This window comes from Enterococcus mediterraneensis, from assembly GCF_900604485.1.
In the GTDB taxonomy this organism is placed as follows: domain Bacteria; phylum Bacillota; class Bacilli; order Lactobacillales; family Enterococcaceae; genus Enterococcus_C; species Enterococcus_C mediterraneensis.
Genome location: NZ_UWOP01000001.1, coordinates 782,844 through 840,514, shown reverse-complemented (window position 1 = coordinate 840,514; position 57,671 = coordinate 782,844). Strand labels below are relative to the sequence as shown.

At 41.3% G+C, this 57,671-nt stretch carries 56 protein-coding genes and 2 other annotated features (2 of these 58 cut by a window edge); of the genes, 41 read left to right on the top strand and 15 right to left on the bottom strand.

Annotated elements, in window-relative coordinates; all coding sequences use genetic code 11:
- Positions 1-313, top strand: the 3' portion of a protein-coding gene (crcB, locus tag EFB00_RS03990) for a fluoride efflux transporter CrcB (protein ID WP_122645628.1). It extends 59 nt beyond the left edge of the window; 313 of the gene's 372 nt are visible here — the last part of the coding sequence; its start codon lies off the left edge, out of view; it ends in the stop codon at positions 311-313.
- Positions 306-659 carry a fluoride efflux transporter FluC gene (locus EFB00_RS03985; RefSeq protein WP_206423459.1) on the top strand — a complete coding sequence of 118 codons (354 nt, stop codon included), beginning with the start codon at positions 306-308 and terminating at the stop codon, positions 657-659. Before crcB ends, EFB00_RS03985 begins: the two co-directional genes overlap by 8 nt.
- Positions 660-698: 39 nt before the next feature.
- Here the strand turns inward: EFB00_RS03985 and EFB00_RS03980 are convergent, their stop codons facing one another.
- Together EFB00_RS03980 and EFB00_RS03975 are read right to left on the bottom strand one after the other, a co-directional pair.
- On the bottom strand, positions 699-962 hold the full coding sequence (locus EFB00_RS03980) for a GIY-YIG nuclease family protein (RefSeq protein WP_122645627.1): 264 nt from the start codon (positions 960-962) through the stop codon (positions 699-701).
- Complete coding sequence (locus tag EFB00_RS03975; protein ID WP_122645626.1) at positions 952-1,686, bottom strand: tRNA1(Val) (adenine(37)-N6)-methyltransferase; 735 nt, start codon at positions 1,684-1,686, stop codon at positions 952-954. The genes EFB00_RS03980 and EFB00_RS03975 overlap by 11 nt, the downstream gene beginning before the upstream one ends.
- 131 nt (positions 1,687-1,817) lie before the next feature.
- On the opposite strand from EFB00_RS03975, the gene EFB00_RS03970 reads away from it, so the two are divergent.
- From EFB00_RS03970 to EFB00_RS03955, 4 genes are all read left to right on the top strand, one after another.
- Complete coding sequence (locus tag EFB00_RS03970; RefSeq protein ID WP_122645625.1) at positions 1,818-2,444, top strand: lysophospholipid acyltransferase family protein; 627 nt, start codon at positions 1,818-1,820, stop codon at positions 2,442-2,444.
- A gap of 118 nt (positions 2,445-2,562) precedes the next feature.
- A complete protein-coding gene (locus EFB00_RS03965) occupies positions 2,563-3,708 on the top strand; it encodes an exonuclease SbcCD subunit D (protein WP_122645624.1) in 1,146 nt (381 codons plus the stop codon).
- Entirely contained in the window at positions 3,690-6,812 is a 3,123-nt protein-coding gene (locus EFB00_RS03960; RefSeq protein WP_164709421.1) for an AAA family ATPase, read from the top strand. Before EFB00_RS03965 ends, EFB00_RS03960 begins: the two co-directional genes overlap by 19 nt.
- A 63-nt stretch (positions 6,813-6,875) precedes the next feature.
- Positions 6,876-10,043 (top strand): DEAD/DEAH box helicase, encoded by a 3,168-nt coding sequence (locus EFB00_RS03955; RefSeq protein ID WP_122645622.1) that lies wholly within the window; start codon positions 6,876-6,878, stop codon positions 10,041-10,043.
- 194 nt (positions 10,044-10,237) lie between these two features.
- Here EFB00_RS03955 and EFB00_RS03950 read toward each other — a convergent pair whose 3' ends face one another.
- Positions 10,238-10,951, bottom strand: coding sequence for an HAD family hydrolase (locus EFB00_RS03950; protein WP_122645621.1), 714 nt, complete (start codon positions 10,949-10,951; stop codon positions 10,238-10,240).
- A 239-nt stretch (positions 10,952-11,190) separates the two neighbouring features.
- On the opposite strand from EFB00_RS03950, the gene EFB00_RS03945 reads away from it, so the two are divergent.
- From EFB00_RS03945 to pepF, 5 genes are all read left to right on the top strand, one after another.
- The gene (locus tag EFB00_RS03945) at positions 11,191-12,906 is read left to right on the top strand and encodes an ABC transporter ATP-binding protein (RefSeq protein WP_122645620.1); all 1,716 of its coding nucleotides are present in this window, start codon (positions 11,191-11,193) and stop codon (positions 12,904-12,906) included.
- Positions 12,907-13,555: 649 nt separating this feature from the next.
- Positions 13,556-13,954, top strand: coding sequence for a transcriptional regulator SpxA (spxA, locus tag EFB00_RS03940; RefSeq protein WP_122645619.1), 399 nt, complete (start codon positions 13,556-13,558; stop codon positions 13,952-13,954).
- A 228-nt stretch (positions 13,955-14,182) separates the two neighbouring features.
- Positions 14,183-14,824 carry an adaptor protein MecA gene (locus tag EFB00_RS03935; RefSeq protein ID WP_122645618.1) on the top strand — a complete coding sequence of 214 codons (642 nt, stop codon included), beginning with the start codon at positions 14,183-14,185 and terminating at the stop codon, positions 14,822-14,824.
- A gap of 162 nt (positions 14,825-14,986) precedes the next feature.
- Positions 14,987-15,931, top strand: coding sequence for a competence protein CoiA (locus EFB00_RS03930; protein WP_122645617.1), 945 nt, complete (start codon positions 14,987-14,989; stop codon positions 15,929-15,931).
- 78 nt (positions 15,932-16,009) lie between these two features.
- Positions 16,010-17,824, top strand: coding sequence for an oligoendopeptidase F (pepF, locus tag EFB00_RS03925; RefSeq protein ID WP_122645616.1), 1,815 nt, complete (start codon positions 16,010-16,012; stop codon positions 17,822-17,824).
- Positions 17,825-17,861: 37 nt separating this feature from the next.
- Here pepF and EFB00_RS03920 read toward each other — a convergent pair whose 3' ends face one another.
- Entirely contained in the window at positions 17,862-18,518 is a 657-nt protein-coding gene (locus EFB00_RS03920; RefSeq protein WP_122645615.1) for a DsbA family protein, read from the bottom strand.
- Positions 18,519-18,605: 87 nt separating this feature from the next.
- Positions 18,606-19,178 carry a CYTH domain-containing protein gene (locus tag EFB00_RS03915; protein ID WP_122645614.1) on the bottom strand — a complete coding sequence of 191 codons (573 nt, stop codon included), beginning with the start codon at positions 19,176-19,178 and terminating at the stop codon, positions 18,606-18,608.
- Between the two features lie 274 nt (positions 19,179-19,452).
- On the opposite strand from EFB00_RS03915, the gene yjbM reads away from it, so the two are divergent.
- Genes yjbM through mgtE form a run of 4 tightly spaced genes read left to right on the top strand, consistent with a single transcriptional unit; the run spans position 19,453 to position 23,210 of the window.
- A complete protein-coding gene (gene yjbM / locus EFB00_RS03910) occupies positions 19,453-20,121 on the top strand; it encodes a GTP diphosphokinase (protein ID WP_122645613.1) in 669 nt (222 codons plus the stop codon).
- Between the two features lie 5 nt (positions 20,122-20,126).
- Positions 20,127-20,924 (top strand): NAD kinase, encoded by a 798-nt coding sequence (locus tag EFB00_RS03905; RefSeq protein ID WP_122647033.1) that lies wholly within the window; start codon positions 20,127-20,129, stop codon positions 20,922-20,924.
- A 3-nt stretch (positions 20,925-20,927) separates the two neighbouring features.
- Complete coding sequence (locus tag EFB00_RS03900) at positions 20,928-21,827, top strand: RluA family pseudouridine synthase (RefSeq protein WP_122645612.1); 900 nt, start codon at positions 20,928-20,930, stop codon at positions 21,825-21,827.
- A gap of 15 nt (positions 21,828-21,842) precedes the next feature.
- Entirely contained in the window at positions 21,843-23,210 is a 1,368-nt protein-coding gene (gene mgtE, locus EFB00_RS03895; RefSeq protein WP_122645611.1) for a magnesium transporter, read from the top strand.
- Between the two features lie 147 nt (positions 23,211-23,357).
- On the opposite strand, the gene EFB00_RS03890 is transcribed toward mgtE, so the two are convergent.
- Positions 23,358-23,999: a copper homeostasis protein CutC gene (locus EFB00_RS03890; RefSeq protein ID WP_122645610.1), complete on the bottom strand. Its 642-nt coding sequence runs from the start codon at positions 23,997-23,999 to the stop codon at positions 23,358-23,360.
- A gap of 77 nt (positions 24,000-24,076) precedes the next feature.
- On the opposite strand from EFB00_RS03890, the gene EFB00_RS03885 reads away from it, so the two are divergent.
- The 4 genes from EFB00_RS03885 to recD2 all read left to right on the top strand — a co-directional run bounded on the left by EFB00_RS03885 (position 24,077) and on the right by recD2 (position 28,906).
- Complete coding sequence (locus tag EFB00_RS03885; RefSeq protein ID WP_122645609.1) at positions 24,077-24,916, top strand: putative RNA methyltransferase; 840 nt, start codon at positions 24,077-24,079, stop codon at positions 24,914-24,916.
- 246 nt (positions 24,917-25,162) lie between these two features.
- The gene (gene trmL, locus EFB00_RS03880) at positions 25,163-25,666 is read left to right on the top strand and encodes a tRNA (uridine(34)/cytosine(34)/5-carboxymethylaminomethyluridine(34)-2'-O)-methyltransferase TrmL (protein WP_122645608.1); all 504 of its coding nucleotides are present in this window, start codon (positions 25,163-25,165) and stop codon (positions 25,664-25,666) included.
- A gap of 12 nt (positions 25,667-25,678) precedes the next feature.
- Positions 25,679-26,338 (top strand): histidine phosphatase family protein, encoded by a 660-nt coding sequence (locus EFB00_RS03875; protein ID WP_122645607.1) that lies wholly within the window; start codon positions 25,679-25,681, stop codon positions 26,336-26,338.
- Between the two features lie 18 nt (positions 26,339-26,356).
- Positions 26,357-28,906 carry an SF1B family DNA helicase RecD2 gene (gene recD2 / locus EFB00_RS03870; RefSeq protein ID WP_122645606.1) on the top strand — a complete coding sequence of 850 codons (2,550 nt, stop codon included), beginning with the start codon at positions 26,357-26,359 and terminating at the stop codon, positions 28,904-28,906.
- 101 nt (positions 28,907-29,007) lie between these two features.
- On the opposite strand, the gene EFB00_RS03865 is transcribed toward recD2, so the two are convergent.
- Positions 29,008-29,979 carry a diacylglycerol/lipid kinase family protein gene (locus tag EFB00_RS03865; RefSeq protein ID WP_122645605.1) on the bottom strand — a complete coding sequence of 324 codons (972 nt, stop codon included), beginning with the start codon at positions 29,977-29,979 and terminating at the stop codon, positions 29,008-29,010.
- Between the two features lie 477 nt (positions 29,980-30,456).
- Here EFB00_RS03865 and EFB00_RS03860 point away from each other — a divergent pair, with 477 nt between their 5' ends.
- Together EFB00_RS03860 and EFB00_RS03855 are read left to right on the top strand one after the other, a co-directional pair.
- A complete protein-coding gene (locus EFB00_RS03860; RefSeq protein ID WP_122645604.1) occupies positions 30,457-30,723 on the top strand; it encodes a hypothetical protein in 267 nt (88 codons plus the stop codon).
- A 78-nt stretch (positions 30,724-30,801) separates the two neighbouring features.
- Positions 30,802-31,305: a QueT transporter family protein gene (locus EFB00_RS03855; protein WP_122647032.1), complete on the top strand. Its 504-nt coding sequence runs from the start codon at positions 30,802-30,804 to the stop codon at positions 31,303-31,305.
- Between the two features lie 85 nt (positions 31,306-31,390).
- Here the strand turns inward: EFB00_RS03855 and cbpA are convergent, their stop codons facing one another.
- Positions 31,391-32,032, bottom strand: a complete 642-nt coding sequence (gene cbpA / locus EFB00_RS03850; RefSeq protein ID WP_122645603.1) for a cyclic di-AMP binding protein CbpA — start codon at positions 32,030-32,032, stop codon at positions 31,391-31,393.
- Positions 32,033-32,173: 141 nt separating this feature from the next.
- On the opposite strand from cbpA, the gene rpmG reads away from it, so the two are divergent.
- The 5 genes from rpmG (at position 32,174) to EFB00_RS03825 (ending at position 35,293) form a co-directional block, all read left to right on the top strand.
- The gene (rpmG, locus tag EFB00_RS03845; RefSeq protein ID WP_122645602.1) at positions 32,174-32,326 is read left to right on the top strand and encodes a 50S ribosomal protein L33; all 153 of its coding nucleotides are present in this window, start codon (positions 32,174-32,176) and stop codon (positions 32,324-32,326) included.
- A 12-nt stretch (positions 32,327-32,338) separates the two neighbouring features.
- Positions 32,339-32,509 (top strand): preprotein translocase subunit SecE, encoded by a 171-nt coding sequence (gene secE, locus EFB00_RS03840; RefSeq protein WP_122645601.1) that lies wholly within the window; start codon positions 32,339-32,341, stop codon positions 32,507-32,509.
- A 104-nt stretch (positions 32,510-32,613) separates the two neighbouring features.
- Positions 32,614-33,156: a transcription termination/antitermination protein NusG gene (gene nusG, locus EFB00_RS03835; protein WP_122645600.1), complete on the top strand. Its 543-nt coding sequence runs from the start codon at positions 32,614-32,616 to the stop codon at positions 33,154-33,156.
- A gap of 82 nt (positions 33,157-33,238) precedes the next feature.
- On the top strand, positions 33,239-34,120 hold the full coding sequence (locus EFB00_RS03830) for an alpha/beta hydrolase (protein WP_122645599.1): 882 nt from the start codon (positions 33,239-33,241) through the stop codon (positions 34,118-34,120).
- Positions 34,121-34,189: 69 nt separating this feature from the next.
- Positions 34,190-35,293: a lactate oxidase gene (locus tag EFB00_RS03825; protein ID WP_122645598.1), complete on the top strand. Its 1,104-nt coding sequence runs from the start codon at positions 34,190-34,192 to the stop codon at positions 35,291-35,293.
- 99 nt (positions 35,294-35,392) lie between these two features.
- Here the strand turns inward: EFB00_RS03825 and sdaAA are convergent, their stop codons facing one another.
- On the bottom strand, positions 35,393-36,265 hold the full coding sequence (sdaAA, locus tag EFB00_RS03820) for an L-serine ammonia-lyase, iron-sulfur-dependent, subunit alpha (RefSeq protein WP_122645597.1): 873 nt from the start codon (positions 36,263-36,265) through the stop codon (positions 35,393-35,395).
- 23 nt (positions 36,266-36,288) lie between these two features.
- Complete coding sequence (gene sdaAB / locus EFB00_RS03815) at positions 36,289-36,951, bottom strand: L-serine ammonia-lyase, iron-sulfur-dependent subunit beta (RefSeq protein ID WP_122645596.1); 663 nt, start codon at positions 36,949-36,951, stop codon at positions 36,289-36,291.
- A gap of 322 nt (positions 36,952-37,273) precedes the next feature.
- On the opposite strand from sdaAB, the gene rplK reads away from it, so the two are divergent.
- The 4 genes from rplK (at position 37,274) to rplL (ending at position 39,639) form a co-directional block, all read left to right on the top strand.
- Complete coding sequence (gene rplK / locus EFB00_RS03810; protein ID WP_122645595.1) at positions 37,274-37,696, top strand: 50S ribosomal protein L11; 423 nt, start codon at positions 37,274-37,276, stop codon at positions 37,694-37,696.
- Between the two features lie 105 nt (positions 37,697-37,801).
- A complete protein-coding gene (gene rplA, locus EFB00_RS03805) occupies positions 37,802-38,491 on the top strand; it encodes a 50S ribosomal protein L1 (protein ID WP_122645594.1) in 690 nt (229 codons plus the stop codon).
- Positions 38,492-38,554: 63 nt separating this feature from the next.
- Positions 38,555-38,681 (top strand) — a sequence feature (ribosomal protein L10 leader region).
- A 35-nt stretch (positions 38,682-38,716) separates the two neighbouring features.
- Complete coding sequence (gene rplJ / locus EFB00_RS03800) at positions 38,717-39,220, top strand: 50S ribosomal protein L10 (protein ID WP_122645593.1); 504 nt, start codon at positions 38,717-38,719, stop codon at positions 39,218-39,220.
- A gap of 53 nt (positions 39,221-39,273) precedes the next feature.
- Positions 39,274-39,639, top strand: a complete 366-nt coding sequence (gene rplL, locus EFB00_RS03795; RefSeq protein ID WP_122645592.1) for a 50S ribosomal protein L7/L12 — start codon at positions 39,274-39,276, stop codon at positions 39,637-39,639.
- Between the two features lie 92 nt (positions 39,640-39,731).
- Here rplL and EFB00_RS03790 read toward each other — a convergent pair whose 3' ends face one another.
- The gene (locus EFB00_RS03790) at positions 39,732-40,538 is read right to left on the bottom strand and encodes an alpha/beta hydrolase (protein ID WP_122645591.1); all 807 of its coding nucleotides are present in this window, start codon (positions 40,536-40,538) and stop codon (positions 39,732-39,734) included.
- Complete coding sequence (locus EFB00_RS03785; RefSeq protein WP_122645590.1) at positions 40,513-42,111, bottom strand: PucR family transcriptional regulator; 1,599 nt, start codon at positions 42,109-42,111, stop codon at positions 40,513-40,515. The genes EFB00_RS03790 and EFB00_RS03785 overlap by 26 nt, the downstream gene beginning before the upstream one ends.
- A gap of 115 nt (positions 42,112-42,226) precedes the next feature.
- Between EFB00_RS03785 and EFB00_RS03780 the strand changes: the two genes are divergently transcribed.
- The 11 genes from EFB00_RS03780 to EFB00_RS03730 all read left to right on the top strand — a co-directional run bounded on the left by EFB00_RS03780 (position 42,227) and on the right by EFB00_RS03730 (position 55,141).
- Complete coding sequence (locus EFB00_RS03780; protein WP_122645589.1) at positions 42,227-45,235, top strand: bifunctional FdrA/YlbE family protein; 3,009 nt, start codon at positions 42,227-42,229, stop codon at positions 45,233-45,235.
- On the top strand, positions 45,228-46,079 hold the full coding sequence (locus tag EFB00_RS03775; protein WP_164709419.1) for an oxamate carbamoyltransferase subunit AllH family protein: 852 nt from the start codon (positions 45,228-45,230) through the stop codon (positions 46,077-46,079). Before EFB00_RS03780 ends, EFB00_RS03775 begins: the two co-directional genes overlap by 8 nt.
- On the top strand, positions 46,067-47,317 hold the full coding sequence (locus EFB00_RS03770; RefSeq protein WP_122645587.1) for an MFS transporter: 1,251 nt from the start codon (positions 46,067-46,069) through the stop codon (positions 47,315-47,317). Before EFB00_RS03775 ends, EFB00_RS03770 begins: the two co-directional genes overlap by 13 nt.
- Before the next feature lie 13 nt (positions 47,318-47,330).
- On the top strand, positions 47,331-48,263 hold the full coding sequence (gene arcC / locus EFB00_RS03765) for a carbamate kinase (RefSeq protein ID WP_122645586.1): 933 nt from the start codon (positions 47,331-47,333) through the stop codon (positions 48,261-48,263).
- A gap of 19 nt (positions 48,264-48,282) precedes the next feature.
- A complete protein-coding gene (locus tag EFB00_RS03760) occupies positions 48,283-49,503 on the top strand; it encodes a dicarboxylate/amino acid:cation symporter (RefSeq protein ID WP_122647031.1) in 1,221 nt (406 codons plus the stop codon).
- Positions 49,504-49,590: 87 nt separating this feature from the next.
- Positions 49,591-49,834: a binding site (T-box leader), on the top strand.
- Positions 49,835-49,882: 48 nt separating this feature from the next.
- Positions 49,883-50,848, top strand: coding sequence for a homoserine O-succinyltransferase (locus EFB00_RS03755; RefSeq protein WP_122645585.1), 966 nt, complete (start codon positions 49,883-49,885; stop codon positions 50,846-50,848).
- Positions 50,826-52,034 (top strand): MalY/PatB family protein, encoded by a 1,209-nt coding sequence (locus EFB00_RS03750; protein ID WP_122645584.1) that lies wholly within the window; start codon positions 50,826-50,828, stop codon positions 52,032-52,034. The genes EFB00_RS03755 and EFB00_RS03750 overlap by 23 nt, the downstream gene beginning before the upstream one ends.
- Positions 52,015-53,109 carry an aminotransferase class I/II-fold pyridoxal phosphate-dependent enzyme gene (locus EFB00_RS03745; RefSeq protein WP_122645583.1) on the top strand — a complete coding sequence of 365 codons (1,095 nt, stop codon included), beginning with the start codon at positions 52,015-52,017 and terminating at the stop codon, positions 53,107-53,109. Before EFB00_RS03750 ends, EFB00_RS03745 begins: the two co-directional genes overlap by 20 nt.
- A 92-nt stretch (positions 53,110-53,201) precedes the next feature.
- Positions 53,202-53,405: a CsbD family protein gene (locus tag EFB00_RS03740; RefSeq protein WP_122645582.1), complete on the top strand. Its 204-nt coding sequence runs from the start codon at positions 53,202-53,204 to the stop codon at positions 53,403-53,405.
- Between the two features lie 187 nt (positions 53,406-53,592).
- The gene (nagB, locus tag EFB00_RS03735; protein ID WP_122645581.1) at positions 53,593-54,297 is read left to right on the top strand and encodes a glucosamine-6-phosphate deaminase; all 705 of its coding nucleotides are present in this window, start codon (positions 53,593-53,595) and stop codon (positions 54,295-54,297) included.
- A gap of 127 nt (positions 54,298-54,424) precedes the next feature.
- A complete protein-coding gene (locus EFB00_RS03730; protein WP_122645580.1) occupies positions 54,425-55,141 on the top strand; it encodes an MgtC/SapB family protein in 717 nt (238 codons plus the stop codon).
- A gap of 26 nt (positions 55,142-55,167) precedes the next feature.
- Here EFB00_RS03730 and EFB00_RS03725 read toward each other — a convergent pair whose 3' ends face one another.
- From EFB00_RS03725 to nrdE, 3 genes are all read right to left on the bottom strand, one after another.
- Positions 55,168-55,986 (bottom strand): DUF92 domain-containing protein, encoded by an 819-nt coding sequence (locus tag EFB00_RS03725; protein ID WP_241153443.1) that lies wholly within the window; start codon positions 55,984-55,986, stop codon positions 55,168-55,170.
- 189 nt (positions 55,987-56,175) lie between these two features.
- On the bottom strand, positions 56,176-57,141 hold the full coding sequence (gene nrdF / locus EFB00_RS03720; RefSeq protein WP_122645578.1) for a class 1b ribonucleoside-diphosphate reductase subunit beta: 966 nt from the start codon (positions 57,139-57,141) through the stop codon (positions 56,176-56,178).
- 18 nt (positions 57,142-57,159) lie between these two features.
- On the bottom strand, positions 57,160-57,671 hold the end of the coding sequence (nrdE, locus tag EFB00_RS03715; protein ID WP_122645577.1) for a class 1b ribonucleoside-diphosphate reductase subunit alpha. 1,651 nt of this gene lie beyond the right edge of the window; the window shows 512 of its 2,163 coding nt (coding positions 1,652-2,163); its start codon lies off the right edge, out of view; it ends in the stop codon at positions 57,160-57,162.

The following is a 57,671-nucleotide window of genomic DNA, read 5'->3' as shown; positions in this document are numbered from 1 at the left end:
AGGGATGTGGCTTCCTAAACTCGGCGTTTTTCCTATAGGAACATTGGTGGTCAATTTGATCGGCTGTTTTTTATTTACTTGGTTGGTAAAACATATTCTAGTGGACCAGAAGATCAATGGCCGCTTGATTTTAGGTATCGGTACGGGCTTTTTCGGCGCGTTTACGACATTTTCTTCTTTTGCGATCGACAGCGTTAATCTAATGCGGGGAAATGACTGGTTGCTGGCGGTTGTCTATCTGGTATGTTCGATTTGCGGCGGTCTATTGATGGCTTTTTTAGGGGATAAGCTTGGAGGGATGAGTCGTGATTGAAACAGTATTAGTAGGATTCGGCGGCGCGCTTGGTGCCATGTGCCGTCACGGTCTCAATCGCTTGTTTGAGGGACGAAGGACGATCTATCCGTTAGCGACACAGCTAATCAACTTGACAGGTGCGCTTTTATTGGGGATTTTTGCTGGGGCTCAGTTAGATCAGCAGGCATATCTTTTTTTAGGTACAGGAATGATGGGAGGCTATACGACATTTTCCACCTTCAACTTTGAACTGTTGAAGCTCTATCGAACAAAACGCGATTATTTTTACCGTTACTTTATTCTTTCTTACGTTGGCGGGCTGTCGGTAGGCTTTTTAGGTATTTTGATCGGTTCGCTTATTTAAAAAAGATTCTCCGAAAACAAATGCTTCGGAGAATCTTTTTTATTGCGCTGCTTTTTTCAGATAGGCTTCTTTTTGTTTGCGGCTCAATTTTTTAAAGGCGGCTTCAGCCTTAGTGGCTTCGCTGCGAGTAGCGAATTTTTCGTTGTGGATCATAGTGACGGGACGGCGGCTTTGAGGATGGGTATATTTGGCACCGGTACCGCTGTTGTGTTCCTTCAAGCGACGTACAGGATCGGTGGTGTATCCGCCGTAAAAACTGCCGTCGTGGCATAACAATACGTAAAAATAGTGATCACTTGCCATAGAGCATCCTTCTGACTTCCGGTGTGTACTGACCGTTTTCATCGTAAACGATCAGTGACGGTTTGATCTTGAAGCCATCTGTTTTGCCGTCTTTGATTCCTTCTACCAATATGATATTCGCGTCTTTTTCCTGTTTAGGATAGACGAAACGGATCCGTTTTGGGGCGATACGATATTTTTTCATCAACTCTAAAATATCCAAAAAGCGGTCTGGGCGATGGACCAACGCAAAATGACCATTCATTTTCAATAATTTACTGGAGACAGCGATCACCTCTTCCAGTGTCGTAGCAATCTCATGCCGAGCCAGCGCCAAATGCTGATTAGGATTTTTATTGTTTGTCGGCAGATCCCGGAAATAGGGCGGATTACAAACCAATAAATCCACAGAATCGGGTCTTATTTTAGTGAAACTATCTTTTAAATCGAGATTGTACATAGTCATTCGTTCTTCTAAATGATTCAATTGGATACTGCGCTGCGCCATATCCGCTAAACGTTCTTGTAATTCGATCTGATAAATATGCCCTTGAGTTTTGCGGCTTAAAAATAAACCTACCGCGCCGTTGCCGGCACAAAGATCGACGATGGTCCCTCGTTTGGGAACTCTTGGAAAATTCGCTAAAAGGACGGCATCTAAAGAAAAAGAAAAGACCTCGGGACTTTGGATGATCTGGATATCATCGGCGTAAAGCTGATCGATCCGCTCGCTGGGATTCAACATGAAAAACACCTGCTTCATAAAAAATTATAAAAGTATTATACTACGTTTATGATTTCCAGCAAACCAACAAAAAAGCTTGTCAAGAAACTAATTTTTTTGCATACTTATAATGTATCAGAAAGGAAGAGAAGATGTTTTTTAGATTTATGCGGGGCGTCGTGCGGATCGTTTTATTTATCTTGAACGGCAATGCCCGATATCAAAACAAACAAGTACTACCTCAAAATACGAATTATATCTTAGTGGCTCCTCATCGTACCTGGTGGGATCCGTTGTATCTGGCAGTTGCTGCCAGTCCTAAAAAATTCAGCTTTATGGCCAAAGAAGAATTGTTCAAAAATCCTGTGCTGCGTTTTATCTTGAAATACGCCAACGCGTTTCCGGTAAAACGAGACAATCCCGGACCAAGCGCCATTAAAACACCGGTAAAATTATTGAAAGATACGGATTTGAGTTTGATCATGTTCCCAAGCGGCACCAGACATTCTACGGAGCTAAAGGGCGGGATGGCACTGATTTCCCGTATGGCCAAAGTTCCTATCGTACCATCTGTCTATCAAGGACCTTTGACTTTCGGTGATTTGCTGAAACGTAAACGGGTTACCATCCGATTTGGCGAGCCGATCGATATCAGTGATTTGAAAAAAATGGATAAAGACGGCTTAGCAGAAGTAGAGCGTCGGATCCAAACCGCTTTTGATCAATTGGATCAAGAAGTGAATCCAGACTTTGTCTATCCTGTCGATAAGAAACAATAAAATTCCTAAAGAGAGAAACAGCGCGCGTCAAGCCGTTGTTTTTCTCTTTTTTCATTTTTAAGAAACGTGGAAAGTGTTATAATGTTTAGAAAGATATTTTTTGAAAGGCAGTGAGAGGGTGCGTTTTCTACATACCGCAGATTGGCATATCGGCAAAAAATTAAATGGCTATGATCTGCTTGCAGACCAAAAGTATATTTTGGAACAGATACTTCAAGTAGCAAAAGACAAGCAAGTAGACGCTTTGGTGATCGCCGGGGATCTTTATGATCGTTCCGTTCCCGCTGTGGATGCGGTGGAACTGTTCAATCAGACGATCGTTGAAATGAATTTGAACAATCAGCTGCCGATTTTGGCGATCTCCGGCAATCATGACAGCGGCGTACGTTTGGAAGCCGGCAGTCCCTGGTTTGCGCAAACGAAATTCCATTTGCATACACGATTGGCGCAAGCTTTTGTGCCTGTCGAAATGGCAGATGTACAGTTTTATTTATTGCCGTATTTCGAACCCTTTGAAGCCCGTCTGTATTTCGAGGAAGATCTGAAGACGATCAAAGCCGCGATGCAGCGAGTAGTGGAAGAAATGAAGAAGTCCTTCGATCCGATGAAAAAACAAGTCTTGATCAGTCATTTTTTTGTAGCCGGCAGCAGTCGGACTGATTCCGAGATCCAAATCGAAGTCGGCGGATTAGACGGTGTCCCGGCGGATCTTTTAACAGATTTCAGCTATGTGGCGTTAGGACATCTCCACAATAAAGACGCATTACAGGAAAAAAACAGCCAATACAGCGGTGCGCCTTTGAAATTTTCCGTATCAGAAGCGAATCAGCAAAAAGGTGTTTTTTTAGTGGATACTGAAACGGGTACACGGGAATTCATTCCGTTGACTCCTCTTCATGAGTTAAAGGTAATCACGGCATCTTTCCAAGAGCTGTTAGATCCGGAATATTATCAGCAGATGGACCGGGAAGCTTTCCTGCATGTAGTGTTGACGGATCGCATGATCATCCCTAATATGATGAATCAATTGCGGACCATCTATCCTCGCATTCTTAGTGTCGAGCGTAGTGCAGGAGTTGTTGAAAAAAGAAAAATCGAAAAATTCAAAAAGCGGTTCAACTCGCCGCAACAGCTGATCGGTGATTTCTTCAAAGAGATCGCATCAGCCCAACTGACAGAAACTCAAGAGGAATGGATCGCCAAGGGATTGCAGGCAGTAACCAATAGAGAAAAGAGTGAGCAAACGTGCAGCCAAGAAAACTGACAATGAAAAATTTTGGACCCTTTATCAATGAAACGCTGGATTTTGGCGATTTTCAAGAAGCAGGGCTTTTTTTGGTCAGCGGCAAGACCGGCGCTGGAAAAACAACGATTTTCGACGGCATGACGTATGCCTTGTTCGGAGAAACTTCCGGTAATCTGCGTTCAGGAAAAGAAATGCGCTCTATGTTCGCTTCGCCAAAAGAAGAAACATGTGTCACTTTTTCTTTTGAACATCAGGGAATCCTTTATGAGATCGAGCGGCGGCCCGAACAAACATTAATGAAAAAACGCGGCGAAGGAACGAAAGATCAAGCGGCAAAAGTCGCGTTAACGATTTTTGGCGAAGATTTAAAAGAGATCCGCCGTTTTTCGAAAAAAACCGAAGTCGAGCAGTATATCAAAGAATTGCTTCATCTAGACGCAAAACAATTTTTACAGATCATCATGCTGCCCCAAGGCGAATTCCGAAACTTTTTAGTGGCTTCTAGCAACGACAAAGAAAAAGTATTGCGAAACCTCTTTGGCACAGAAATCTATCAACGATTGAATGAATGGCTGAAAGAACAAAGCAAGAATCAGCAGCAACGCATCCAGCAGCAGCTCATCACCGCTGATACATTAAAGTCTCGGTTTCATTGGATAGAAGAACCAACAGAAACTGTTACATTGTCCGAAACATTGACTCAATGGCAAGAAGCGTTGCGCATAGATCGGAAAAAATCAGCGGAACTGCAAGCAAAATTGCTAAAAGCACAAGATGCGCAAAAAACAGCAGAACAACGCTTTTATCAAGCACAGGCGTTAGCAGAGCTGTTTGACGAAAAAAGCGAGTTGGAAACTAAACAAGCCGAGTTGTCTGCTCAGCTGGATCAAATAGCGCTGAAAAAAAATCAGCTGCTTCGTTTGCAGTGGAGCAAAGAACAGCAAGGTCTGCTGTCACAGCTGGATGCGAATCAGACGAAGCATGGAGAATTGGAAGAACGCTTGACAAAGACCCGCGCAGCTAAAACCGAAAATCAGCAAGAGTTGGAAAGATGGCAGCAAAAACGTCCAGAGATCCAGCAACAGCAAATAGAATTGAAGCAAAAAAATACAGAGTTGCAGGAAAAAAATTACCGATTGCCTCTTGTCAGGGAAAAAGAAAAATTGATGCGTCAGCAAAAAGACTGGCTTGCTCAAAAAGAGCAGTTTGACCGTCAAGAAGCAGAATTAACTGTAAAAAAAGAACAAGTGTCATTAGAAAAGCAAACTGCACAAAAAATTATCGCCAAAAAAGATGACTGGCAAAAGCAGGAAGTCCTGCTGTTGAAAGCACAGCAGTTGGCGGAACAGTGGCAAATGTATCAGTCAGAAGAACAGGAAACTAAAGAAAAGATCCTGCATTTCCAACAGCAGATCACTGAAATCGACACTAAAGGACGTTCCATAGAACAAGAAATCCCGCTGCAAGTACGTTTAGTGGCACAATTGAAAAGTAAGAACGCCCAAATGCAGATCGCACGCTTGAGTTTAGATTTGTTAGAAGGCGAACCTTGTCCATTGTGCGGTGCGGCTTCTCACCCCAATATCGCCCAGCACCAGCAATATTCGTTGTCGGAAATCAAAGAAAACGAACAACAATTGGAAACTGCGGAACAGTTGTTGCTGGCCCAAAAGGAACAATCAGCGATTTGGAAGCAGAAAACAGAACAACTGCAGACAACGCTTGAAGAGACCCTTCAAAAACAAGTACAGATCCAACAACAGCAAAAACAAGCAAACCAAGCCTTTTGGAGATTGTTTGCACTCGATCAAGCCAATCCGCAAAAAAAGGATCTGCAAGAATATTTAAAAGCGGCATTGGCAGACCAGCAAGCACAGGAAAAAGCTTTTCAAGAGGCACAAGAATGTTTGTCAGCAATTGAAAAACAGCAAATGGAAATCAATGAAGAAGCGGCTGCTTTGCAAACCGCGCGTCACAATCTGGATGCGCAACTGCAGCAAGCTGCTGGGAAAATCACGACACTAACGGCGCAGGTAGGAGAAATAGCCGAAAGCCAGCTGCAAGCAGAGATCGCTCAGTTGCAAGCAGAGATTCAACAAGCAGAAACGATGCTGTCAGCCGATGGACAGCTTGGCGAAACACTGAAGACCCAACAGGCGGCATTAGAAGAACAAGTCAGTCAGATACTGGAACAAGTGACTCACTGTCAAAAAGAACACCAAACTCTTCAAGAAAAGCTACAACAAGCATTTGATGAAGCGGACTTTTCAGCAGATATGGACGCATTAAGGAATTGGCTGACAGAATTGCCGCTGATCACTGGATTAACAGAAGAAATCAACGAATATGAACAAAAACAAGCAGTGATCCAACATCGCTTGCAAGAATTGACAGAAAAAATCGGTACCCAGCAAGCGCCAGATCTTTTGCCTTTATCTGAGAACTACGAACAAGCGCAGCAACTGGTGAATGAAAGCCAAGAATACTTCTTCGAACAAAAAGAACGTGTGGCGCAAAATGAAAAGCTGTATGATACGCTAAAAGAGCTTTATGAAAAAAATCGTGCAGAGACCGAAGAAAAAATGCAGCTGCAGCAGCTTTTTCGAACGATTAACGGGGATAATGAATATAAAACCAGTTTGGAACGCTATGTATTGCAGGCGTATCTTGCTGAGATCTTGGAGATCGCCAATCAGCGACTGCTTCGTTTGACACGAGGACGCTATCAATTTGAACTGGCAGATACGATCAGCGGCAATAAAAAGAATACTGGTTTAGAGATCAATATCTATGATGACAATGCGGGAGCTTCCCGCCGCGCCCATACATTGTCTGGCGGAGAAAGTTTCATCGCCGCATTGGCGTTGGCTTTGTCACTGGCAGATGTCATCCAAAATCGTTCAGGCGGGATCGCTATCGAAGCGTTATTCATTGATGAGGGATTCGGTTCACTGGATGAAGAATCGCTGGAAATGGCGATGGAGGCTTTAGCAATGATTGAAAATGAAGGTCGGCTGATCGGTATCATCAGTCATGTACGAGAATTAAAGGAACGAGTGACCCAACAAGTATTGGTCAAAACCAACGGCAGCGGTCAAAGCAAGATTGCTTATCGTTTATAGTGTACCAGCAACAATCGATTCGTTTTATCAGACCCCCGAACGAATCAGCAAGGAGGGATCAATGTGAAGTGGAGTATACCAGAAAAAGTGATCGAACGAGGTCGAGATTATTTGAAGGAAGGGCGCGTACTGTCGGTGACGCCGGATCCTGAAAATAAAGTATGGCATGCAGAAGTCTTAGGCAGCGAGTTGTACCGAGTCGAGTTGGATGCCACTGCTAAAGAAGAAGATTTCTGTCAATGTCCTTATTGGGAAGAACATCATTATTGCAAACATACCATTGCCGTCGAATTGTACTTGCGGCAGCAGGGAAAATCACGAATGATCCAAACAAGTGACTTGCCTAAGAAAGCCGCTTTTTCTGCTTCTGAAATGTTTGCTAACGGGTTTTCCCGACTGCATACAGAAGAAAAGAAAAGCAAACCGCTGACTGTCGAGTTTCAATTAGAAGTTTTGGCGACGAATCCATACCATCATGAGCTTTCCGTGATAGGGATCGCTGCTAGGATCGGCTATCAGGAAACGAAGCGAACATACGTGGTCAAAAATATTTATAAATTCTTGCAAGCTGTTCAGGATCAAAAAAAGATCTTGATCAACAAGCAGTACTCATTTCAGCTTTCAGCAGAGGCGTTTTCACCGGAAATTAATGACCTATTGAACCTTTTGGCGGAAATCGCTCAAACACAGCAATTGATCGGACAAACAGGGATCCAAGTCAAAGGCAAATTGGACAAAAAATATCTGCTGCTGCCGGTAGCATTTGCCAAAGAACTGATTTTAAAAATGCAGGCAGCACCAACGACTTTATTGATAGAAGATAAAAAAATCCAGTCGTTGACTTTTTCTGAAGAAACACATCCGCTTTCCTTTTCTGTGGTCAAAAAAGAAGATCTGTTTGATTTGACGATCCATAAAGATTTTCAGTATGTATTAAATCATTACCATTGGGGGATCATCGATAATGTGATCTATCCACTGACTGCAGAACAGATGGAAATCTATGAAACCTTGAACCAATTGCTGAAGCGTTTGGAAAAACCGGTGATCTCCTATAAAAAGGCAGAATTGTCAACATTGTTTACGCAAGTGATCCCACCGCTGAAAAAAATCGGAGAAGTCGCTATCGATTCGGCAGTTACAGATAAAATCAGCGAAGCACCGTTAACGATCGTTTATACCTTGCGGAAAAAGAAAGGTCAGATCGCGCTGCAAGCAGATTTTCATTATGGAGAAGTTGTCTTCTCCAGTGATCCTGCGCATAATGTTTTTCCTGAAGGACATCCTGAGATTTTACGGGATATCCAAAAAGAAAAACGCAGTCGGCACCTATTACAGCAACTGCAGTTTGCTGAAACAGAGACCGGTTGGAGCAAACCGCTTCCTGCCGGTGCTGAATTATACCGCTTCTTTACTGGAGATATCCCACTATTGCGGCGGATGGGGGAAGTACGGCTGGGTAAGAAATTGCGGGAATTATATCTGGATGCCGGCAAACATCGGCCTCAAATCGAGGTTTCCGAAGAAGGGTCATGGCTGGATGTTCGTTTTGATATCTCTGGAATCGCGGAACATGAAGTGGACGCGATCTTAGAAAGTTTGTTGCAGCAAGATCAATTCTATACATTGGAAAATGGACAAGTATTGTCATTAGAATCAGAAGAGTTCCAACAAACCAGTCTGATCCTGCAAAAATTCCGGGAGAACGCTCATGCGAAAAATGGTGTGGTACAGATCCCTCGTCATCAAGGATTACTATTGCGAGATCAACTAGCGGATACGGAAGCGACATTTAGTGTCAGCTTTCAGCAGATGGCCGCTGATTTGACCCATCCAGAAAATTATCAGTCGGCGCTGCCTAAAGACTTGCATGCGACTTTGCGGGAATATCAGATGATCGGATTTCGCTGGCTGAAGATGCTGAGTCATTATCATTTTGGCGGGATCTTAGCTGATGAAATGGGTCTTGGGAAAACGTTGCAGACGATCACCTATCTATTATCGGAAAAACAAGAACAAGGTCAGATCCAAGTTCTGATCGTAGCGCCAGCCAGTCTGACCTACAACTGGCAGCAGGAAATCAAACGTTTTGCGCCGGATCTGCAAGCGCAAGTCGTATCGGGAAACCGTCATGAACGAGAAATGCTGATCGAAGAGAAAGCTGATATCTTCATTACTTCTTATGCAAGTATGCGTCAAGATATCGATCGTTATCAAGACAAAGAGCTGGAATATTTGATCTTGGACGAAGCGCAGATGGTTAAAAACAGCAGCACGAAAACAGCGCAGGCATTGCGTTCGTTGAAAGTGCCGCATCGTTTTGCGCTAAGCGGAACACCGATCGAAAATAATCTGAACGAACTGTGGTCATTATTCCAAATGATCATGCCAGGATTCTTTCCTAACAGACTCGCGTTTCGCGAGATGCAAGCCGAAGAGATCGCGAAAATGATCAAACCCTTTATTCTGCGGAGGGATAAAAATACGGTATTACAGGATCTTCCGGAAAAAATTGAAACCAATTATTACAGTGTGCTCACCGAAGATCAAAAACGCATTTACTTGGCTTATCTGCGGCAAATGCAGGAACAGATCACACAAATGGATGCAGCGACTTTCAAGAAGAATCGGATCAGTATCTTAGCCGGGCTGACCCGCTTGCGGCAAATCTGCTGTGATCCCAAACTTTTCTTGGATGATTACGAAGGAACTTCCGGAAAACTGGAGCAGGTCAAAGATCTGATCACAGCGGCCAAAGACAATGACCGCAGGATTTTGCTGTTTTCACAATTTACCGGGATGCTGACGATCATCGAAGAGGAACTTAATCAAATGGGCTTAGAATGTTTCTATCTTCGCGGCAGTACACCGCCGAAAGAACGTATCAAAATGGTGGAGGCCTTCAATCGTGGCGAAAAGGATGTCTTCTTGATCTCTCTGAAAGCCGGCGGGACCGGATTGAATCTGACAGGAGCAGATACGGTCATTTTGTATGATCTGTGGTGGAACCCGGCAGTCGAAGAACAAGCGGCGGCACGTGCTCACCGGATCGGACAGAAAAAAGTCGTAGAAGTTTGGCGGATGATCGCAGAAGGTACGATCGAAGAACGGATGGACTCTTTGCAAAATGAGAAGCGAGAGCTTTTCCAAAAAGTCATCCAAGGAAATGAAGCACAACTGCGGCAGATGACAGAAGAAGATATTCGGATGATCTTGAGCATTGGCGAATGATCAGCCGATAGTAAGAAATCTCTCCATAAAAATTTAATGGATAAATACAAAAAATCCGAGCGCAGCAGACTGCTCTTAGGATCATACCGTAAGCTGATGTAATATCGGCTTGCGGCATGATTTTGAGAGCCAGCTAGTGCTCGGATCTTTTCTGTGCAAAAATATGTATCTTGAAGATGCTTGATCAGAGACGTTTAATCGAAAATCATTTGGATCGTTGAGAAGATCTGATCAAAAGAGGTCAACTCGATATCTTGGATCTGCTGTTCGCCAGCGGGGATCGCACGATTTCGATGGTTGAACCATAAGGAGCGCCAGCCGGCTTTTTTCGATCCTACCACATCATTTTCGAAACTGTCACCGACATATAAGGTATTTTGTGAATTCATAACGAACTCTTTTTCCGCTAAATGGAAGATCTCTGGATCCGGTTTTTGGAATCCAGTTGCTTGGGAAATCAGTACATTATCTTTATCCACCCAATCCAACAACTGTAATTGTTTCACTTTTTTGTATTGGTGGTCTGTTGGGCCGTTTGTGATGATCCCCATAGGAATATTTTTGTTTTTCAAAAAGTCTAATGTTTTTTTGATTTCTTCGTGCATGGTGATATTATCCAGTTCTTCTTCGTAGACCTGCTGGAATAAAAGTGCTTCTTCTTCAGTGATATGAGGGTAATCCAAATCCTTTAATGATTGGCTGATGCGAAATGTCCGCATGTATTCCAGTGTCCACTCTTCAGCAATTACTTTGCCGAAATTCTCATCGCTATGGACACGAAAACGGATATATAGATCGTGCATATCCTCAGAAGAGACCAAAGGAAATAAACGATTCACTGCGTTTCTAAAGGGTTGTTGCTGGTCATAAATCGTATCGTCAACATCAAAAACTACTGCTTCAATCAAAAAAATGCCACGCCTTTCAATTTCTGTAAATTTTCAAAAAAGAATCCTGCTATATTCTAGCGGAATTTTATAAGAAAAGAAAGAGCATAAACGCTGATAAATAAAGGTTTTATCTACTTAATTTCTGTTTTTTCGATGAGAATAAGGTTTAGAGATTTTCAGTTTTTTTCACCAAAATCTGTTTTGCTTTTATCAGAACATTGCTTATAATAAAATCTATATATCAAGGAGGTGCGGAATTGTTAAAACGCTTTTTTAGCTATTATCGACCGTATAAGAAGCTGTTTATTTTAGATTTTTCATGTGCGGTAGTTGCCGGTCTGCTTGAATTGGCTTTTCCGGTGGCAGTCAATCAAGTGATCGATAAAATCATGCCGATGCATAATTTTCGAATCATCCTATTGGCGTGTCTGGGGTTGCTGTTTTTCTATATTTTAAATACCGCATTGCAATATATCGTAGTTTTTTTCGGACATAAGTTAGGGGTCAATATCGAAACGGATATGCGGCGGGATCTGTTTAAACATCTGCAAAAACAGCCTTTTGAATATTATGACAATCAAAAAACCGGGAAATTGATCAGCCGTTTGACGACTGATTTGTTCGAGATCTCAGAAGTGGCCCATCATGGTCCAGAAGATGTGTTCATTACCGTCATGACGTTGGTAGGGGCGTTTTTATTGATGCTGAATACTCATGTCCAGTTGGCATTTGCAACGTTTGCGATGCTGCCGTTGATTACTATCGCGTTGGTTTTCTTCAATAAAAAAATGACCAGTGTCAACACAAGGATCTATGATAACCTGGGAGAATTCAATGCCGGTGTCGAAGCGTCTGTCAGCGGTATCCGGGTCACACAATCTTTTGCCAATGAACCTTTTGAAGCGAAACGCTTTGAAGGGTTGAGCGAAACGTATCGTCAATCGAAGATCATGTTTTATAAAGTGATGGCGCTGAGTTCTTCATATAACTATTTCTTGATCCGCTTGATCAATCTTTTCGCGTTGATCTTCGGTGCTTACTACACCATCAGAAAAGAGATCACATACGGGGACTTTGTCGGTTTTATTCTTTTGTCTAATGTTTTCGTCCGTCCAATCGAAAAGGTCAATACGATGATCGAAAGCTATCCAAAAGGTATCGCCGGATTCAAACGATTGATCGCGGAACTTGATCGAAAACCTGCTATATATGATCGTCCCGATGCCATCACGGTGGATCACTTGAAGGGTCACATCGTTTATGATGACGTTTCATTTGCTTATATGGATTCAAAAAAAGTTTTGAACCACATCGATCTTGAGATCCAACCGGGGGAAACAGTCGCGTTCGTCGGGCAAAGCGGTTCCGGAAAAACGACTCTTTGCAATCTGTTGCCCCGCTTTTATGAAGTGACAGACGGTACGATCACCATCGACGGCATCGATATCCAGTCAATGACTTTGGAATCTTTGCGCAAACAGATCGGGATCGTCCAACAAGATGTCTTTCTATTTCCCGGAACGATCCGCGAGAATATCGCGTATGGGAAGTTAGACGCCACTGAAGCTGAGATACAGCAGGCAGTCTCACTAGCTCATTTGGACGGTGTGATCCAGCAAATGGCGCAAGGATTGGATACGATCATCGGTGAAAGAGGCGTGAAACTGTCAGGAGGTCAAAAACAACGGGTGGCGATCGCTCGGATGTTTCTTAAAAATCCGCCGATCCTGATTCTGGATGAAGCGACTTCTGCTTTGGATACCGAAACGGAACAAGTGATCCAAGAATCATTGAATTCGTTGGCTGATGGACGTACGACACTGATCATCGCTCATCGTCTGGCGACTATCAAACACGCTACTCGCATCGTCGTTGTCAGCGACCAAGGAATATTAGAGCAAGGTACTCATGATGAACTAATGGGGAAAAATGGTCATTATCGTGCACTTTATGACGCTCAATTCCGAAAGTAATCAAAAAATCAAATTAAAAAAAGATTTTTAGAGTAAAATTTGGGTTTTTTCCGTAATTCAGATGTTTTTTAATCTCAATTGGCTGGAAAATGTTTCTTAGCAAATTTAAAGAAAGCTAAAAAATAGGGTGATAAAAAATTTAGCAGAAAACGGGGAAAAATTTCTTAAGAGATGATACAGATTCTATGTCTTTTTTTCTAACAAAATAACTGAAAAATAATATTGGCCACAAATGATTTCTTTTTTTATCCTCTATTTAAAAAGAAAAAATGCCGCTTTTCTCATGCTGTCAAGATTTATCAAGAACAAACTTTGAGCAATGAAATACATCTTGAAAAATTAAAAAACAATAGTAACATAAAGGTTAGATGTACGATAAAGGAAATTGTTATAAATAGTACAGATTTTAAAAGCTGTTATACAATATTATTTTCATTGGAAAAAAATGTGAATATGCTCATTGAAAAAATCTAAAAAGCGCAAAAGTCTAGTTTTATAAAGGTTATATTATTTGAATACCATTAATTTTATTAAAAAAAATTAAAAAAGTACTGGATATTTTTGATTTCATTCGATATAATATAATCAGATTAAAAATAAAACGGCTGCTGTTACAGAGTCGTTTGTATAATAAGAAGGAGTGATACCGTTGTTGACACTTTATACTTCCCCAAGTTGTACGTCATGCAGGAAAGCTCGCGCGTGGTTGCAAGAGCACGAAATTCCTTTTGTTGAAAGAAATATTTTTTCAGAACCACTGAATATTTCTGAACTAAAAGCGATTTTGCAAATGACTGAAGATGGTACTGAAGAAATCATTTCGACACGTTCGAAAGTTTTTCAAAAATTGCATATTGATTTGGATGAATTGCCGCTGCCGGAATTGCTGGATCTTGTTCAAAAAAATCCTGGATTACTGCGTCGTCCGATCATGATTGATGAAAAACGACTACAAGTTGGTTTCAACGAAGATGAAATCCGTCGTTTCTTACCTAGAGAAGTTCGACAATTAGAATTAAGACATGCACAGCTAATGGCTGGTTTATAAGAGATGGGGAAGATCCTGGGATCTTCCTCATTTTTTCTCAATAAAAATAGCAGATCGGCTGACAAAACATGTTGGCGGATCTGATTTATTTTAGCCAGATAAAAGCACAGTTGTTTTTATTTTCAAATTCTTTTCTTTCTCTTAGGGATCGTAGTTTTCTCTTTACTTTTCCCTTTCTTCCGTTACAATGTAGCTATAAAGTGTATATAAAAGTGAGGTGTAGCTAAGATGGAAATGGAACATATCAATGAAAATACGATTCGTGTGTTGATCAAAAGTGAAGATTTAGCTGCTCGAGGAATCACTTTTTTAGACCTGTTAGGAAATCAAAACGAAATAGAAAATTTCTTTTATAGCATCCTTGAAGAAGTCGATATCGACGAAGAATTCAAGGGCAGTGAAGCAGTTACTTTCCAAGTTCTGCCAAAAGGAGACGGATTAGAGCTGTTTATCAGCAAGAATCTGCCGCCAGAAGAAATTTCTCAATTAGAAGACGGTGTTGGTTCGCCGGAAGAGATCAGCGAGTTTCTGAAAAAACATGTAGCGGCTCAATTAGAAGAAGCTTCAGAACCGGAAGAAGTGAAGCGGCATTTCGTTTTTGAAATGACTGATTTTGAAGAAATGATCCAATTAGCTAATGAAGTTCAATTAGATTCTGTTATCACTAATCTATACGGCATGAACGGTGCGTATTTCTTGGAGATCGAATTTCTTGATGAATTGATTTTTGACAGTGAAATAAAAGATTATGTATCATATATCGCTGAATTTGCACGAAAAAGCCATGTGACACCGGAAGTATTATCGGAACATGGCAAACTTTTGATGGAACACGATGCCTTGGCGGTCACCCGTCATTATTTTCATTAAATAAGACACCTGCTTTGATAAAGAGTGGGTGTTTTTTTGTACTATCATTTTTTAGCAGCCGGAAAATCGTTCTTCCGGCTGCTTTTTTAGATATCCTTGCTAATATAGCTGTTTTTGCGGCAATTGGTCTTTCTTTACGTATCTCTTATTGAGGTGGGCAAGATGCTGATGGCACGAAACGGGCAAGGACAATTGATCTCCAGTTTAGAAATGACAGATAGCGGCGATATGATTTGTCCCGGCTGTCATCAACGAGTGTACTTTAAAAACGGCAGACAAAAAATTCCACATTTTGCACATAGGGCTCATGCTGATTGCGATACATTCAGTGAAGGAGAGACCAAAGAACATCTCCAAGGAAAAGAACTCTTAGCTCGCTTTCTTGTAAAAGATGAGGGTGTTTTGGAAGCTTATCTCCCGCAGTTGCGGCAACGTCCGGATATTTTATGGAACAAACGCGCCCTTGAATTTCAGTGTTCACCGCTGCCTTTCCAGCGTTTCCAAGAACGCACAACAAATTATCAGCGTCATGGGTATCATCCGTGGTGGATTTTAGGCAGACGCTTTTATCCGAAGAAAAAATTCAGTCATTTCCAAAAAGCCTGTTGTTATTACACAAAAAGGCAAATCTATCTTTGGCACTTATCTGTGGAACATGGAAAATTACAAAGATTAGGACCGGTCATTTGGCATTACCATACAGAAAATTCATTTGCTAAAAAAAGCTGGCAGTTAACAGATCGAACAATTTATCAGGAAAAAGCAAGAATCTCTCATTGGCATCCGGATGAGTATCGTGAACTGCTGGCGCAAAAATTGATACACTCGCCAAAGCAGTTGTTATTGCTTCAGGAACAATTTTATCTACGAGGGCAGACCCTCACGACATTGCCGAAATGGTGCTATCAGGCTAGTACTTTTTCCTTCTTTTTTGAAGAGCGTCTGCTGCTGTTGCGTTACTTGTATTTATTGCACCCGCAGCAAACGTTTCAGGAGTGGATCAGCAGATTAAAATGTTTGACATGGCGCTGGGATTTTCCGTTGATCGATCAGCGAACGGTCCTTTGGCAGATCTTTCAGGAATGTCGGGTTTTAGCGGGGCAATAAAAAGAAAATTCTGATTTTTTTGTACATTATTTTTATGATAATATGATAAGATAGAACTAATCGAAAGGAGCCGATAACATGTCAGAAACAAAACAATTGCCTACTCGAGAAAATTTGCCGGAAGCATCAACCTGGGATCTGACCAAGATCTTTGCTGACGATGCAGCTTTTGACAAAGCATTCGATGAATTAGCAGCAGAAATCAAACAAGCAGAAAAATTTAAAGGAACATTAGCAGAAGGCCCGCAAGCATTTTTGTCTGCGCTGGAATTTGTGCTGGATGTTTCCCGCAAATTAGAAACGATCTATGTCTATTCTCATCTGAAAAACGATCAAGATACCGCCAATACCGTTTATCAAGGTTTATATGCCCGTGCCAGCAGTCTGTTGACACAGACCAGCGAAGCGATCTCTTGGTTCGAACCAGAAGTGTTGAATCTTACCGATGAACAAATCTGGAGCTATTTCGATGAAGAACCAAAATTAAATGAATACCGTCACTATGTAAAACAATTGGTGGATAATCGTGCTCACGTGTTGCCGGCAGACCAAGAATCATTGTTGGCAGGTGCCGGGGAAGTCTTCGAAGCTTCCAGCAATACATTTGCTGTATTGAATAACGCCGATCTTGTATTCCCAACGATCACAGGCGCTGATGGCGAAAAAATCCAGCTTTCTCATGGCGTGTATGGTCAATTGATGGAAAGTACTGATCGTAAAGTGCGGGAAGATGCTTTCAAAGGTCTTTACAGTGTTTACGAACAATTCCGCAATACATTCGCTTCAACATTGAGTGCTCATGTCAAAGGACATAATTTTAAAGCCAAAGTTCGCAAATATGGTTCAGCTCGGGCGGCTTCACTAAGTGCCAATCATATTCCAGAAAGCGTCTATGATACATTGGTAGATGTCGTGAATCGGAATCTGCCATTGCTTCACCGTTACGTTGCATTGCGCAAACGTCTATTGAAAGTAGATGAACTGCATATGTATGATATGTATACACCGGTTCTTGGTGAAGCACCGATCGCCTATACATTTGAAGAAGCGAAAGAAAAAGCAGTGAAAGCTTTGCAGCCGATGGGAGAAGAATACCTGAAGGTTGTGGAAGAAGCTTTTTCAAGCCGTTGGATCGATGTCATCGAAAACAAAGGCAAACGCAGCGGCGCCTACTCGTCAGGAGCTTATGACACAGCACCATATATCTTATTGAACTGGCATGATACATTGGATCAACTGTTCACACTAGTCCATGAAATGGGACACAGTGTCCACAGCTATTTCACTCGCAACAACCAACCGTATGTTTATGGTGATTATTCGATCTTTTTAGCAGAGATCGCCTCAACGACAAATGAGAATATTTTGACGGAGTATTTGTTGCAAACAGAAAGCGATCCTCGCGTCAAAGCCTATGTTCTGAACCATTATTTGGACGGCTTCAAAGGCACGATCTTCCGTCAAACCCAATTTGCTGAATTCGAGCACTTTATCCATACAGAAGACGCGAAAGGCGTGCCGTTGACCAGTGAATATCTAAGCGACTACTATGGAAAACTAAATGCGAAATATTATGGTCCAAGTGTGGAAGAAGATCCTGAAATCAAACTGGAATGGTCACGGATTCCGCATTTCTACTACAATTACTATGTTTACCAATATTCAACTGGTTTCTCAGCAGCTTCTGCATTGGCGAAGAAAATCTTAGACCAAGAACCGCAAGCACTAGAAAACTATTTGACCTACTTGAAATCTGGAAACAGCGATTATCCGATCGAAGTAATGAAAAAAGCTGGCGTGGATATGACACAAGCAGCTTATATCGAAGATGCCATGAAAGTCTTTGAACAACGCTTAGACGAATTAGAAGCTTTAGTGGATCAATTAGATTAATAGAAAAAGACGATCAGCTCAGGCTGATCGTCTTTTTTTACACTAATTTCAAATGTTTGGAAGAAAGAACGACTCTTCGTTCATTTTCCCGTTTCAGGTAGCCGTCCAGATGAAAGATGCGATAACTTTCTTCTGTCGTTTGACAAAGAAGAGGTAGGTCTAAGAGTGCTTCTGGACCTTCTAGTAATACACCATAGTCTCTATCGCAAGCGTAATTGTAAACGACGCCGGATGGATGCTTGACGATCCCCATCTCATGAGCGATCGTTTGATCCGCTTTGAATAAGTCTTTGACTAATTGTGACGGACGGTCTTCTCGAAACATCGTCAAGTCGCCGCCGATTTCATCAACGATCTCTTCAACCAGTTTACGAGAATAGTTTTTTTTCAGGCAACCAACTGCTTGCTGCAGCTTCATTAAAAAATCCCGCGCGCGTCTTCTGCCTTGCAGCTGGATGGTCTTGCAATCAAGAGCCGCTGAATAGGTGTCAGAAAACAACTTGTTGCGAGCAGCAACATCGTTTTTCGCGATCTTCCGCCGTTTCATGATATCCCCAATTGTTGTCATGTTGACTAGCGGAAGCACGCGAAGTTGGATCTTCACACTGCTTTTCTCTATGTATTTCAACAATTCCATCTCAGTTTCCAAACAAATAGGCCCCAGTGGATTGACAAATAAATAAATTTCGATCACACGATTCTCCCCCAAAATCAAAATCCTATATTGATACTCTTATCGTTAACTTAACAGAAAAATCAGAAAAAGAAAACCAAAGAGAATTTAATTTTCTGATATTGCTCGAACAATCTTATTTGGAGCCGGAACATAGGAAATCTGCAGTTTTTCCAATAAATCAAAAAAATCCTGCCGGCCTTTCTCCGCGTCAGCGACTTCTAATTCTAATTCAAAATCATGCTGCTTGCCGTACCAGCTCTCATCTAATGCAAGCAACCCTTCTTGGATCTTGATCTCAGCCCGCCGCGTTTTCAATGATGCGATCATTTTCAATGACTGCGGCAAGATACCTTGTGCAGTCAATGTCTTTGCGACATTGCCGCTGTCAGGAAGCTGTTGTTTTTGCAGATAATATTCTGCTTCTTTAACGGTAAGGTCGTCCGTGACTTCCAATAAACCTTCTGTACGAGGGATTTTCAATGTCAGCTCACCGCGGTCTGACAATTGTCTGATCCGCAATCCCCATTTTTTTTGTTTAAGCAGGGAATCTTCTGTGTCGAAGTAGCTGTTCAGTTGATAATGGAATCCGCTTTCCTCAATCTGGAAGAAAGACTGGACGTGGGCAAATTCTTTGGCTGTGATCAATGTTTTAAATTCGATTTCAATGCTCTCGCTCATAGTTTCACTCTTTTCCGTGTTTTAATATTTTGACATAAATCGTCAGCATACGTCAATGAAAATGACTGATTTTGATTAAAAAAACAGTTTTTTACCGAATCGTCTGACTATAATCTTTATTCACAGCAAGCGGCCTTCTCAAAAAATTGTTACAGTTTGTGTCAGCAGAAGGCTTCTGATAAAAATCAAATGGATCAGAGAATGGCTACTAAAGATTTTTTGTGCTTTATGGTAAAATGGAGAATGAACGTTAAAAGAAAATAGAGGGATCAGTATGGAACGAGATTGGGAAAGTTTTTTAGCTCCTTATGAACAAACGGTTTCTGAATTGAAAGTCAAACTTCGCGGGATTCGCAAACAATTTCGGGAACAAAGCAGACACGTACCGATAGAATTCGTCACAGGACGTGTCAAGCCTGTGGACAGTATTATTACCAAAAGTCAGATCCGTCATATCCCGATGGAACGCTTAGAAGAAGAGATGTCGGATATTGCCGGATTACGCATCATGTGCCAGTTCGTAGAAGATATCCACCAAGTCGTGCAGATTTTGCGCAATCGTAAAGATATGAAAGTCATTATCGAACGGGATTATATCACCAATAAAAAAGCCAGCGGATACCGCTCCTATCACTTAGTCATCGAATATCCGGTCCAATTGATCAACGGTGAGAAAAAGATTTTGGCGGAGATCCAGATCCGGACGTTGGCCATGAATTTTTGGGCAACGATCGAACATTCTTTGAATTACAAATATCAAGGCGCCTTTCCGGAAGAAATGAGCGAGCGCTTGAAACGAGCGGCAGAGGCCGCCTATCGCTTAGATGAAGAGATGTCCAGCATTCGCGAGGAGATCCAAGAAGCCCAGCGTCTGTTTTCTCATGGTCGCGGCAAATCTGATGATAATTATTACCGTGCGTCCATCGATCGAGAGGAGGAATGAAGGGATTGCGAGTAGCTGTAGTCTATAATCAGCAGAAACAAACTATCGATGTTGTTCAACATCTGCTCAAGTTATTGAAAAAAGCAGACATCCAACTAGACGAACGAGAACCGGAGATTGTGATCTCTGTCGGCGGGGACGGCACGCTGCTGTCAGCTTTCCATCGGTACAGTCATCGCTTGAAAGACGTCAGTTTTTTAGGCATCCATACCGGACATTTGGGTTTTTATACCGACTGGCGGGACTATGAACTGGAAGAATTAGTGGAAAGTTTGAAAAACAACCGTGGACAAAGCGTTAGTTATCCTTTGTTGGATGTAGTGATCCGCTATTTAAACGATAAACCCGACAGACACTTTTTGGCATTGAACGAATCCACCATCAAGCGGGGCAGCCGCACAATGGTGGCGGATGTTTATATCAAAGAAGAACTGTTTGAACGTTTTCGCGGTGACGGTTTATCGGTTTCTACGCCAACTGGATCGACTGCTTATAACAAAAGTGTCGGCGGAGCGGTCTTGCATCCCAGCATCAACGCTATCCAATTAGCTGAGATCGCGTCATTGAACAATCGCGTGTTTCGGACACTAGGTTCACCGATCATCATCGCTGCAAATGAATGGCTGGAGATCCGTTTGCAAGACAGCAATGACTACCTGATCACGGTAGATTCTTTGGATATCCAGCAAGACGAGATCGATGCGATTTTTTATCGTATCGCAGATGAACGGATCCAGTTTGCTTCTTATCGGCACATGCATTTTTGGCATCGCGTCAAGGATGCTTTTATTGGAGACACATAAACGATGGAATTTACGTATACGTATCATTATGATCATCCGCAAAAAGTAAAATTTTTTTTGAAAGAGCAGGGAATCTCAAAAGGTTTGCTGGCAAAAATCAAATTTCAAGGCGGAAAAATTTTTGTGAATGGGCAAATAGAAAATGTCTTGTATTCTTTGAAGGCAAATGATAGGGTAACTATTGTGATTCCTGATGAAGGAGAACATGAAACAGTCTTATTGGACCCGACGCCTATCGATATCGTCTTTGAAGACGAACATCTACTGGTGGTGAACAAACCGGCGGGGATCTCTTCGATCCCGGCACAATATCACCCCAATCATACGATGGCCAATCGTGTCAAAGCGTATTACAAACAGCAAAATTATCCTAACCAAGTGATCCACGTGGTGACGCGATTGGATCGTGATACATCGGGATTGATGCTGTTTGCTAAGCATGGGTTTGCCCATGCCAAGCTGGATATCCAGCTGAGGGAAAAGAAGTTTTACAAAAAATATCAAGCTCTGGTAGCTGGCGCGATCGATACATTGCAGCCTCATGGCGAGATCATTTTACCGATTGCCAGAGATTATGATTCTTTATTGAAACGCAAGATCGCTGAGGAAGGGCGCTATGCCGAAACAGAATATTGGCTGGATCAGCGGGGAGAACAGGCGGCACTGGTAGATATCCAGCTGCACACTGGACGTACCCATCAGATCCGCGTGCATTTTGCAGCGATCGGCTGTCCATTATTAGGGGACGAATTATACGGCGGCGCAATGGATCTGGGGATCCAAAGACAAGCGCTGCATTGCTATGAGTTGCATTTTTATCATCCATTTACAAATGAACGACTGGAATTCTATCAGGAATTACCGTCAGATATGCAAGGATTGGCGGCAAAATTAAACGAATGAGTGTGGTGAGAGAGATTGGACGAAACAGAAGAATTGGAAGTTCGCTTTGATGAATTACGTCAAGCACTTCAAGCAAACGATATTCAAGCATTTCGTGATAATTTTTTGGAGATGCATATCTATGAGCAGGGGCAATTCTACCAGTCTCTCGATGAGGCACAACGACATCTTGTCTACGCGTATCTATCCCCTAAAGAATTAGCGGATATGTTCGATGTGATCGAAGAAGACGACGAATACATGAAAGATTATTTATCAGAGATGCGCCCCAGCTATGCGGCGGAGATGCTTTCTGAAATGTATACCGATAACGCAGTCGATTTATTGAATACACTAGATAAGAAACAAGTTGCCAAATACCTTAGTTTGATGTCGGCAGATGATGCCAGCGAAATCAAGGAACTGCTTCATTATGAAGATGATACAGCCGGGTCCATCATGACGACAGAATTTGTTTCCATCGTTGCAAACCAGACGGTACGTTCCGCGATGTACGTCTTGAAAAATGAAGCGGATGTCGCGGAAACTATTTATTATATCTATGTAGTAGATCAAGACAACAAATTAGTAGGTGTGATCTCGCTGCGGGATTTGATCATCAATGATGATGACACCATGATCTCTGAAGTAATGAGCGAGCGGGTGATCTCCGTGCATGTGGGGGATGACCAAGAAGACGTGGCACAAACCTTCCGGGATTATGACTTCTTAGCTTTGCCGGTCACGGATTATGATGACCACTTATTAGGGATCGTAACGGTCGATGATATCATCGACGTTATCGATGATGAAGCAGCCAGCGACTATTCCGGTTTGGCTGGGGTCAACGTAGAAGAAGTCAGTGAAAACCCAGTGAAAGCAGCAGCAAGACGTCTTCCTTGGCTGATCACTTTATTGTTTTTAGGAATGGCAACGGCGACATTGATCAGCCGTTATGAGGATCTGGTCAGCGAAGCAAGTATTTTGGCGGTCTTTATTTCATTGATCACCGGTACGGCCGGGAATGCGGGGACGCAATCGTTAGCGGTAGCTGTCCGGCGCTTAGCGATCAATGATGAGAAGGATAGCTCCTTTTTACGGACCGTTCTAAGCGAGATTCTGACAGGGTTAGTGACTGGTGCCATCACCGGTATAACGATCCTTGTAATCGTAGGGATCTGGCGGCAAAACTTCATTTTAGGTTTTGTGATCGGAATCGCGATGATGTTTGCTATTACTGTCGCTAATTTAGCCGGCAGTTTGATCCCAATGCTGATGGATAAACTAGGATTTGACCCGGCAGTTGCCAGCGGACCGTTTATCACGACATTGAGCGATTTAACCAGTGTGCTGATCTACTTCAATATCGCCAGTCTTTTCATGAGCTATTTTGTCGGCGGTTGATTGAGATAGATCAGTTGAGATGCAAAAGACGAGAAATGAACCCGAGTTGGGTTCACTTCTCGTCTTTTTTTGCCGCTTTATTAAACAAAACAAATCTAGTATCTAATCTGTTGGTGATTAGTATCGGGTAAAAACTTGAGAATCGATTTATTGTGCAAGAGGCACGATCTTTGTGCCATGGACTTCATTGACACCTAAAGCTGCCGCAACTTCTTCAGCGTTTTGGTGAGTGATTCCTGCACCAGGTAAGATGATCAAACGGTCTCCCGCGTAATCGATCAATTCTTTTAGGCGAGGAAGATTTTCCTCGATAGCTGTACCGGCTTTTCCGCCGTGGGTCAAGATCCGGTCGACACCGTGCTCTGCCAGCCAATCGATGGCTTCGAACTGCCGATTTTCAGGGATCTCATCAAAAGCCATGTGAAAAGTGATCTGCAAACCTTCCGCATTGTCGATCAAAAGTTCCAGCGCTTCTTCGTCTAACCAGCCGCTAGGAGTCAAACAACCGAATACGACACCGTCTGTTCCCAGTTTTTTGGCTTCGATCAGGTCAGTATGCATGATTTTCAACTCGATATCATTGTAGATAAAATCGCCGCCGCGCGGACGGATCATCGTCATGACAGGAACTTCTTTTTCGCCAGCATAGCTCAATACTTCTTCGATGACACCAGTGCTTGGTGTCGTACCGCCGACAGCTAGATTGTCGCATAGTTCGATCCGACGGGCGCCGGCTGCGATAGCCGCAGGAATCAGTGTATAATTTTCCGCGCAAAATTCTTTTAGCATAAAATAGTGGTCCTCCTTTAGTTATTCAGTAGCATTTTACCATACAGCTATGCTAAAGTAGAGCAGAGGTGGCAAAGATGTTAAAGAAAATCGATCGAGGAAAACAATTTATCGCGGCGCATACCACGATGTTCCGCTGTCCATTGTGCCATGCAGAGATGACTAGCAGCGATACGGGGATCATTTGTGAAAATCAGCATCGTTTTGATGTATCCAAAAAAGGCACACTCTATTTCATGACGCGGCAAATCAAATCAGAATACAGCGCGGCGATGTTCCAAGCCCGCCAACGCATGATCAAAAGCGGTATGTATCAACCGCTTATCCAAAAAATCAATGAGATGCTTAAAGGCGAAACACTGCTGGATGTCGGTTGCGGCGAGGGCAGTTTTTTGAACGCACTGTTACAAGAAAAAACACGTACGGCAGTCGGTTTTGATATTGCCAAAGAAGGTGTTTATTTAGCGACTGATCAGCCTAATGAAGCTTTTTGGTGTGTGGCGGATCTGACGAATCTGCCTTTTGCCCAACACTCTTTTTCAACAATTTTGAATATTTTTTCTCCATCGAATTATCAGGAATTCCAGCGGGTCTTGATGCCAGGTGGCAGACTGATCAAAGTGGTCCCTCGGGCAAATTATTTGAAAGAACTGCGGGCGGCCTTTTATCCTGACGATGTCAGCAAGCAAAACTACACGAATGAAAAGGTAGTCGCTAAATTTCGTGAAGTCTTTCCAACAGCTGAGCATAGTGAAATAACGTATGAATTTGCGATCCCTAAAGAACGGCAAGAAGATATTTTGGAGATGTCGCCTTTAGAATGGGGCGTTTCAGCCGAGACCAAAGAAGAAATATTAAAAAATCCTATCGATAAAATCACGATCGATTTAGATGTTTTAATTGGGGAAAATTCTTGAAAATTTTTTGAATTTTTTGCATCGAAACTGTTGCATAAATTCCATATCAGTGATATATTTACGTCAAGTCATTTTTTCATTGGTTTTTATCAGGTTCCTGTTCTGATAAAAGTTAGTGAAAAGAGCTTCACTAACGTAACGACTCGCAGTGATCACACCGAGCCGATACGTTTTTTTTATGCCCAAAAAACGATGTTTAGTGGTATAGTAGAAAATAGATGTTTTTACTTGGAAGGGGCGTTTATCATGAATCATATTGTTTTATTTGAACCGCAAATACCGGCAAATACAGGAAATATCGCAAGAACCTGTGCCGCTACCAATACACCGCTGCATTTGATCGAACCATTAGGCTTTTCAACAGATGACAAGCATTTGAAAAGAGCCGGCTTGGATTATTGGCACGATGTGGATATTACATACCACGCGAATCTAGAAGCCTTTCTGACTTTTTTAGGGGATCGACAACTTCATTTGATCACTAAATTCGCTAATCGTGTTTATAGTGACGTGGATTACGCTGACAATCAGGAGCATTTCTTCTTGTTCGGTAAAGAGACAACAGGATTACCGGAAGAGTTCATGCGGAAAAATGAAGAAAAATGTTTGCGTATCCCAATGAATGATCAGCATGTCCGTTCGTTGAATTTATCGAATACTGCGGCGCTGATCATTTACGAAGCATTGAGACAACAAGGGTTTCCGCAACTAGAACTTACACATCATTACCCAAACGATAAATTGGATTAAGGAGTCATCACGATGGATTTATATTTTACCCGGCATGGTAAAACAGAGTGGAACAACGAACGACGATTTCAAGGGATGATGGGGGATTCTCCTTTGTTGCCTCACAGCTATGAAGAGATCCGCTTATTGGGGCAGCATTTGCAAAAGGTCCCCTTTGAAAAAATCTATACCAGCTCAGCTTTGCGAGCGCAAAAAACCGCGATGGGGATCGCTGAACAATTGGATCAAAAGGTAGAGATCGTTGTTTCAGATGGATTGAAAGAATTGGGTTTGGGAGATCTTGAAGGACAGTTCATTGATGAAATGTATGAACGGTATCCGGAAGAACTAAAGAATCTCCGGCATCATTTAGATAAATATGATCCTAGTATATTTCATGGGGAGCCGATCCAAGATGCCTTGGCGCGTATCGAAAAAGTGGTGACTGAAGCAGTTGCCGCGGCTGAAAAAGGTCCATTGCTGTTTGTCGGTCATGGCGCGTCTTTGACTGCCGCGATCCAATGGCTTTTAGGAAAAGACTTGGCGGATCTTCGGGAAATGGGCGGATTGGTCAACAACAGTTTGACACTTCTGGAAGCAGAAGAACCACAGCGGAAATTGCCTTATCGCTTAAAAATCTGGAACGATACCGGATTTTTGGGATCTGACGCAGAAGTAGATGCTTTGTTATAAGAAGGAAGGAGAAGCAGGTTGCTAGACGAACGAAATTATTTTGTGGGGACAGTTGCCGCGATTTTTTTTCAAAATCCAACGAACTTTTATAAAGTCCTGCTGATCCATCTGGATGAAACGAATACCGATTATCGAGAAAAAGAGATCGTTGCCACCGGAACGTTCGGTGATATCCAAGAAGAGGAAAGTTATCGCTTTTTTGGCGAATTGAAAAATCACCCCAAATACGGACTGCAGCTGCAAGTGGACAGCTACCAGCAAGAACAGCCTACCTCGGAAAATGGACTGATCAATTATTTTTCCAGCGATAAATTCCCAGGGATTGGGAAAAAGACCGCTGAAAAAATCGTAGCGAATTTTGGCGATCACGCCATTGATCGAATGCTGGAAGAGCCGGAGCTTCTGAAACAGATCAGCGGGCTGACGGAAAAGAAGCGGCAGATGATTTTGGAAACGGTCCGACTCAATCATGGAATGGACCAAGTGATCGTCGGGTTGGGAAGATACGGCTTTGGCAATCAGTTGGCTTTTGCTATCTATCAAGCCTATAAAAACGAGGCGTTGGATCTGATCCAAGAAAATCCTTATCGATTGGTGGAAGACATTGAAGGGATCGGTTTTAAAAAAGCCGACACGTTAGCCGAGCAGTTGGGGATCGAAGCAACTTCGAAAAAACGTCTGCGTGCAGCTGTTCTGCACCAAGTCACCCAGCATTCTCTGCAGACAGGCAATACCTTTGTTCCAGCCGAAAAACTGCTGAACCAAACGATCCAATTGTTGGAAACCGCACGACCTGTGGAGATCCATCCGGAACAAGTAGCCAACAGCATCATCGAACTGGTAGAAGAAGGCAAGATCCAGCAGGAAGAGACCAATCTTTACGAAAACAGTCTGTACTTTGCTGAATGGGGCATCGCCAGCTCGATCCAGCGTTTATTGAAACGCAAAAAAATACCTTATTCCGAAAAAGCGATCGAAAAAAATCTGCGGAAAATCGAAAAACGACTGCAGATCTCTTACGGCAGTTCACAAGAAAAAGCTATCAAAGAAGCGATCCGTTCGCCGTTGTTTATTTTGACAGGCGGACCAGGTACCGGAAAAACCACCGTGATCAATGGGATCGTCCAATTATTTGCTGAGCTGAACGATCTGGATCTTGATCCCAGCAGCTATACTCAAGAAATGTTTCCGATCCTTTTAGCGGCACCGACAGGAAGAGCCGCCAAACGGATGAATGAAACCACTGGATTGCCCAGCGGTACGATCCATCGTTTGTTGGGACTGACAGGACGAGAAAAAGCCGCTTCGGTCACGCCGAAAGAATTAGAGGGCGGTTTATTGATCGTCGATGAGATGTCGATGGTAGATACATGGTTGGCAAACACGCTGTTCAAATCGATCCCGACAAATATGCAGGTGATCTTTGTGGGAGATAAAGACCAGCTGCCTTCTGTCGGACCAGGGCAGGTACTGCACGATCTGCTGCAGATCGACTATCTGCCAAAATGCGAGTTGACTGAGATCTACCGACAAGGGGACGGCTCCAGTATCATCCCGTTGGCCCACGAAATCAAAAACGGTCAACTGCCGGCAGACTTCACCAGAAACCAAAAAGACCGCTCCTATTTCAGTTGTAACGCGTACCAGATCGAGCCATTGATCGCCAATATTGTCACCAAGGCGAAAGCGAAAGGCTTTACGCCGCAAGATATCCAAGTGTTGGCGCCGATGTATCGCGGGGCGGCTGGGATCGATGCGTTGAACAAAATGATGCAGGAGATCTTCAATCCTAATGACGGCAGCAAAAAAGAAGTTCATTGGAACGATACGGTTTATCGGATCGGGGACAAGGTCCTGCAGTTAGTCAATGCACCAGAGGAGAATGTCTTTAACGGTGACATGGGTCAAATCGTAGGGATCATATTAGCAAAAGATTCCGAAGATAAAGTTGATGAGCTGGTCATCCAATTCGATACCACTGAAGTAACCTACCGCCGCAATGAATGGAACAAAATCACACTTTCTTATTGCTGTTCGATCCATAAAGCGCAAGGCAGCGAGTTTCGGATGGTTATCTTGCCGATGGTCCACCAATACCAACGGATGCTGCAACGCAATTTATTGTATACAGCCGTGACCCGCAGTAAAGAAATGCTGATTTTATTGGGAGAAGAACAGGCTTATCAAACATGCGTTCAACAAGAATCTGCCATTCGACTGACAACATTGAAAGAACGGATTCTATCAGCGGATCATCTGTCGGCTGGCATGCATCGGAAAATCGTCGCTTACGAAGAACAAGTTACCGGTGAAGCCTATACTGGTGCGGCAATCATCGAAGAAACACCAACAAAGAAAACAACTACCCCAGAACAGGCACCTGTTACATTGTTTGCTGACGCGCCTGCAGAAACGAAACAAAAGCCTAAAACAACTGTAGTGGCCGAAAAAACAGAGACGGCTCCGTTAGCAGGCACGATACTTACTTTGGAAATGGTTGAAGAAGGAAAAGTCGATCCCATGATCGGCATGGAAGGCATTACCCCTGAAGTCTTTCTGCAAAAATAATTTTATAAAAAATATAAAAGAAGACTTTGACAAATCGCCGACAGCGATCCATCAAAGTCTTCTTTTTTTATAGCTGCTAATGGTTGTACTGTCCCAATCAATTAATACCAGATCTGTTGTTTTTTAGTAGCAAAGGTAATATCGAAAGAACGGTGACCCAATACTTCACCATCGGCTTGTCCGTATTGAGGGACCGGTGAGACGATTTGCAGCCGATTGCCGGTAAATTGGTGGAAATGCTTGGAGGTTGTATGTTTTTTTCGCAATAATTTAAAGATCAATCCTAAAATTTTGAATAGAGAGATCCGTTCGACGATGACTAGATCCAAGTTGCTTTTTGTTACATCTGCGGAAGGAGCGATCGCGACACCGCCGCCAAAGTAAGGGTGGTTGGTGGTGGTACATAAGAAGGCTTTTTCAAAGGAATATTCTTTTCCGTTGATTTCTACCAAGATTGGGAATCCTTTTTGTGTGAATAAGACTTTCAAGACCGATACAATGTAGGATAGAGAACCTAAATTGTATTTGTTCAGCTTTTCTTTAGTTCCAGATTCATTCGTCGCATGGACGATAGCGGCGTCTAGGCCAATGCCTACGTTGTTCACAAAGACCCCTTTTTCTTCTTGGATCTTTTCTTCATAGGTTAGAATATTTATGGATTGCGGTGCTTGGGCTTTAGCGATGCGCCAAAACGCCTGCTCAGGCTCCCGAGGCAGTCCGATTCCGCGGGCAAAATCGTTGCCGGAACCGGCTGGAATATAGGCGATAGGTAATTCAGCGCCTAAATGATAAAATTGATTCATCACTTGGTGAAGTGTACCGTCACCGCCAATGACGATCAAAAGCGGAAAATACCCATCGCCGATCATTTCGGGAGTTTCTTCGGTCCAGGGGATCAACGTAGTTTCTACAAGATCTTTGATGATCTCATGTTCATGTCCGGCGTATTCAGTATAATAGGCCGTATATTGAAAATTTTTGTTCTTCAATAAGTTAGCGATCCGCTCACCTGTCTTTTTGCCGTGACCGCTGCCGGATGCTTGATTTATTAATAAATGATAGTGGAATTTCATTAGCATGCTCCGTTGTTTTAGTGGAAATCTCAATGTTAAACATTGTAACAGAGGCGAGTTGGATTGGAAAGTAAAAGAGTACAAAAAAAGATCTAGTGAGGTTACTTTTTCCATTTTGGTATTTTCTTAAGGTTCTTATGTCCACTCAAGAAATACTAGGAAAAACTCACTAGACCCTGTTCGATTAGTAAGGAGTAACTCAAATTCCCACGTCCTTCTTCTGTTTGTTAAGTTTCATAACAATTCTGTTCCTGCAGATCCTAAATCGTCTGCTTTACTGGGAACTCTTATGACCCCTTACACTTATTTTATACCATATTCCTAATAAAAATGCAATCGCTTACTCTGATGTGATGATTGTTTCTTAATGAATTTTTTAAAAAAACTACCTATATTTTTGTGAAAAAACAATGGTTAATATTTTCGTTTAAAAAGAATGTCTGTTATACTATCTTATATTGATTTTGAGGAGATATTATGAAATACTATCATTTAATTGGGGTTTCTAGCGGCTTATTTGCGCTGCAGCTTTTTTTAGAAAAAGCCATTCATTTACGACTTTCGCTGCCTGTACGATGGACGTTTGTGATCTTACAGGGTGGTTTATTGATCAGTTATAGTGTGTTAACGGTGTTTTATGGCTTGATGCTTCGGAAAACACGGCAACAAATCAAACAGACAAAACCTGCTCGAAATGTGATCGTGTTGAAAGAAAAGACGCATTCGTTAAAAAAAGCCAGCTAGATAGACAGATTATTTGTCCGCGGTTCATCAACCATCCCGCGTCATCAAAACTAGGAGAAAGAAGGAAAATCTATGCAAATGTCAACCAACAAAACACATGCTCGGCTTATGCTGACAGTCACTAACGGAATCATCATGGCGCTTTATATCGCTTTGACAGTTCTGGTCGCACCGGTCTCTTCCGGGCCTATCCAGTTCCGTATTTCAGAAAGTTTGAACCATCTGGTGGTATTCAATCGCAAATTGATGTGGGGCGTGTTAGGAGGAGTCGTTGTCTATAACTGGTTCTTCGGTTTCGGGATCGCAGATGTGATCTTCGGCGGCGGTCAAACACTTTTAGCCCTTGGCTTGACGGCGCTGTTGCAAAAACGAGTACCAAACGTATACTGGCGTTTGGCACTGAACACGCTGTTTTTCACCGCAAGCATGTTTTTGATCGCACTGATGCTGGTACCAGAAGGCGGCAAAGCATTTTGGACAACATACGGCAGTTTGGCGCTGAGCGAATTTATCGTTATGGCGATCTCTGCACCAGTCATGTTCATTTTAGATAAATCATTGCAGTTCGAAAAAAGACTGTAAACAGTCGAGCCGATCTCGACTGCTAAAAAATCCCAGCGACAGCGATCAATCTCTGATCAGCTGTCGCTGGGATTTGTTTTGCGGTCTATTCACCGGCGGACAAGTCTTCCATTTCAACGACTTTATAGTTTTTGTTTTCTAATTGAGTCACGATCGTATCGCAAGTTTCTTTGCTGGTTTTGGCCGGCAATGTGATCAATGTCCGGCGAATGAATTCGTCTTTGCCGATATCCAGCGTGATACAGCTGGCGATACTGCTGTGTTTTGAAATGATCTTCGAGATAGCAGCCAGATCACCTTGTTTCCCAGTAGATGCGATCGTCAACACGTAACTTCCTTGTTCTACATTCCATGATTGAGAAAGCATGTTGAGGAGTGAACTGTGAGTCAAGATGCCGTAGAAATGATTTTCTTCATCAAGAACAGCGATATAGGGTAATTCCTTAATGGTAAAAAATACTTTGAAAAATGATGAATTGACATAAATGAATTTCGTCGCGTTTTTCAATAAGTGAGTAACAGGCAGTGTCATATCGCCGCCATTTGCTTTATGACGATAGATATGCATTTTATAGATATTGCCGCGGAAAATTTTTCCGGTTTCATCTAAAATCGGGACACAGCGAAAACCTGAGTCTTCGAGAATTTCTAACGCTTCTTCCAGCGTGTTGGTTTCTTTGACTGTCGTCAAATCTTTTTTCTTATAGACCATTGTTTTTAATAGCATAAAAAACCCCTCCATGTTCCATTTTAACAATTTAATAATAGCATAACTTAAAAAAAATACCTAAATTATTCCTATGATTGACAGAAAAAAAGAAACATGATAATTTAAGTTGTACGATTGTGTATGCAAGGAGGCATAAAGATGGCAACGAAAAAAGCAGCCTTAGCCTGTTCTGTCTGCGGTTCCCGCAACTATACGAAATCAGTCAGCGAAGGAAAACAGGGAGAACGTTTAGAAATCAACAAATTCTGCAAATACTGTAATAAGTATACGCTTCATCGAGAAACGAAATAGGAGGCAAAAGCAATGAAATTCATTCGTAGTGTCATTGATGAAATGAAACAAGTCACATGGCCGTCTAAAAAACAACTGCGGAAAGATACGTTAATTGTAATCGAAACGTCGATCATTTTTGCTGTAATGTTCTATGTTATGGATACAGTCGTCCGCTCGGTATTCGGTTGGATCTTAAAATAATTGACTAGCGTGATTTTAGAAACGGTGCTATAATACGTGTGAAGAAAACTTCGGGAAACTGAGGTTTTTTTATTTTACAAACAATCAGACAAGGAGCCATCAGAATGGAAACTTTTGAAAGAAATTGGTATGTATTGCATACTTACTCAGGCTATGAAAACAAAGTAAAAGCAAATATCGAATCGCGGGCGCAAAGCATGGGAATGGGCGATTTTATTTTTCGAGTAGTTGTACCGGAAGAAAAAGAAACAGAAGTAAAAAACGGGAAAGAAAAAGAGATCGTACACAAAACGTTCCCTGGTTATGTACTCGTGGAAATGACGATGACAGATGAATCATGGTATGTCGTACGGAATACACCAGGCGTGACTGGCTTTGTCGGCTCTCATGGCGCAGGGAGTAAACCAGCACCGTTATTGCCAGAAGAGATCAATCATATCTTGCGTTCATTAGGAATGAGCACACGTCAATCTGATCTTGAAGTTGAAGTTGGCGAAACAGTGAAGATCATTGAAGGAGCTTTTGCCGGTCTTGAAGGCCAAGTCACTGAAATCGATGAAGAAAAACAAAAATTAAAAGTCAACATCAACATGTTCGGACGCGAAACCAGCACCGAATTAGATTTCGAACAAGTCGACAATATCTAAAAAATGATCCAGCGTTTTGTTTTCAGAGCGTTGGATTTTTTTATTTGGAAAAATATGTCATACTGTTCGCGGAGGGATCTCAATGAAAAAAATAATAAGCTTTTTGCTTTTACTGGTAATCATTAGTGTAGGCTGGATAAGCTATGGGAAAAGCCAAGAAAAAGCAGCGACAGCCCATTCTGAGCAAACTGTAAAACCTAAAGTTGAAAAACCATCGATTAGAAAAAGCGAGGTGCCGACTCTGTTCATCCATGGGTACAGCGGTGGGCCCAGTTCCTTTGGCGGGATGATCGCCCGTTTTGAAAATGCCGGCGTCGCGAAAAAAGAACTGAGATTGACAGTGACACCTGCCGGAGAAGTTCAAGAAGCAGGCAGCTTGTCAGGACAAAAAAACAATCCCATGATCCAAGTCTTATTTGAAGATAACCAAAATAATGAGTGGCAGCAAACGGAGTGGATCAAAAGCTGTCTTGCTTATTTGCAAGAAAAGTACGGGACCCGCGAAGTAAAAATCGTTGGTCATTCGATGGGAGGCGTCAGTACGTTGCGCTATTTAGCAACTTATGGCGCATCTTCTGATTTACCAAAAATCCAGAAATTTGCGGCAATCGGTGCGCCATTCAATGAATTTTTAGATACCCAATCTGGACAATCGATCGATCAACTGTTGGCAAATGGACCCGCTGAAAGATCTGCCCGCTATCAAGATTATCTCGAACTGGCAGAACAGATTCCGAAAGAAACAAGTATGCTGTTGATCGGCGGAAAAATAAATCAGCAGGAATCAGGAGACGGTACCGTTCCGTTGACCAGCGCGTTATCTGTCGCGCGGTTGTTGATGAACAACGGCAATCCTGTCCAGACTCAGATTGTCACCGGCGAAAATGCTCATCACAGCCAGCTTCATGAGAATGAAACAGTCGATAAATGGGTGAAAAAATTTTTATGGGATGTTTCCGAGTAAAAATATTTGCTTACTTTTTGTAAGTGTATATAATAAGAGTATAGATGAATTTGAAAGAAGGAAATTATTATGTCATACCAAGCAAGTAAAGAAGAACATCCTATTGAAATCGTAAATATCGCATCACTAGAAAAAGCAGTCAAAGAACGTATGGAAGCCGGCGCTTTTGGATACATCCGCGGTGGAGCAGAAGACGAATGGACCATGACGGAAAATACGCATTCCTTTAATAAAAAACAAATTGTACCTCGTGTGTTGCGTGGAATCGATTCAGCTGACCTAAGCACGAAACTTTGGGATATCGAGTTGAAAACACCAATCATCCAAGCACCATCCGCAGCGCAAGGATTGGCTCACGAAAATGGTGAAGTTGATACAGCGAAAGGAGTAGCTGAAGTGGGATCGATCTTTTCAATCAGTACCTATGCCAATACAACGATTGAAGATGCGGCTGCTGCGGCACCAGATGCACCTCAATTTTTCCAACTATATATGAGCAAAGACGATAAATTCAATGAATTTATTTTAGAAAAAGCCGTTAAAGCCGGCGCAAAAGCGATCATCTTGACGGTTGATTCAACATTAGGCGGTTATCGTGAAGAAGACATCATCAATAAATTCCAATTCCCATTACCAATGCCGAACTTAGCGGCTTACAGTGCACAAACTGAAAGCGGCGACGGCGAAGGCAAAGGAATCGCTGAAATCTATGCGGCCGCTAAACAAGCGATCGTTCCTGAAGATATCCAAAAAATCAAAGAATTGACTAGTTTACCTGTATTTGTTAAAGGTATCCAATCATCAGAAGATGCAGAAGTTGCCATCGCGGCTGGCGCAGACGGTATCTGGGTATCCAACCATGGCGGACGTCAATTAGACGGTGCGCCTGCATCCTTTGATCTTTTGCCAAGTATCGCTGAAGTCGTCAACAAACGTGTACCAATCGTTTTTGACTCTGGTATCCGTCGCGGCGAACATGTCTTCAAAGCACTAGCTAGCGGAGCTGATCTAGTAGCAATCGGTCGTCCAGTGATTTACGGATTAAACCTTGGCGGCGCTGAAGGTGTGAAATCAGTCTTTGATCACTTGAATAAAGAACTGTCCATCACCATGCAATTAGCTGGAACAAAGACCATCGAAGAAGTTAAAAACACAAAATTAGTCAGCTTTTAAGCAGGACTGATTTATAAATCTGCATAATAAAAGAGAGCAAAACCAATCCATGCTGATTGATTTTGCTCTCTTTTTTGTAAATCATAGGAATCTGTTCATCTACGCTTGTTTTTCGAAGATTTCTTTTTGCAGGCGTTGGGCAGTAGGGGTGACAGCCAGTCCGCCTTCCGCAGTTTCTTTGAAGATCGACGGCATCTGTCTGCCGACTTGATACATAGCGGCCACGACTTCATCTGGCGGAATCACGCTTTGGATACCTGCCAATGCCATATCCGCTGAAATAAATGCCTGGGAGGAACCTAGCGCATTTCGTTTCACACAAGGTACTTCTACTAGTCCGGCGACAGGATCACAAATCAGACCCATCATGTTTTTCAAGGTGATAGCGACCGCATGAGCCGCTTGTAATGCTGTACCGCCGTTTGCGCAAACTAATGCGGCGGCTGCCATTGCGCTGGCAGAACCGACTTCTGCTTGGCATCCCCCTTCTGCGCCGGAGATCGACGCATTATTGGCGATCACCAAACCAAAGGCACCAGCGGTAAATAAAAAATCTATCTGTTCTTCGCGGCTGAGCTGTAAACGATCACGAGCAGCAACCAAAACGCCAGCCACCACACCGGCACTGCCGGCTGTCGGTGTGGCGCAGATCAGGCCCATTTTCGCATTTACTTCATTGACTGCGATAGCATTGCGGACCGCTGTTAAGATCGTCTCGCCGCTTAAAAAGTTTTCGCTTTGAAGATATGTATTTAATTTTTTCGCATCGCCCCCTGTCAGTCCGGTCACAGAGGTCACCCCTTGAACGCCTTCTTCAATGGAACGTTCCATGACTTCCAGATTCCTGCCCATCAACTCTCGAATCTGTTGCCGGTCTCTGCCGGTCATCTCGATCTCTGTATGGATCATCAATTCTGCGACAGAAGAAAACTCTTGCGCTTGGTTTACTAATTCTTCTATGGAATAAAACATCTTTTTCCCACCTTAATCAAAACTTAGTCAAAATACGTAACATTATACATGTGGTCTAATGCTTTCAATTTTTCGCAAAGACCCGGTTGTGGTTCGTCTACTTCGATGATCATGATCGCTTTTTCGCCCTTTGACTCCCGCGTAACAGTCATCGTACCGATGTTGACATTGGCCTCAGACAAAATATTTGTAACTTGCGCGATCATGCCCGGCACATCCTGATGGACGGTGATGAAAGTCGGCGTTCCCATTGTCAATGAGATTTTAAACCCATTCAATTCAGAAATCTGGATGTTTCCGCCGCCAATAGAAATACCGGTCACAGACATCTTGCGATCACCTTTTGTGACCACCATTTTTACAGAGTTGGGATGCTCTGCTTTTTCTTTTTTAGGAACGAATAAAACTTCCATTCCAGATTCATGAGCGATCTTCAAAGAATCAGCCAGACGAGAATCATCTGGATCCATCCCTAACAAACCGCCAACTAACGCGATATCTGTTCCGTGTCCGCGATAGGTTTTTGCAAAAGATTCATATAAATAGATATCGACACTTTCCGGTTGTTCCCCGAAAATATTGCGCACGACTTTACCGATCCTAGCCGCCCCTGCGGTATGAGAACTGCTGGGTCCCACCATGATCGGTCCAATAATATCAAAAACACTTCTATATCGTAATTCCATATTGCACCTCGAACATTTACACTATTTTTCTGACTGTAGTTTAACACAGGTCGGCGGGAATAGTTAGAGGGTGCAAGGGGTCAGAGAAGAATTTTAATATTTATTGATCTGCGATTATAAGAAACTTGAAAACTTGACCAAAAAATCCTATGAAAAAAATCTGAAAACTGATGACAGCAGGCTTGCATTTTTGATCTGAGATGATATAATATCACAGTGTGTGTCAGCACATGTTTTTTGGTGTGGACACCACAGGTAATAAGTGGGAGGAGAAATATTGATCTCCAATTAACCACATCACGGACTCAAGGAGGTATGTCTCGTGGCAAAGAAAGTAGAAAAAATCGTTAAATTGCAAATTCCTGCAGGTAAAGCAACACCAGCACCACCAGTAGGTCCTGCGCTAGGTCAAGCGGGTATCAACATCATGGGATTCACAAAAGAATTCAATGCTCGTACAGCTGACCAAGCAGGTTTGATCATCCCTGTTGTGATCTCTGTTTATGAAGACCGTTCATTTACATTTATCACAAAAACACCGCCAGCAGCAGTATTGTTGAAAAAAGCTGCTAAAGTGGAAAAAGGATCAGGCGAACCTAACAAAACTAAAGTTGCAAAAGTTTCACGCGATCAAGTTAAAGAAATCGCTGAATTGAAAATGCAAGACCTAAACGCAGCTGACGTTGAAGCAGCTATGCGCATGGTTGAAGGAACTGCACGAAGCATGGGGATCACTGTCGAATAATTTTCGAAAGACCCTAAGGAAGTAGCTTCTCAGTAGGCTCTATATTGAAAAATATAGAACACGTGGGAGGTTCTACCGTTATAACCACATCAAGGAGGAAACAAAATGGCTAAAAAGAGCAAAAAAATGCAAGAAGCATTGAAAAAAGTTGATGCAGCGAAAGCTTACTCAGTTGAAGAAGCAGTAGCATTAGCAAAAGACACAAATATTGCGAAATTTGACGCAACAGTTGAAGTTGCTTACAAATTGAACGTAGATCCTAAAAAAGCAGACCAACAAATCCGTGGTGCTGTAGTATTACCAAACGGTACAGGTAAAACTCAAACAGTTTTAGTTTTCGCAAAAGGCGAAAAAGCAAAAGAAGCTGAAGCTGCTGGTGCAGATTTCGTCGGCGATGACGACTTAGTACAAAAAATCCAAGGCGGATGGTTTGACTTTGACGTTGTTGTTGCAACACCTGACATGATGGCAACAGTTGGTAAATTAGGTCGTGTCTTAGGACCTAAAGGCTTAATGCCAAACCCTAAAACTGGTACAGTAACAATGGATGTAACGAAAGCAATCAACGAAGTAAAAGCTGGTAAAGTGACTTACCGTGTTGACAAAGCCGGAAACATCCACGTGCCAATCGGTAAAGTATCATTTGATACAGAAAAATTAGTTGAAAACTTCAAAACGATTCATGATGTTTTAGTAAAAGCTAAACCTTCTGCAGCAAAAGGTCAATACATGAAGAACATTTCCGTAACAACAACGTTCGGACCTGGGATCCACGTTGACCAAGCTTCTTTCTAATTTAATCTAGAAAAATTTTCTATAATTATTGACGCGGCTGCCTTATCTATGGTAAGGTAGTCGAGGTTAATAGTAACTGTACCGAAGACAGTAGGTGGCATAAGCCTTAATTTCCTACCGAGGACGTTTATTGAGATCTTTCAATAGTCCCTCTATGTCTACGGTGGCATAGGGTTTTTTATTGTTTAAAAAGCTCTACCATCAAAATCAGGAGGTGAAATTCAAGTGAGTGAAGCAGCTATCGCAAAAAAATCCGCAATCGTTGATGAAGTGACTGAAAAATTCCAACAAGCAGCTTCTGCAGTAATCGTTGATTACCGTGGGTTGACAGTGGAAGAAGTAACGAACTTACGTAAACAATTGCGTGACGCAGGTGTTGAAATGCGAGTTATCAAAAACTCGATCCTTTCTCGCGCTGCTAAAAAAGCTGGTTTAGAAGGTTTGGATGAAGTATTTGCTGGTCCTACAGCCGTTGCTTTCAGTAACGAAGATGTAGTTGCCCCTGCAAAAATCATCGACGAATTCTCTAAAGACGCTAAAGCATTAGAAATCAAAGGCGGTATCATTGAAGGCAAAGTTTCTTCATTGGAAGAAATCGTTGCATTGGCAAAACTGCCAAACCGCGAAGGTCTTCTATCTATGCTTCTATCTGTCCTACAAGCGCCAGTCCGCAACGTGGCTTACGCTGTCAACGCAGTCGTAGAAAGCAAAGAAGGAGATGCAGCATAATTGCCGCATAACCAAAATAAGATAATATTTTAATTAAACGGAGGAAACCAAAAATGGCATTGAACATTGAAAACATTGTCGAAGAGCTAAAAGGCGCGACAATCTTAGAATTAAACGATCTAGTTAAAGCGATCGAAGAAGAATTTGGCGTATCTGCTGCTGCTCCTGTAGCTGTTGCTGCTGGTCCTGCTGCTGCCGCTGAAGAACAAACAGAATTCACTGTAGAATTGACTGCAGCTGGAGACCAAAAAGTTAAAGTTATCAAAGCAGTTCGTGAAGCAACTGGCTTAGGCTTGAAAGAAGCTAAAGCTGTAGTTGACGGCGCACCTTCAGCAGTTAAAGAAGGCGTTTCTAAAGAAGAAGCAGAAGCATTGAAAGCTGCTTTGGAAGAAGTAGGCGCATCTGTAACAGTTAAATAATCACTTTTGATTGTTAAAAGCCAGAATCCTTATCTGATAAGGGTTCTGGCTTTTTTGTTGTTTATAAAAAAGTTATACGTCTTGTTTTTCTACTAAAGCCAATCATCAAGTTTTTTTAGCACATCTTGGGTTTGCTCATCTTCAGTATGGTTTAAAAAATCATGCTCAAGAAAATACACAGGAGTGAAAACCCCGGCTTTGTTTTTTTTCCCAAGTTGTTTGCTGTATTTAAAAGGTACTTCTTGATCAGATGTACTCGCAGTACTGAAAATTGGAGGGAGAGCGGAAATTTCATTTTCTGTAAGTGAAAAATTTGTTTGATCCTCTTTTTCGACACCATAATACTCATAAAGTTTTTTATGTTGGATACCATAGATATAAAGCAAGGAACGCTGTAGTTGAGGATCGTCCCAAATTGGTTCAGTTATTGGTAAATTGTGGATCGCTTCTTCAGGGATGGCAGGATGTCCGTTATCTTTTTGATTTTCAATAAAATCAAGGTTAAAGTATCCATAAAAATTGATCAGTTTTTCAGGCAACTGCTCTTGAGTAGTCATTATTTTTTTTGTTAATAAAAGCATTAAATATCCACCAGCGGAACGTCCGCAAAAAATGAAGGGAGAATGCTTTATATACCGGTTGTTTATCTCCTTGAATGTTTCATATAAAGCAGCGGATATATCGACAAGTGGTGAATTAGGCGCTAAGAGATAGTCAAGAGTAATGACGGTGTATCCTTGATTTAAAAATAGTTTTCTAAGAGCTATGGGCAGATCATTTCTACTACCATAGATCAATCCGCCACCATGAAAATAAAGTACATATTTAGTTGAAGCAGCATTCTGAGGAGAAAAAATTGAAATGGTACTTCCATTAGTTAATCTTTCTTCGGTGCTCATTTGTCGCACTCCTTTTCTTTAAATCTAATAGATAAGTTCCAGTTTCATAATTTAACACTTGTATTGGATTTGTCAAATCCAATGATAAGATATCTTCGATTTTATTCATACGATAACGAACCGTTTTTGAATGGAGAAAGAGTATCTCTGCAGTTTTTTTATAGTTACGATTATTTTGAAAAAAGGTAACCAATGTTTTAAATAAATCATAATTTTGTTCTGATAATTCTACTAAATTATCAGGAATCAATTTTTCTAGATTTTTTATATCATGTTCCCGCAAAAAGTAACGAAAAAGCCCTAATTGAGAATATTCAACGATACAGTCAAGATAGTATTCTTGATTAAAACGAATGATATCTAGGCATTCCAACAGAATTTCTTTTAGTTCTGTTTTTTCTTTCACGGTACTAATAGCAAAGGTCAAAGGCTGATACTCTGATAGGACAGATTGAAAAGTTCTTTTTAACCTATCTGTGTCTAATGTCGCTTTTTTATCAGGCAGATTGTACAAAACAATCAAGTAATTGTGATGTTCGAAAAAAATTGTTTTTTCTTGTAAACTCCGCAAAGTATAAAGAATTTCTTTTTTTAATAAACGGCTATTAAGAGTTTGCGTTGAAAAAGCGATCCCCTGATAGTAAGGAAAATCATTTAAGCAAGCTTCTTCTAATAACCCATTCAGCTCGTCTACATTTCTTGGAGGATCCTGCAAAATTGCTTCCGCTAAATTATTTAAACGAGCAAAACGATCTTTTTGTATCAGATATTCTAACTGTAATTTTTCTTGTATTACATCTACCGCATTCTCGATGATCATCAGATCTGTTTCTTTGGGAAAAGAATCATCTTGATAGACATATAATATGCAGTCATCCGCATATCTGTTGATAATATTCACTTTAAGAGCGAAAAATTCCTTTGCTGTTTGGTAAGAATATAACGTTAAGAGTTCATAGTTATTTTTAGTAAAACTTCTTTTTTTAAGATTTTCTGTTTTGACGACGACAGAGTCTATGCTCTGTTTTCCTGAAGCAATAGTAAGGTTCTTACTCGGTATTTGTAATTCACAATCTTTTTTTATAAGTGATTGAAACTCATGCATGATTTGTTCAAATGAAGTTAGATTGCGCTCGATCTTTGTAAACCGTTGACGGACGTCGTAATAAGTGTGCAGTACGTGGGATTGATAATCTAAAATCGGTTCGTAAATAGCCAACATGATTTTTTCGTAAGTCAGGTCTTTTTCTACTTTGATCAGTGGAATCTCGTAATCTTCCGCTAATTTAATAAACCAATGGGGGATGAGTTTGATAAGCCGCTCTACTTTTACCACCAGACCGCTGATTCCCATTTCCTTCATTTTTTTGAAAAATTCTGTCAGAGCAGATTGATCTAAGTTTTCAAATGCATAGAAGGAAGTAAGAATCAGTTGGTTTTCCTTACTCCAATTTTCGATGTCGATTGCTTCCAAAACCATAACTGATTCCACTTCATATTCCATTCCAATATTTCCGGTTAGTATTTTGCTTCCTCGGAAAATAGATAATTCTAAAAGATCTTTTATTTTCATAGAATTCTCCTTTTTTTCCCAAATAGATAAAAAATAGCTTTATTTTTAGAATTAAATTCAGTGTAAACGAAAACAATAACAAATACAATAATAGTGTAAGTAAAGGAGGATAACTATGTTAAAGACAATAATTATGAAGAATAACTATCAAGACTCAATTAATTTAATGCTGTTAACAAATCAAATAAATGAAATTGATGGCGTTGAAATGAGTCAAATCATGATGGGGACTGATGCAAACAAAGATATTCTCAATAATACTCATTTGCTGACAAAAGAAGCGAATGAAGCATCTCCCAATGATTTGATGATTGTTGTTGATAGTGAAGATGACAAAATTATGGATGTAGTTCTGCCAGTAGTCCACGAGTTTTTAAATGATCTTTCTTCAAAAGATAAAGGCGATAAGGAAGAATCAGCAACTTCTTGGGAAGAAGCAATGGATCACCTACCTGATGCTAACGTGGCACTATTTAGTATTCCTGGTGAATATGGGGCACCAGAAATGGAAAAAGCATTGAAAAACGGATTGCATGTGTTTTCTTTTACGGACAATGTTTCCATCGAAGATGAAGTTCATTTGAAGAAACTTGCCCATGAAAAAGGTCTATTGATGATGGGACCTGATTGTGGAACAGGGATTATTTCAAGTATTCCTATTGCATTTACAAATGTGATTTCATCAGGAAACATTGGGGTCGTAGGAGCTTCTGGCACAGGTATACAAGAAGTTACCACAATTATTGACCGTTTGGGAAGCGGTGTGGTTCATGCTATTGGAACTGGTGGACGTGATTTAAGTGACAAGGTAGGTGCAGTCACAGTCAAAGATGCTATCGTTGCATTGGAAAACCATGAACCAACAGATGTGATTTGTGTTATTTCCAAGCCGCCTGCAAAAGAAGTACGTGATGAAGTCGTTCAATTGCTGCAAAGTATTACTAAACCGGTTGTTGCCATCTTTCTTGGAGAAAAACCAAGTGCTCATGAAGGAAAAGTTTATTTGGCACATACGTTGGAAGAAACCGCTAAAATTGCGGTCGACTTAGCAAATGAAACCCCTATTCAAGCCAACTATTCTCAAAAAATGACACAACCTGATGTTCCATTATTGACAGAAGATAAAGTCGTTACAGGTCTTTATTCTGGCGGAACATTAGCGGCTGAAGCAGGAATGTTGATTTCAGAAGCACTACAATTAGATGGTTTAGTGAAAGAAGAAGGATATGTTCTTAGATCACATGGTTATGATGTGATTGATCTTGGCGATGATATCTACACACAAGGAAAACCGCATCCAATGATCGATCCAGAAGTTCGAATTAAAAAAATTCAAGAATATGCAAGCAATCCAAAGACTGGAGTCATTCTCTTTGATGTCGTGCTTGGTTATGGAGCTCATGAAGATATGGCAGGGGCATTATTGCCTACTATCAAAGAAGAGCAAGCTAAAGCAAAAGAAGAAGGGCGAACTCTTTACTTTGTAGCGACTGTCGTTGGTACAACAAAAGATCCACAAAATTACGAAAAAACTGTAGCAGAATTAAAAGAAAATGGAGTCTTCGTCCAAGAAAGTAATGCAAAAGCTGTGCGCTTCGCATTGATGCTGAAAGGAATTACTTTAGAGGAAGAAGACAAAAAAGTAGTTCCTTATAAAGGAAAGAAAGTCTCAATCCCTGAAGTCAGTGATAAAGTAATGGAACTTCTAAATACGAAACCACGTATTATCAATGTTGGTGTTCAAAGCTTTACTGAATCTATTCAAAAATATGGTGGTAAAGCAGAACAATTCAACTGGAAACCTCGAGCAAACGGAAATAAAAGAATGATCAAAATTCTGGACGCTTTAGAAGCGCATAAAGATGAAATCAACCAAGAAAACCATAAAGTTACAGAAAAAATTAAAAATGCACAACCATTCTTGATCGATGTAGTTCCTGCGAAGACAGTTATCCCTGAATTGAATGAACGGAAAAAAACTTTACTGCATGCTGGTCCTCCTATTCAATATGCTGATATGACCGGACCTATGCAAGGCTCATGTATCGGGGCAGCTCTTTTTGAAGGCTGGGCTGAATCAGAACAAGAAGCACAAAAAATGTTGGAAGAAGGAGAAGTGCGTTTCATTCCTTGTCATCACGTACATGCCGTTGGTCCAATGGGCGGTATCACTTCTGGAAACATGCCTGTGGTTGTCGTAGAAAATCGTTTGGATGGAACTCGTGCATACTGTACGATGAATGAAGGCATTGGAAAAGTGTTGCGTTTCGGTGCATATTCTGAAGAAGTCATTACTCGTTTAAAATGGATGCGGGATGTACTGGGACCAACGATTGCTGCGGCACTTAAAAAATCAGAAGATGGCATCAATTTAAGTGTTCTGATTGCTCGTTCAATTACGATGGGCGATGAGTTCCATCAACGGAATTTCGCAGCTTCATTGAACTTCTTAAAAGAAATCGCTCCGTTAATAATTGAATTATCTATAGACGATCAGAAAAAATATGAAGTTATTAAATTCTTAGCAGACACTGATCAGTTCTTTTTAAATATTATGATGGCAACAGGGAAAGCGATTGTAGATTATGCACGAAAAGACACTAAAGGAACGATCGTAACGACGATGACTCGGAATGGTGTTGATTTTGGTGTACGAATTGCTCAAAAAGGCGATGAATGGTTTACTGCTCCAGTGAATACTCCAAAAGGACTTTATTTCACAGGATTTACAGAAGAAGATGGGAATCCCGATATTGGAGATAGTGCCATTACTGAAACAATCGGAGTAGGAGCTATGGCGATGGTAGCCGCTCCAGGTGTTACGCGGTTTGTCGGCGCCGGTGGTTTCCAAGATGCATTAGATATTTCTAACGAAATGGCCACGATTTGTGAAGGACACAATGCTACCTGGTCGATTCCAACATGGGACTTCAAAGGAACTTGTTTAGGTATTGATATACGAAAGGTCGTAGAAACGGGAGTGACTCCTCTTATCAACACTGGTATTGCTAATAAAAAAGCCGGAGTTGGTCAAGTAGGTGCTGGAACCGTGCGGGCACCGTTGGCTTGTTTTGAAAAAGCTCTTGAAGCTTATGCAGAAGACTGGGGTATTCATATTGACTGAAGGGTTAATAAGTGATTACCTGTTACCTTTAGATAAATGGGGCAAGATTGGCAAAGTCCATAGTATTTTTGAACATTCGTTTAATATACAAGTGGAAGGTCACTTGATAAATATAGCAAATTATCATGAGTATCTTTCAAGTTTCGGTATATTTCTTTCAGAAGCAGAATTTGAACAAATTTTTCCGATCATTCAAAAGGACAGCTTAGTGAAGATTCGAAAAAATCAACTGACTTTTTTCGGATTCCAAGGGATTCATACTCTTACTACCTGTGATTTGCAAACTGTCTCTTTAAAAGTCACACCTATAAAAATCGAAAGACAACAATTAAAAGGAATCAAGAAGATTCTTGAAGCAGAAAAATTAGTTTCAAAAATCGGCTTATCTATGGATGAAAAACTGCAAGAAGTAATCCAGAGTTTGACGGATGACACATTAGACCCGATTGATTGGGAAGGATTGCTCAATTTTCTGATAGGACGCGGTAAAGGCTTGACTCCAAGCGGAGATGATCTAATAGTCGCCTATTTATCAACGCTAAAAATGTTTGGTGACAGCAGAGCTGAGGAATTATCCTCGGCTCTTACCAAGCATTTGACAGCTACTACTGATATAAGCCGTGCATATATCGAAACCAGCAGAGAAGGCTATGTTAATTCCATTTTCTACAAATTATTTCTTGATATAAAAAATTCATCGAAACTAGAAACGATAAATGTTGATTTGAGACGATTGATGAAAATCGGACATACTTCCGGAAAAGATTTAAGCTTTGGTTTTTTATTAGGAATTCAGGCGATTTTAAATAAAAAGGACAAGGAGAAGGAAAAATGGATAATTTGAAACAGAGTAAAGCTGTGAAAGTCAGTAACAATTACTGGATTAAAGTTGTTGTTCTGTTCTTTCTTGGTTGGATCTTGATGTACGCAACACGTACGATATTTAATCCAATCATGGGTGTTATTGGTGAAAACTTTGGCTTAAGTAATACACAATTAGGATTAGCCAACAGTATTTTCTTTTTAACTTATGCAATTGCACAAGTTCCGTTTGGTGTCATAGGGGATAAGTTAGGAAGAAAACTTGTAATTACAATTGGATTTGTAATCATGGCGGTTATGACTTACTTTAGCGGGATTGCTACGACGTTTGGAATGTTTTTGATCATCCGTGCAATCGCCGGAATCGGTCAAGGAGCATACTATGGTCCGCAATACGCGTTGTCGACTGAATCTATTCCTAAAAATAAATTGACTTTAGGTACAGCGATCATCAATAGTGGGATGGCGTTTGGTACTTCAGGGGGGTATCTGTTATCCAGTAAATTAGTTTTGGAAAATGGAGAACATTGGAGCAGACCTTTCTTCATTATGGCGATACCAACCATTATTGTCGCAATTCTCTTTTATACAATGCTCAAAGAACATGTAATTCGTCCAGAAGATGACAAAATTTCAGAAGAAAAAAAACCGACTGAAAATAAGGTTTCTTTTAAATCAATCATCTCTAACAAGAATCTAGTAGCTGCCTTTATCCTTTGCTTCACTAGTATCTATGCAAACTTTGTAATTATCACGTGGCTGCCATCTTTTCTGATTGCTGAACGAGGATTTGTTGGGACAAGTGTTGGCTTTATTTCATCCTTAGTTCCTTGGGCTTCGATTCCTGGTGCATTGATTTTTGCACGAATCGCGGATAAATCCGGAAGTACGAAGAAATTGGTTTATATTTTAATGCCGTTAGCAATTATATCTGTTTTTTCAATCGCTTTTGTGACAAATCGAACGCTGTTGATTTTGGTATTGATACTTTATGGATTAACTGGAAAACTTGCAATCGATCCTATCATCGTGGCTTACGTTACTAAAAATGCGCCTTCAGGTTCACTTTCTACTACTTTAAGCGCATATAATTTCATCGGGATGTCTGGTTCCATTTTAGCGCCATATATCACTGGTTTCTTGGCCGATTCAATAGGTTCGATGAAAGTTGGTTTTTACTTAGCATGTATATTACTAGTTATAGGATTGGTAGTATTTGCAGTAGTAGCGAAAGATGTGAAAGAACCGGAAAAAGTATAGAGGGGTTTGAAAAATGAGTTTAAACGTTATTGCACTTGGCGGAAATGCCATTTTAGAAAATGATCCAACAGACGAAGCACAAAAGCGTACTGTCTCAAAAGCAGCAGAAAAAATTGCTGCTTTTGTTGCGGGGGGAGAACAAGTAGTAATTTGTCACGGAAACGGACCTCAAGTTGGTAACTTGCTGATTCAACAAAAAGAGGCGGAAAGTGTGAATAATCCAGCCCTGAAACTAGATACATGTGTTGCTATGACAGAAGGAAGTATCGGTTATTGGTTACAAAATGCCTTAACAAATGAATTCCATCAATTGGATCTACCCATACCAGTAGTTTCAATCGTAACCCAAGTTCTTGTGGATAAAAAAGATTCTTCGTTTAATGATCCGACTAAACCAATTGGTCCTTTTTATACACAAGAAGAAGCAAACAAAGAAAAACAAAAAGACAATTCTATATTTAAAGAAGATGCTGGTAGAGGATATCGAAAAGTAGTGGCATCACCTCAGCCTAAAGAAATCATCGAAAAAGAAGCTATTCAAAAAATGGTTCAAAGCGGCATATTGCCTATTTGTGCTGGAGGTGGCGGTGTACCGGTGATCAAAGAAAATGAAAAATTAGTCGGTGTAGAAGCAGTAAATGATAAAGATTTTTCAGCATATGTACTTGCAGAAAATATTGAAGCTTCTAATTTGATCATTCTAACTGCAGTTGATAACATTTACATTAACTACGGAAAAAAAGATCAACAAGCATTAACAACAATTACCGTAGCTGAAGCAGAAAAATATATTGCGGAAGGACACTTTGCAGCGGGAAGTATGTTGCCTAAAATAAAAGCTGCTGTAGCATTTGTAAAAGGTGATTCAAAAAGGAAAGCAATCATCACCTCAATTGAGAATCTTGAAAAAGTTAGTGAAGGTGTGGGTACTCAAATTACTTACTGAAGTTAGCGAGGAAATGAAAATGAAAAAACTTTCAATGGTAACCAAGATTCTCATTGCTGTAATTCTTGGTATTGGCTTCGGCTTGCTTTTTCCATCTATCTCCCACCAGATAAAGCTTTTAGGTGATATCTTTTTGAAGCTGATGCAGATGGCGATTCCTATACTGGTACTAGGACAGATCATACAGGCTATGGGAAGTATCAAACCACGGGAACTGACTAGTTTGGGTGGGAGAACTATCATAATCTTTGGTGTTTCTTCCTTATTAGCAGCTGGTTTTGGAATTTTGATGGCAGTATTATTTTCTCCGGGAAAAGGGATAGATATTTCTGGAATTGGAGAATCTGCAATAAAAACGCAGGAAATCTCTTTAACAGAAACCATAACTGATTTATTCCCAAAAAATATTTTTGAGTCATTGACGAGTGGTTCAATTATTCAAATTATTGTTTTTGCACTATTCTTTGGGTTGGCACTGAACAAGTTTATGCAGTCGCATCCAGAATCCCAATTATTTCAAGTGATTTTAGACTTCAATGAAATAATTATTCAAGTTATCAGCTATGTAATGATCTTCGCGCCAATTGGTATTTTTTCGTTAATTTCATCGACGATTAGTAACTTAGGGATAAAAATTATCTTGCCTTTAGTGAAGTATCTTTTTATCTATGGTTTAAGTACATTTTTATTTTTAGCGCTCTGGATTGCTTTTCTCAGCATCTATTGCAAGTTCAGTCCCCTAAAACTGATTAAAAATATGCGACACATGTCTATTATGGCATTAGCGACAACCTCTTCGGCAATCACACTACCTATTGAAATGGAGGAAGCGCATACCAAAATAGGTTTAAGCAAACGCATCACTAATTTGGTATTACCGTTAGGAATGTCATTAAACAGTAATGGTTCTGCTATGCATATGGCAATTACTGTAGTAACAATCGCACAAATGTACACCATAAATTTGACGGTGCAACGATTTGTTTTTTTAGCGATTATGGCGACCTTTGTATCTTTGGCAAACGCAGTAGTTCCTGGAGCAGGTCTAGTTTCTTTGGCGATCATTGTTCCACAAATGGGATTACCTGTAGCAAGTATCGCGATTTTTGCTGGTGTAGAGTGGTTTGTGGGAATGTTGCGAACGATTTTAAACGTTAATTCAGACGTCTATTCAGCTGTTTTAATAGCGAAGACAGTGGATGAATTAGATTATGAAGTTTTTAACGAAATAAAAGGCTAGAGTGATTTATCACTGTTTCGATTTATAAAATAATTATTTGACAATTCCCACAATTTCTACTATGATTATCAACAATAACAATAGTTCTAATAAACGTCGAAAAGAAGAGTACCGGTCATAGAGTTTTCAAAGAGAGCCTCGGGTGGTGAAAAGAGGTAAAAGGAAGGATCGGGAAGATGGTCTTTGAGTGGAAAGTGTGAGTTGTAAGATTAGCGCTTTTCGGGAGTGCCCGTTACAGCACCAAGGTCTTGCAGATTTGCAGTACCTGGTAAGGCTGTTTTTGCGAGAAAACAGCAAAGTTAGGTGGTAACACGATGATTTCGTCCTTTCATTTTTTGAAAGGGCGTTTTTTTTATATTTGAAAAGGAGAGAAACAATAATGCCTATCAATATACCAAGAGATTTTCCAGCTGGGTTCGTATTAGAAAAGGAGGATGTCTTTGCAATCAGTCAAGAGCGTGCGAATCATCAAGATATCCGTCCGTTAAAAATAGCGATCTTAAATTTAATGCCCAACAAAATAGATAGCGAGATCCAACTGCTGCGTTTATTATCTCAGACACCATTACAAATCGATGTGGATTTTTTGCGGATCTCCAATCATGAACATAAGCATACAAGTGTGAAACATTTGAATAAATTCTATCAAACGTTCGATGAGATCCAAGATGACTGTTATGATGGCTTGATCATTACCGGAGCGCCGGTGGAACAGTTGGCTTTTGAAGAAGTCGATTATTGGGAAGAGTTGACGGAGATCTTGGATTGGAGTCAAACGAATGTAACCTCGACACTCCATATCTGTTGGGGCGCACAAGCGGCATTGTATCATCATTACGGGATTGAAAAAATCAGTTATGAACATAAACTTTTCGGTGTTTATACTAATAAATTATTAGGAAGAAGTCGGTTGACTCGGGGATTTGATGATGAATTTTACACACCGCAATCTCGATATACTGGCATCATGGAAGATCAGATCGATCCTGAAGAAGTTCGGATCATCGCCCGCAATCCTGAGATTGGTGCGACGATCCTTGCTTCGACAGATTACCGCAATTGTTTTATCTTGGGACATTTTGAATACGATACGGATACATTGAAAAAAGAATATCTAAGAGATCATGAACGGGGAATAGCTACGGAGATCCCTGAAAACTATTTTCATTACAATCAATTAGATGATGAGATCATCAACCGTTGGCGCAGTCATGCCAACTTGTTTTATCGAAATTGGCTAAATGATGTTTACCAAGTGACACCGTATGATTTAGCGGGAATCCGCCAACGAGCACTCAAGAAAACAAGTAAGGAGAAAGAATATGGAACAAGCGCAGTTTATTGAAAAATATAGCAAAGATCGTCGACAAACTCATTCATTGAAATGGGATGCGTTAGAAGAACGATTTGGCGACAAACAACTTTTGCCATTGTGGGTAGCGGATATGGAATTCAGCGTACCTGAAACAGTAAAAGAAGCACTCGTAGAACGAGCAGGACACGGGATCTTTGGATACTCGCAAGTACCAGATGATTATTTTTCCGCTTTTGATGAGTGGCAAAAAAGACAACATGGTATTGAGTTACAAGAAGAGTGGCTGCGGTTCTCAAAAGGCGTCGTGGAATCTCTTTACCACTTGTTACAGATCTATACTGAAGAAGGGGATGCGGTCTTGATTCAGCCGCCGGTCTATTATCCATTCTTCAACGCGATCAATGATACCGAGCGTCGCGGGGTTTTCAATCATCTTGTTTTGGAAGATGGTGAATACCGCATCGACTTCGCTGATTTTGAAGAAAAGATCCGCGCTAATCATGTGAAGGTCTTCATACTTTGCTCACCACATAATCCAGTAGGTCGTGTCTGGCAGGAAGCGGAATTGGTTCGTATGCTTGAGATTTGCAAAAAATATGATGTATTGGTGATCGCAGACGAGATCCATCAAGATTTTGTTTATGCACCTCATCATTTCCGCTCGGTTTTACAAGTGGCAGACGGCAGCTTTCAAGATCAAGTGATCGTTGTCAATGCACCTTCGAAGACATTTAATTTAGCTAGTTTATTGAATGGCCATATTCTGATTCCAAATGATAAATTGCGAGAGACATTCGATCAAAAAATCAAACGCTACAGCCAATCAGAAAATAGCCTGTTGGGTCAACTTGCCGGCAAAGTTGCTTATCAAACGGGAGATGAATGGTTCGCGGCACTAAAAGAGGTCATTGTAAGCAATTATCATTATGTGCGAGAAACTTTTGCAGCACAACTGCCGGAGGTCAAGGTAGCGGATCTGCAGGGGACTTATCTACTGTGGTTGGATCTTAGCCGCCTGCTTTCTTCTGTCGAAATCGAATCGTTTATCAAAGAAGAATGCGGCTTAGCGGTAGATTTTGGCGGCTGGTTCTCACAAGAAACACAACAATATATCCGTTTGAATCTAGCGACAACTCCTGAAAATGTACGCCAAGCAGTTCAACAGCTTTTACAAGGTTTAGAAAGGAAGACAAAACATGACGAAACACACAGATGAAACATTTTTAACACAAATCGGCAACCGCAGTGATCAGCAAACAGGAGCAGTCAGCGCGCCGATCCACTTATCCACCACGTATGCCCATCCTAAATTAGGCCAAAGCACTGGATTTGATTACACCCGAACAAAAAATCCTACACGAGCTATTGCGGAAGAAGCGTTGGCCAAATTGGAAAACGGCTGTCGCGCCGTAGCGACTAGTTCAGGAATGAGCGCCATCCAATTGATTTTCGGACTGTTTCCGCAAGGATCGGTTTTTCTGGTAGGTAGGGATATTTATGGCGGAAGCTATCGGTATTTTGAGTACTTGGAACAACAGAATATCGCAAAATTCCGTTATTTCAATGATTACGAAGATTTAGTGGCGCAGTTGGATGAAGAAGTCGACGCGGTTTTTCTGGAAACCCCGACGAATCCATTGATGCAGGTGTTTGATATTGAAGAAGTCGCGAAAAAAGCCAAAGCCAATAATGCTCGCCTGATCGTAGATAATACTTTCCTAACTCCATTACGGCAAAAGCCATTGGATCTTGGAGCAGACATCGTGATCCATTCAGGAACAAAATTTCTGGCCGGACACAACGATCTTTTGGCAGGAGTAGTGGTCACAAACGATGAAGAGCTGGGAGAGCGCTTGGTCTGGTTGGCCAATACGACAGGCCCAACGTTGGATTCCTTTGATTCCTGGTTGCTGATCCGCAGCTTGAAGACGTTAGCGATCCGTCTTGACCGGCAAGAAGAAAACGCCAAAAAAATCGCTGCGGCTTTACGGGAAAACTCGGCAGTCAAAGAAGTGCTGTATCCTGAAGTTGGCGGAATGATCAGTATTCGCGTGGCAGATGCCGCAAAGATCCCTGAGTTTCTCAGCCAGTTGCAAGTCTTTACCTTTGCGGAAAGTCTGGGCGGTGTCGAAAGCTTGATCACCTATCCAGTTACCCAGACACATGCGGATATTCCGAAAGAACTGCGGGATTCGTACGGATTAACGGAAGATTTGCTTCGTTTATCTATCGGTATTGAAGGTGCAGAAGACCTGATCGCAGACTTAAATCAAGCATTTTCTAAATTATAGTCATTTTTATAAAATTAAAATCGTATTATTGGTCATTTTTTGCCGTAGATGTTACGCTATTTATGTAATCAAAATAAAGGAGTGGATCATTTATGGTAAACGAAGACAAAATCAAAGGCAAATTCAAAGAAATCAAAGGTAAAATCACTGGAGACGAATCAGAAGAGTTAAAAGGTAAAGCTCAACAAAAATATGGCGAAGCTAAAGATGAAGCTGCCAAAAAAGCTGATGAAGTTTCAGACAAAGCAAACGACTTTTTAGACAAACACGACGATAACGATCGTGATAGAATTTAAGTAAGCGAACAAAACGGGGCAGAGATGTCCCGTTTTTATTGTTTTCAGAATAAGTCAAAGCGGAATGGATGCGTTGTTTCATAAAATTTTTTGGTTATTTGAGATATGGTCTAGACAATTATTGCATCTGAAAAAAAGTCGTGCTATAATTGGGCTATACCAAAAAAAGAAAGCTGAGGGCTCGAAAATGGAAATTATTCGCGTGAAAAATGCTGAAGAAGGCGGAAAAAAAGCGTTCGAATTGATCAAAGAAGCAATGGCAACAGACGGCATTAAAACGTTAGGCTTAGCAACTGGCAGCACGCCCGTCACTTTATACAAAGAAATGACTGAAAGCGATCTGGATTTCTCAGAAATGACTTCCGTAAACTTGGATGAATATGTAGGTCTAGGCGGAAACGACGAACAAAGCTACCGTCATTTCATGAATATACAATTATTCGATAAAAAACCATTTAAAGAAACTTTTGTGCCAAACGGCAAAGCAGAAGATTTAGAAGCAGAATGCAAACATTATGATGAGATCATTGATGCGCATCCAGTTGATATCCAAATTCTAGGAATCGGTCAAAATGGACACATTGGTTTCAACGAACCAGGAGCACCATTAGACGGACTGACTTCTGTTGTTCAATTAACAGAATCAACCATCAATGCTAACAAACGTTTCTTTGACAAAGTCGAAGACGTGCCAACAAAAGCGATCTCTATGGGAATCGGATCGATTTTGAAAGGGAAAAAAATGATTTTGATGGCTTATGGCGAAGCAAAAGCTGATGCCATCAAAGGAATGGTTGACGGACCAGTAACAACTGATCTGCCAGCATCTGCGCTGCAAAATCATTCAGATGTCGTTGTGATCGTTGACGACGCAGCCGCAAGCAAATTGTAATTTATACATCCTAACTGGAAAAAATGGATAAACGGCGAAGGCTTCAGGAGCTTTCGCCGTTTTTTGAGCATTCCTAAAAAAGATTCACAAAAGCCATGGTATAGTTGAAGTACGGGAGGTGCGAGACATGGTGGATATGGTCTTATCGATACCGGAGATCCTTATTCGTTTGGGGTTAGCCATGCTGTTTGGCGGTGTCATCGGTTTTGAGAGGGAATATAAAAATCGTCCGGCAGGATTGCGGACACATATTTTAGTTTGTATGGGTGCGTGTGTTATCGCACTGATCCAAGTAGAGATAGCCAGCAGTTCGTTGCGAGATGCGTTGAACAATCCCGATTTAGCCAGCGTCATCAGTTCCGATCAAGGGCGTTTGATCGCACAAGTCGTCAGCGGTGTAGGGTTTCTTGGTGCCGGAACGATCATCGTGACGAAGCGCTCCGTGACTGGTTTGACAACAGCAGCTTCCTTGTGGGCGATCGCCGGATTAGGCATCGCAATCGGGATGGGCTTTTATGGAATCGCCATTACAAGTTTTGTCGGAATCTTTATCGCATTAACAGTCGTCAATCAAGTGATCCGTGTTCCTGCTACCAAAAAGCTGGAGATCCAATTTATTCATCGGGAAGAAACCAAAGAATTCTTGACAGAGTATTTTGAACAAAACCGGATCGCTATCGAAGATGTGAATTTCGATGTAGATTTTATTGATGATCATCGAATTTACACCAATATCTATACGATTGATCTGCCCAATAATCTAACCTATACAGAAGTGATCGAAGAATTATCCATCTACAAAAACATCACAAAACTCCGCTTAGTCTCTATCCAATCTTCATAACACGATGAAGGGATCAGGTGATGGATTTAGTAAAACCAAAGGGTCAAGATAATGGAAAGGGCCAAAGTCAAAAGACCGCTTAAAAAATTGACGCCATCATTTGTCAGCCAACGAAACCCGTGGACCAGTAAAGCCGGTTGTCCATGATGGTTTCGTTTTTCTGTTTTCTTTCCGCAAACAATACACAGATATTTTGCTTGCAACGTCGCGCCTAAAACACTGTCGATCAGTGAGTCAGAAAATCCGCAAAGAAGCGGCAATATGAAAAAATAGCCGGATACGATCGTAGGATGAAATAAACGGACCAACAGATAAAAACTTCCCGCTATCAGAAGACTGGCAAAAACTGCCGCCCAAGTCCCTAATATCGAAACTGCACCGGAAGATCCTGGTTTTTCTCGTCGAAAATCCAAGATATTTCTTGGTGCTTTTTTTGACAGCGCCCCGACTTCAGAAGACCACGTATCAGCTGCGGCACCAGCCAACGTACTGCCGCAAGCGATCAGCCAATACATTTCTTTTGTAAAAAAATATGCGATACAGGCCAATAAAAAAGGCGTACTGTTAGCAAAAACCTGTTTACCATTGCGGATTGTACCGCTGTTGTCTAATTGTTGGGAGGGGATTTTTTTGGAGAGATTTTTTAAACGATGGATCAAAAGGGAACTGCCGAAAAATAAAAATAAAAGCAGCCAACTGCCGCTAGGAGCAAAGGTAAACGCAAAGGCTCCGACGATCATCAGCGCCACGCAGCCAGATAAGGTAAGTGCTTGTAAAATATAGGCAAAAAACGCAACGATCGTACTGCCTAATAACCCTAAACACAATGAATACAAAATAATCATCACAAAATCCCTCCCGCTTCTTACGATTACTAAAATTGTAGCATATAACCTTATAAGCCCCCAAAAAAAGAGTGTCAAAAAGCAGAGAAAAATAGGTAAATAAAAAACTATCCGGACACCCATGAGTCCTGCAACGAGTGCTCACGAATGTTCAGATAGTTTGTTGTCATAGATAGTTAAGAAAACGAATCAGTCATCCAGACCAATCAGATAATCATCATCCTTCATGGCTTCAACGGTCCCCAGCAGATAACCGTTCCCGACTTGGGAGAAGAAGTCATGGTTGCTGGTACCGGTGGAGATACCGTTCATTACGATCGGATTGACGTCGTTAGCGGTATCTGGGAACAATGGATCTTGACCCAAGTTCATCAAGGCTTTGTTGGCGTTGTAACGCAAGAAGGTTTTGACTTCTTCCGTCCAACCGATCTCATCGTAAAGTTCTTCTGTATAGCGTTCTTCATTTTCATACAATTCGTAAAGAAGGTCGTACATCCATTCCTTCAAGCTTTCTTGTTCGGCTTCCGGAAGTTCGTTGAAGCCTAATTGGAATTTATAACCGATATAGGTGCCATGGACGGATTCGTCGCGAATGATCAGCTTGATGATCTCAGCAACGTTTGCCAATTTGTTGTTTCCTAGATAATACAACGGTGTATAAAAACCGGAGTAGAACAAGAAAGTTTCCAAGAACACGCTGGCGATTTTCTTTTCTAAAGGAGAGCCGTTCTTATAGATCTCATTGATCCGTTCAGCTTTCTTTTGCAAGAAAGGATTTGTGTTGGTCCATTCAAAGATCTCTTCTATTTCAGCTTTGCTGTTTAAGGTACTGAAAATCGATGAATAACTTTTCGCATGGACAGATTCCATAAATTGGATATTGTTCAAGACGGCTTCCTCGTGTGGAGTACGCACATCTTTACGCAATTGATCCATCCCGCTTTCTGATTGGACCGTATCTAGTAGTGTCAATCCGCCGAAAACGTGTCCTACGGTGATTTTTTCTAACTCTGACAATGTCCGCCAGTCGTCCAAATCGTTAGAAAGGGGGATACGAGTATCCAGCCAAAATTGTTCTGTCAGTTTTTCCCATGTGGATTTATCGATAATGTCTTCGATCTCATTCCAGTTGATCGCTTCGTAATAAGTTGCCATTTCTTTTCCTCCAGTCAATTAGATCACACAGCTTTCGCATTGATTGCTACCGATCTCTTCGGCATCATCAGTAAAGGTCCGTACGTAATAAATCGATTTGACGCCTTTATGGAATGCGTAGTGACGGAGAATGTTCAGGTCGCGAGTCGTTTGTTTGTTAGTGGTTTTCCATTCATACAAACCGGCTGGGATCTCTGAACGCATAAACAAGGTCAAGCTCATTCCTTGGTCAATGTGTTTTTGTGCAGTAGCGTAGACATCGATCACTTTACGCATATCCATATCATAAGCGGATTTGTAATAAGGGATCGTATCATTTGAAAGATAAGGAGCAGGATAATAGATCTTGCCGATTTTCTTTTCTTGACGTTCTTCGATCATCCGTGTGATAGGGTGCAGGCTGGCACTGGTGTCATTGATATAAGAGATCGATCCGTTTGGCGCTACGGCTAAACGATTTTGATGGTACAAGCCGTCTTTTTGGATAGCGGCTTTCAGATTTTTCCAGTCTTCTGCGCTTGGGATAAAGA

Excerpts from the sequence above, each read along its gene's own strand:
- EFB00_RS03980 (WP_122645627.1), bottom strand. The coding sequence starts at position 962 with ATGGCAAGTGATCACTATTTTTACGTATTGTTATGCCACGACGGCAGT.
- EFB00_RS03975 (WP_122645626.1), bottom strand. The coding sequence starts at position 1,686 with ATGTTGAATCCCAGCGAGCGGATCGATCAGCTTTACGCCGATGATATC.
- EFB00_RS03970 (WP_122645625.1), top strand. The coding sequence starts at position 1,818 with ATGTTTTTTAGATTTATGCGGGGCGTCGTGCGGATCGTTTTATTTATC.
- EFB00_RS03935 (WP_122645618.1), top strand. The coding sequence starts at position 14,183 with ATGGAAATGGAACATATCAATGAAAATACGATTCGTGTGTTGATCAAA.
- EFB00_RS03930 (WP_122645617.1), top strand. The coding sequence starts at position 14,987 with ATGCTGATGGCACGAAACGGGCAAGGACAATTGATCTCCAGTTTAGAA.
- pepF (WP_122645616.1), top strand. The coding sequence starts at position 16,010 with ATGTCAGAAACAAAACAATTGCCTACTCGAGAAAATTTGCCGGAAGCA.
- EFB00_RS03915 (WP_122645614.1), bottom strand. The coding sequence starts at position 19,178 with ATGAGCGAGAGCATTGAAATCGAATTTAAAACATTGATCACAGCCAAA.
- yjbM (WP_122645613.1), top strand. The coding sequence starts at position 19,453 with ATGGAACGAGATTGGGAAAGTTTTTTAGCTCCTTATGAACAAACGGTT.
- EFB00_RS03900 (WP_122645612.1), top strand. The coding sequence starts at position 20,928 with ATGGAATTTACGTATACGTATCATTATGATCATCCGCAAAAAGTAAAA.
- EFB00_RS03890 (WP_122645610.1), bottom strand. The coding sequence starts at position 23,999 with ATGCTAAAAGAATTTTGCGCGGAAAATTATACACTGATTCCTGCGGCT.
- EFB00_RS03885 (WP_122645609.1), top strand. The coding sequence starts at position 24,077 with ATGTTAAAGAAAATCGATCGAGGAAAACAATTTATCGCGGCGCATACC.
- trmL (WP_122645608.1), top strand. The coding sequence starts at position 25,163 with ATGAATCATATTGTTTTATTTGAACCGCAAATACCGGCAAATACAGGA.
- EFB00_RS03875 (WP_122645607.1), top strand. The coding sequence starts at position 25,679 with ATGGATTTATATTTTACCCGGCATGGTAAAACAGAGTGGAACAACGAA.
- EFB00_RS03865 (WP_122645605.1), bottom strand. The coding sequence starts at position 29,979 with ATGAAATTCCACTATCATTTATTAATAAATCAAGCATCCGGCAGCGGT.
- EFB00_RS03860 (WP_122645604.1), top strand. The coding sequence starts at position 30,457 with ATGAAATACTATCATTTAATTGGGGTTTCTAGCGGCTTATTTGCGCTG.
- EFB00_RS03855 (WP_122647032.1), top strand. The coding sequence starts at position 30,802 with ATGTCAACCAACAAAACACATGCTCGGCTTATGCTGACAGTCACTAAC.
- cbpA (WP_122645603.1), bottom strand. The coding sequence starts at position 32,032 with ATGCTATTAAAAACAATGGTCTATAAGAAAAAAGATTTGACGACAGTC.
- rpmG (WP_122645602.1), top strand. The coding sequence starts at position 32,174 with ATGGCAACGAAAAAAGCAGCCTTAGCCTGTTCTGTCTGCGGTTCCCGC.
- secE (WP_122645601.1), top strand. The coding sequence starts at position 32,339 with ATGAAATTCATTCGTAGTGTCATTGATGAAATGAAACAAGTCACATGG.
- nusG (WP_122645600.1), top strand. The coding sequence starts at position 32,614 with ATGGAAACTTTTGAAAGAAATTGGTATGTATTGCATACTTACTCAGGC.
- EFB00_RS03830 (WP_122645599.1), top strand. The coding sequence starts at position 33,239 with ATGAAAAAAATAATAAGCTTTTTGCTTTTACTGGTAATCATTAGTGTA.
- EFB00_RS03825 (WP_122645598.1), top strand. The coding sequence starts at position 34,190 with ATGTCATACCAAGCAAGTAAAGAAGAACATCCTATTGAAATCGTAAAT.
- sdaAA (WP_122645597.1), bottom strand. The coding sequence starts at position 36,265 with ATGTTTTATTCCATAGAAGAATTAGTAAACCAAGCGCAAGAGTTTTCT.
- sdaAB (WP_122645596.1), bottom strand. The coding sequence starts at position 36,951 with ATGGAATTACGATATAGAAGTGTTTTTGATATTATTGGACCGATCATG.
- rplA (WP_122645594.1), top strand. The coding sequence starts at position 37,802 with ATGGCTAAAAAGAGCAAAAAAATGCAAGAAGCATTGAAAAAAGTTGAT.
- rplL (WP_122645592.1), top strand. The coding sequence starts at position 39,274 with ATGGCATTGAACATTGAAAACATTGTCGAAGAGCTAAAAGGCGCGACA.
- EFB00_RS03790 (WP_122645591.1), bottom strand. The coding sequence starts at position 40,538 with ATGAGCACCGAAGAAAGATTAACTAATGGAAGTACCATTTCAATTTTT.
- EFB00_RS03785 (WP_122645590.1), bottom strand. The coding sequence starts at position 42,111 with ATGAAAATAAAAGATCTTTTAGAATTATCTATTTTCCGAGGAAGCAAA.
- EFB00_RS03780 (WP_122645589.1), top strand. The coding sequence starts at position 42,227 with ATGTTAAAGACAATAATTATGAAGAATAACTATCAAGACTCAATTAAT.
- EFB00_RS03770 (WP_122645587.1), top strand. The coding sequence starts at position 46,067 with ATGGATAATTTGAAACAGAGTAAAGCTGTGAAAGTCAGTAACAATTAC.
- arcC (WP_122645586.1), top strand. The coding sequence starts at position 47,331 with ATGAGTTTAAACGTTATTGCACTTGGCGGAAATGCCATTTTAGAAAAT.
- EFB00_RS03760 (WP_122647031.1), top strand. The coding sequence starts at position 48,283 with ATGAAAAAACTTTCAATGGTAACCAAGATTCTCATTGCTGTAATTCTT.
- EFB00_RS03755 (WP_122645585.1), top strand. The coding sequence starts at position 49,883 with ATGCCTATCAATATACCAAGAGATTTTCCAGCTGGGTTCGTATTAGAA.
- EFB00_RS03750 (WP_122645584.1), top strand. The coding sequence starts at position 50,826 with ATGGAACAAGCGCAGTTTATTGAAAAATATAGCAAAGATCGTCGACAA.
- EFB00_RS03745 (WP_122645583.1), top strand. The coding sequence starts at position 52,015 with ATGACGAAACACACAGATGAAACATTTTTAACACAAATCGGCAACCGC.
- EFB00_RS03740 (WP_122645582.1), top strand. The coding sequence starts at position 53,202 with ATGGTAAACGAAGACAAAATCAAAGGCAAATTCAAAGAAATCAAAGGT.
- nagB (WP_122645581.1), top strand. The coding sequence starts at position 53,593 with ATGGAAATTATTCGCGTGAAAAATGCTGAAGAAGGCGGAAAAAAAGCG.
- EFB00_RS03730 (WP_122645580.1), top strand. The coding sequence starts at position 54,425 with ATGGTGGATATGGTCTTATCGATACCGGAGATCCTTATTCGTTTGGGG.
- EFB00_RS03725 (WP_241153443.1), bottom strand. The coding sequence starts at position 55,986 with ATGATTATTTTGTATTCATTGTGTTTAGGGTTATTAGGCAGTACGATC.
- nrdF (WP_122645578.1), bottom strand. The coding sequence starts at position 57,141 with ATGGCAACTTATTACGAAGCGATCAACTGGAATGAGATCGAAGACATT.